Here is a 57,671-nt window from a genome sequence, read left to right as displayed (position 1 = left end):
TCCAGGCTGTTAAGCCTAAGGTGCTGACTAAAGCAAGCAAGACAACGATTCGTTTCATGATTTCGCTAACGATTACAGATTGTATGAATGAGGTTGAATTATCGGTTGATTAGGCTGCCGGTTGCTCTTTTCCAGTCGAGTTCGGCGGTGCGTAGATTGACCAGCGTGGTCAGGTAATTATTTTGAGCGTCCCGGAGGGCGGTTTCAGCCTGAACGACCTCCGTAATGTCAACTGTCCCTTCTTTAAATTGGAGTTGGGTTTGTGTGTACACTTTTTCGGCCAGCGCAACTTGTCCGCGATTGGTTGACAGATTCGTTTGCTCGACCAGAAATTTGTTGCGTGCATTGGCAATGTCCATCGAAATCGACTCCCGAATCTGACGGTTCTGCACGTCCAGCTTTTGGGTGTCGATGCGGTTCTGGCTTAATCGTGCCTTACGTGCCAAGCCGTCGAATACGCTCCAGTTCAGCTGTAAACCAACCCAGTAGCCGGGTAAGTTTTTAATGTATGAGTTGTCGCCACCGATGGCATAGACGGAACTGTTCGCTACGCCGTAAGCAGAAACCGTTGGAGTAAAACCGGCTTTGATGTTTTGCTGCTGTAAGCTGTTGATAATCTTTTGCTGATCGATCAACTGTAAATCCGTCCGGTTGATGGTGTATTCGTTGCTAGGAGCTACCGGAATCGTTTCTTCAATCGCTGTTGCTACGAATAGCGAATCGGTTTGTGGCGTTCCGGTCAGGTACTTCAGGTTGTTCAGTAATTGAATGTAGGTCGATTGTAAGGATTCGATCTGGGTTTGGGAGGATAGCTTGCTGACTTGCAATCGATCGACATCAATGCCCTGTACGAGCTGGTTTTGCCGCCGTAAATCGGTGATGCGAATCAGCCGTTCGGTCGAAGCCAGGTTAGTGCGCAGGAAAGCGATCTGTTGCGCCGTTGTTTGCAGGTTGTAGTACGTGGCCGACACATTGTAAGCGACATCTTCTTTGGTTTTCTGCGTTTGTAACGCCGACAGATCGCGGCTGGCTTTAGCGGCTTTTGTGGCAATCAGCAACGATTGATTAAATAATTGCTGGGTTGCCTGCACCGTCGTCGATAAGTTATACGGTAGCCCGAATGCCACCGCTGTGTATGCGCCTTCGGGGCCACCAAAGGCCGACGCTGGAATTACCTGCCCCGGAATTTTGATGTACCGCCGATAATCACCGGCGAGGCTAACCTGGGGGCGAGCGTTCGCTTTGACTTCGGCGATCTGCGCTTCGGTTTTTACTTCGTCAAGTCGGGCGGTTTGAACGCTGTAATTGTTTGTCAACGCTTTATTGATGAGTTGCTCGAGCGAATAACTCTGAGCGCTGGCTAGCGTACCGCCCAACGCAAAAAGCGCGGAGAGGTACCATCGAATGGTTTGCATGGCTGGTAAGAAACGTTTGTTTTAAATGATTTGACTAATCAATGTTTTTAAATATTTGTTTAAAACATGGATAAAAAAATTTAAACCTTCTCGAATTCAAACAAATAGGTTGTAATCATGTCAATGACTAGCTGTTTGTGGGTGTTCGTAAACTCGTCAAAATCAGCTTCGCTCATCTGCCACATCTTCATCTGCATGGCCTTGCCAATAAAAATGAACTGAATATTACAGAAGATCAAAGGCATCAAATGCATCGAACTGATTGGCCGGGCATTACCACGCGCAATCTCTTGCTTGAGCTGTTCCTCAAAAAGAGAATGCTGAATTTGTTTCATGAGCCCGATGCTGGTTGCCATACGCTCTGGATTGCGATGGACTTCGTTCATGATAAAAATAGACAGGCTAGGGTTCTTCTTGAGCAGTTGAAAGTCGTGTTCGATCAACTCCGAAATCTTTTCGCGAAGGCTGATTTGCTTATTCATGATTTCGACCGTTCCGTTGAAAAACAGCTGAAACATTTCTTCGAAAATGCTCACGAACAGCTTCTCCTTACTACGAAAATAATAATTCGTTAAGGCTATGTTGATGCCTGCCTTGTCGGCAATGTCCCGTGATGTGGCGCCATCGAACCCCTTCTCCAGAAAGACCTGCTTGGCCGCTTCCCGGATCTTTTCTTCGGTTGATTTAAAAGGGGAACAATTCATGTTTTTTTTCATTGGACGTTCAAAAGTATTTGCTTCCTTCTTAACGCCCAAATGAATTGAATAGTTTTTTTAAACAAATGTTTAAATTCTGGAAAATGTCACATTATGAAGTTGAATTGTTCTGTATATCCGATAATTTATAAGCCCCTAGGGAGTAAAGTTCACGTCAGAAATAAGCGATGCAAAGAGGGCCAGTCGCGTGACTGGCCCTCTTTGTTAACTGGTTATCTTAAACACCCAAACCGGCTGGTTGGGTAGCTGCTGCCGTAATTTCTCCGGAACGGTGACGGTCAACCCATCTTTTGTCTTGGCTGTTTTGAGTGATTGCGATGAACCCAAAACAGTAACCTTTGCCTTCGGTGATGCGTTAGGCATCGGCAGAGATACGGTGGCCGGAAGCTGTTTTTCCGATTCGCCCGCGAAGTAGGATGCGTAGCTGCTCGGTCCGTTTGCGGTGAAAGCCCACTGGCCTTGCCGATACGGGGCCAACGGTTTGGTACCGTAGACTGACTCGCCGTTAACGGTGATCCATTTGCCGATTTCCTGCAACCGCTGATAGGCTTCTTCGTGCCACTCGCCATCGGGGCCGGGGGCTACGTTGAGCAACAGGTTGCCATTTTTGGCTACCACATCGACCAGCGTCTGAATGAGCTTACGGGCCGACTTGAAATTTTCTTTGGGAATATACGACCAGCTGGCCCCCATGGTCATGCACGTTTCCCAGGGAATCGGCATGTAGTGATCGGGAATTTGCTGTTCGGGGGTAACATAGTTTTCAAATTCGCCCGACACTGTACGATCAACGACGAGCAAGCCCGGCTGATGCTGCCGAGCCATACCCGCGATGCGGGCCATGTTGATGTCCTGACTGTAGGGAATGGTTCGTTGCCAGCTAACGGTCGAGTCAATCGTACTGGCGGGACGAACCCAGCCGCCGTCGAGCCACAGGATATCTACTTTGCCGTAGCCAGTCATCAGTTCCTCGATCTGGTTATACGTGAAGTCGCTGAATTTCTTCCAGTTCTCCGGATATTTCTTTGGATCGTAGCTGACATTGCGGTCTTTAGGCGGGAAATAAGGCCACCAGTAATGTTCGGTATGCCAGTCGGGTTTGGAAAAATAGGTACCTACCATGAACCCCTGCTGCCGAAAAGCGCCCAGCACTTCCTTGGTTACGTTGCTGCGCGGGTTCGACGAAAAAGGCGATTTCTTATCGGTGATTTTGTAGTCGGTCTGCTTGGTGTCGAACATGCAAAAGCCGTCGTGGTGCTTAGTCGTGAAGATCACGTATTTCATGCCCGCCTGTTTGGCCGCATTCGCCCAACGTTCGGGGTTGAACTTAGTCGGGTTAAACGTCGTCTGGAGGTTTTCGTAGGCTTTTTTATAGTCGTACCAGTTGGCTGAGTACGGGCCTTTACGTTCGCACCAGCCTTCGTCTTCGGGGCAGAGCGACCAGGATTCAACAACGCCCCACTGGCTATACGTACCCCAGTGCATAAGCAGACCAAATTTAATATCCTGCCAGTTGTTTAGTTTCTGCTTGACCTGTTCGTCTTTAGGCCAGACGTACTTGTCGTGATTCTGCTCGGAATGCTGCTGCGCGAGGGTCGGGAGACTCAATAAAAGGCCGAACGCGACGCGTAAAAGTGTACGTTTCATTGGATGGACTGGGTTGTTATTGTACCTGATTCCAACATAAAATAGATTGCCGGAAACGGAAATTCCCGGCAATCTGCTGCTTTTTTGTCGATAATCCGAATGCTGACCACTACGGGCTGACTAACGTATAATTTCGTCCTGCCTGGGTCATAAAATCATAGACTTGGGTTTGTTGCCGACTGGACAATTTGCGTGGTAGGTTCTTGAAAAAGCGGATTGAATTGGCATCGCTGGCCGGTTTGAGCCCAAGCCCATCAGATGTTTAAATCGCGGTCATAATTCGTGGGCTGCCCACCGAACGACTGCCGAATGAGCAGATCCCTCAGGGATTCATACGATTCCAAATAGCGGTCTTGACTCTTATTGGTGAGCGTTGGCGCTAACGCATAGTTTTCCTCTAATAAGGCTTCGCGCGCCTGAAGCAGGTAGTTTTTTGCCACCGGATTCGGGTTAATTGGGCCGTCCGACCAGAGCGTGCTTTCGTTGAGTTGATGGAATTCTTCGTCTACCTTGCTGAATACCGTAGCTCCCAGACGACCATTACCGACTGTCAGTGCCTCGTTCCAGTTACGGGCAGGCTGTTTGTATCAAACCTTAAGCGATTGCGTGCCGAACGTACCGGATAGAAAAGCGAACACGAGCAGACTGAATAAAAAACGCATTGTTTTAGTGAAAAATGGGGAGTAACCAGGCATCTTGTAAGGGGTCATGAAGATGAAGGGTTTACCGCTAATTTCTTACTAATTAGTCACTTTATTAGTCAAAATAGCACGGAAGGCAGTTAGAAGGAAAATTGTTTAAGAATAACCCGAAACAAACGGGCAGACGCGTGTTATGCTTGCGTAAAATAATTACTTCTGTGTTTACAAAGCGTTGACAATCAGTCAACATTGAGGTAATATGGCCAGCTTACTTTTGTAGGAAATCACGTACGTAGTACTAACCTACAAACTGTATGAAGTCTCCTCTACGATTTTTGACGCCACTGCCACGCCTGGTACCGTTGGCGTTTTTGATTAGTCTGCTATCCGCTTTACCAGCGTTGGCACAAACCATTACCGGTCGTGTGACCTCCGCCGAAGATCAGCAGCCGTTGCCGGGCGTTTCCATTCTGGTACAGGGTAGTACCGTCGGCACGACATCCCGCGAAGACGGTACGTACAGCCTGAACGTCAGCAATCCGACCAGTGCAACGCTAACGTTTTCGTTTATCGGTTACGACAATCAGCGTGTGGCTGTCGGCAATCGCTCGGTCATCAACATCGCGCTGAAGGCTGGTACGGCCAACCTCAATGAAATCGTCGTAACGGCTCTTGGCATCAAGAAAGATGTTCGGCAGACGGGCGTCGCCATTCAGACGGTCGATGGTAATCAGCTACTCAAAGCGCGTGAGCCAAACCCAATCAACTCGCTGACGGGTAAAGTAGCTGGTCTGACCATTGGTAGTTCGGCTGAACTGCTGGGGCGTCCCAATATTTCATTGCGCGGCAACACCGACGTCTTGTTCGTTGTTGATGGTATCCCCATCACGTCGGATACCTGGAACATCAGCGCCGACGATATTGACACGTATACGGTCCTGAAAGGAGCTTCGGCGTCGGCGCTGTACGGCTTCCGGGGTAAAAACGGGGCTATTCTGATTACGACCAAGCGCGGTACGAAAGACAAGCGCGGCTTTTCGGTAGAAATCAATACGAGTCAGATGTTCGATCAGGGCTTCCTCGCCATTCCGAAAGTGCAGGATGAATACGGTCCCGGCGACCACGGCGTGTATGCCTTCGGGGATGGCAAAGGAAACGGGCTCAACGATGGTGACTACGATATCTGGGGACCAGCCCTGAACGGCCAACAGATTCCGCAATATGACAGTCCTGTGATTCCGGGGCAGTCGTTCACGACGAAATTCCCCAACGGAGCTACGTTTACCAGCGACCGGCAGCCAACGCCGTTCCTGCCCCGTGGTAAAGACAACCTGCGCCGGTTTATCCAGACCGGTATTCTGTCGAACAACAACATTTCCGTTGGGGCACAGGGCGAAAAATACGACATGCGTTTTTCAACCTCGTATAACTACCAGCGCGGTCTGGTACCGAATACGAAGCTGAACGTCGTCAACTTCAACCTGACGGGTGGGTACAATTTTTCGCCAAAGTTGCGGTTTGATGCCAGCATGAACTACAATCGTCAGTTTACACCCAACTTTCCCGATGTAAACTACGGTCCGAACTCGCTGATTTATAACGTAGTTGCCTGGGGTGGTGCCGACTGGAATATTGACGATATGAAGCAGATCTGGCAGCCGGGTAAAGAAGGTTCGCAACAGATTTACGCCGAGTATCAGCGCTACAATAATCCTTGGTTCCTGGCAAAATACTGGCTGCGCGGACACTACAACAACAACCTGTATGGCTATACCTCGCTGAAATATCAGCTCACAGACAATCTGCAACTGACGGCTAAAACGCAGCTGACGACATACAACCTGCTGCGGACGGAAAAACTACCCTATTCGGCAACGACCTATGGTCGGGAGGAAGGACGGGGCGACTACCGCGAAGACCGCCGGAATCTGTTCGACAACATCAATCAGGTACTGCTGCAATACAACAAGACGGTATCGCGCGATCTGACGATCAATGCATTGGCTGGTGGCGAAGCCCGTATTCTGAACTACAACACCGATATTGCTAGTACGAACTACCTGATTGTGCCGGGCGTGTACAACCTCGCCAACTCGTCGAATCCGGTGATTTCGAACAACTTCACCGCTGACATGCGTGTACTGTCGGCCTATTACTCGGCTGACTTCACGTTCCGCGACTATGTTACGCTGACGACAACGGGCCGGGTCGACAAACTCTCGACGTTGCCAAAAGGAAACAATACCTACTTCTATCCGTCGGTAGCGTTGAGCACCGTGGTTTCTGACTACGTAACGTTGCCCGCTAGTCTGGGTATCTCATTCCTGAAAGTACGGGCGAGTTACGCTAATGTAAAAGATGCACTGACGCAATCGACAATTCAAAACGCATTTAGTCCGCTCCCAAACTATGGTTCAAACCCCATTGGCTACGGAGATAATTATTCGTCATCGTACGGCGGACCGACCTACCAAAACTCAGCGGTGTACACGTTGCCATTGTCGTACAACAACAAGCCGGCTGCCTACTATACAAATACACTAAACAACCCGAATCTAATACCCAACTCGACCTCACAGACGGAGATTGGACTTGACATTCGGTTCCTGAACAACCGAATTGCACTGGACGCTGCCTATTACGTCAGCAACGACGGCCCTCGGATCTTTACGCTCCCTTCGTCGGAAGCAACAGGCTATACAGGCCGGCTGGTCAATGGAATCATGACGCAGAAGAAAGGTGGCGAAATCTCGCTGACGGGTAAGGCCATTCGCTCGACCAACGGCTTCAACTGGGACGTGGTTGCCAACTACTCGACTTTCACCGAACGCCTGAAAGAAGTATATCCCGACGGAGGTATCAACACGCTGGCATCCAGTTACTTTGTTGGTAGTAGTAGTGGTAACCGCTTTATCAACGTTGGCGACCGTACGGATGGTTTCTATGCCGGGGCTTTCGTACGCACCCCTGACGGACAGTATATCAATGATGCGGGTGGTCGCCCCATTGCGAACCCAACGGCGCAGTTCCTGGGCTACGTGAATCCCAAGTTTGTCTGGGGAATCAACAACCGCTTCAGCTACAAAAACCTGACGTTCAGCTTCCAGTTCGACGGACGTGTAGGTGGCGTGATCGGCGACTATGTTCGGCAGAAAACCTTCCAGGGTGGTCGTAACATCGAAACGGTACAGGGCGCATTGGGTACCGCTCGGGTCAACGATGTACAGGGCGTGAAATCGTACGTGGGCAGTGGCGTCGTGCTGACGAGTGGTTCGCTGAATTACGATGTCAACGGTAATGTGCTAAACTATGGTGAACTGAAATACGGTCCTAATACTACCGCGACGTTCGCACAGGACTATGTCGCACGGTTGTACGGTCAGGCGGAATCGTTCCTGATGGACCGAAGCTTCGTCAAGCTCCGCGAGGTCATCATCGGCTACACGCTGCCGACGAAAGCGCTTAGTCGCTTCGGTGTCCGGCAGGCAAGTGTATCACTGGTCGGCCGTAATCTGCTTTACTTCGCGCAATACAAAGACATCGATCTCGATCAGTTCCTGACGGGCGGTATCTCCAGCCTGCAAACGCCGACCACCCGTCGGTACGGTATCAACCTGAATCTGACATTCTAAACGGGGCACCCTCATACCTCCGACCTCTCCCGTTTTGGGCGGTCCGTGCCACGGTGGCCGTCGTCGCGGGAGGAGTTGGGGGAGGGTAAATCCACAAACTACAAACTGAAATGTCCTTGAAGAAATACATTCTCCCCGTGCTGGCGGTACTCACGCTAGCAAGCTGCGAAAAACCGTTCGATCAGCTCGAACAAGACCCTAACCGGCCAACAAGTGCTCCTGCATCGCTGGTATTCAACGGCGTCGTTAACGATATGTACTTTGTTGGTTCTGGCGGCAGTACGGGTAGTACTGCTGGTAGCTCGGATAACAGTGGAGCGTGGAATTCAGCCCAACGCTACAATCAATTCTACGCTAGTAATTACAACTACTACGCGACCAATGACTACGCTTGGACGACGACGGGCCTGAACTACACAACGCTGAAAAACGTGGTGAAGATGGAGGAAGAAGCCAAAAAAGCAGGGCTGCCCGATGTCAATGCGTATTCGGCACTGGGCAAGTTCTTCCGGGCCTACTTTTTCGAAAATATGACCCGGCGCGTCGGCGACATTCCGATGACCGAAGCCTTGCAGGGCCTCAACAATCAGACACCGAACTATAACACGCAGAAAGAAATATACGTCCAGATTCTGAACTGGCTCGACGGTGCCAACGCTGATCTGACGTCGTTGATTGCCAAAAACGATAACAACCTGTCGGGCGATATTTACTTCGGTAATAGCTTGAGCAAGTGGCAGAAAGCGGTGAATACCTACAAGCTGCGCGTACTGGTGAACCTGAGCCGCAAAGAGTCGGATACGGACCTGAACGTGAAATCTCGTTTTGCGGAGGTACTCGGCAACCCGACTAAATATCCGGTCATGACCTCGTCAGACGATAACCTGCAATACGTTTACAACAGTCAGTTCAACAAGTACAACCGCAACCCGGATAACTTTGGCGGAAACGCCACGCGCGAGAACATGGCGGCTACGTACCTCGGTACGCTGACGAGCCTGAAAGATCCCCGTACGTTTGTCGTGGCTGAACCCGCTACGGCCAAAGTTGCCGCCGGTGTGAAACCGACCGACTTCGCGGCATTCGTGGGCGCATCATCGGGAGAAGATCTGGCGACGATGGCCTCGAACGCAACGCAGGGCGTGTACTCGTTCATCAACCGGAAGCACTACTACAGCACCTACACGGCCGAGCCATATAGTATTATTGGCTACCCCGAATTACAGTTCAACATCGCCGAAGCAATCAATCGGGGCTGGGTATCAGGTAATGCCGAGACGTACTACCAGAATGGTATCAAAGCGTCGTGGGCGTTCTACGGGATCACCGACGGTGCCAACACCGTTTATTTCTCGGCCGACGGTGGGTATCGCAACTTCAATACCTACACAGTTAATGTTAGCTTCGCCGATTATTACGCACAGTCGGCAGTGAAGTATGCGGGCAGTACGACGGGCCTGAATCAGATTCTGACGCAGAAGTACCTGGCTTTCGCCCAGAACTCGGGTCTGGAAGCATTCTACAACCAGCGCCGGACGGGCGTGCCTACCTTCCTGGTCGGCCCCGGTACAGGCAACAGTCAGCGGATTCCGCTGCGCTGGCAGTATCCGGCGACCGAGCGTTCGTACAATACCGCCAATAATACGGCCGCAATTGCCAGTCAATACGGTGGTAATGATGATATTAACGCCCAGATGTGGCTATTGAAGTAAGCGTAGTTCTCCAACCAGCAGGTAGTAAAACAACGCTTGCTGGTTGGAGACGTATTGCTAATCGTCCGGTGTCTGAGTAGACTGTTCTGCCAAACCATACGTATCTTGCCGTACTTTTTAGACCTGAATACTCTCATGAACCGTAGAAACGTACTCAAATCAGCCTCGTTACTTCCTTTTCTGCCTGCTTTATCGCCAACCCCTGATTCGAACACCGTTGCCCGCAAGCGTTCGGTTCGGTTTGCCTATGTTGGCGATACGCACATAACGCCCGAAGCCAAACCAATGGAGTCGGTAGCAAAGTGCTTGCAGCACGTGCAAAGTCAGGCCGACAAACCCGCTTTTATTTTGCACGGGGGCGATGTGATTATGGATGCGCTCAAACAGGACCAGTCCGCTGTTCAGAAACAGTGGGATGCCTGGCATACCGTTGTCAAAGCCAATAACACATTGCCTATCGAATATTGCATCGGTAACCACGACGTTTGGGGATTCGAACAAGCGAAAAATGATCCGATGTACGGGAAGAAGTGGGCTGTCGATTTGATGCGGATTGGTGGTCGATACCGTAGCTTTGACCGCAATGGCTGGCATTTTATTATTCTCGATAGCGTGCAACCAACCCCGGACGGGAAATGGTATACGGGCTTTATCGACCCCGAGCAACTGGAATGGCTAAAAGGAGATCTGGCAAAAACGGATGCTAAGACGCCCGTGCTGGTTCTGTCGCATATTCCGATTTTTAGCCCTACTGCATTTTTCAGCGAACAAAACGTTAAGAACGGTGACTGGACCATTCCGGGAGCGCTGGTTTTGTCGAATACGCCGGAATTATTAAAGCTGTTTTACCAGTATCCTAACGTAAAAACGGCACTGAGCGGTCACATGCATTTGCTGGATCGCGTTGATTACAATGGGGTTACGTATCTGTGCAATGGTGCTGTCTGTGGGAATTGGTGGAAAAGCGACGTTTACCAACAGACGAAAGCCGGCTATGCCTTAATTGATCTCTACGACGACGGGAGCGTTGAGCGAACCTATCTGCATTATAGCTAATCAAAAAGCGTTTCATCTATTCCCAACCAGCCCTCAACCCCTAAGTCGCTACAATGGAAATCATCGCCAGCCTTTTCACCCAGAGCGGAAATGACGCTTATTTCGGTGAGCCCGTAACGCAACTTGAACATGCGCTTCAATGCGCTCAACTGGCCGAGCAGGCTGGGGCCGATGAGGAAACCATTGTAGCGGCTTTTTTGCATGATATTGGTCATCTCTTACCCCCTGAGCTGACCGAAGGCGACGCGGCTCAAGGGTATATGGATGGTTACGGGACCATCGATCACGAGCGGCTTGGGGCGGACTATTTGCGGCAGCTTGGGTATTCCGAAAAAGTGGCTCAGTTGATCGAGAACCACGTCAATGCCAAGCGGTACCTCGTTTTCCGAAATCCAAAGTACTTTGCCCGTTTATCGGAGGCCAGTCTGAAAACACTCACGTTTCAGGGTGGACCGATGTCGGAAGCCGAAGCGCTGGCATTTGAAGCGAATCCGTATTTCAAAGGCATACTGCAATTGCGCTCCTGGGACGAGCAGGCCAAAATACCCGGCCTGGCAACGCCCGGTGCTGACTACTATCTGGCTATGGGACAAAAACTAATTGCTGGGTAGATCACGCCTTACAGCCAATCAACAGGAGCGTTTCCCCGTTCACAAAGCATTTTCGAGAACCCACACAATGCAGGCTATCAGATGGTGGAAGCACTGGACATGGGGCGTATCGTCCGTCATCTAAGCGGTGACCGATCAGCGAGTTTATGCGTTTGTCAGCAGAAGTTTGTAGTTTACTGGCAGTAACCTTTCGTAGCTGGTCGCAACCAGTGCCAAATTTGACACGTAATGCGTTTTCTTCGTAATCCCACTGCCTTCGTTGTTTTCGGGGCAACAGCCGCTTTTTGTACCTATGCCTGTATGTATGCGTTCCGCCGGGGCATCACCGCCGTTACGTTCGAAGGGATGGTTTTTGCCGGGGTGAGCTACAAAATTTGGCTGGTGACGGCGCAGGTATTTGGTTATGCTGTATCGAAGGGAATCGGGGTAAAGGTTGTTTCAGAAATGTCGCCGGGCCGCCGGGCAACCAACATTCTGCTGTTCGTTGTCGTAGCGTTATTGGCGCTGCTGGGCTTTGCTCTTGTACCGGCTCCGTGGAATATTGTTTTCCTGTTCCTCAATGGCTTGCCGCTGGGCATGGTCTACGGTACGATGCTGGGCTTTCTGGAAGGGCGTCGGCAAACCGATGCGCTCGTCGCGGGTCTGACCGCTTCGTTCATCTTCGCGTCGGGTTTTGTCAAAACGGTTGCGTTAACCATCAAGGCGGATTGGGGCGTATCGGAATTCTGGTTGCCGTTCGTGACTGGTTCGTTGTTTGTCCTGCCGATGCTCATCTCCATTTATGCGCTAACGCTGCTGCCGCCACCTACGGACGAAGACCGTGCTCTGCGTACGGAACGCAGGCCTATGAATGCCGCCGAACGACAGTTGTTTGTGGGTAATTTCAGGCTGGGGTTGATATTGCTCATTGCTTCGTACGTACTCTTGTCTGCCTTTCGCGATTTTCGCGACAATTTCGGTCCCGAAATCCTTAAAGACGCGGGTGTATCCAATCCATCGATCTTTGCTAAAACCGAAACGCTGGTAGCAGTTGGTATTCTGATCGTGATGGGGTTGCTTCAGCGCGTAACGGACAATTTCAAGGCGTTTACCTTACTCAATGGCTTGATGCTGATGGGTGGTGCGTTGGTGGGTTTAAGCACTTACGCTTACTCAATCGGTGTGTTATCGCCGGGAAACTGGTTTCTGCTGACAGGTTTGGGTTTGTACATGGCCTACGTACCTTGTAACGGACTGTATTTCGAACGGTTGATCGCTTCGTTTCGCTATGTCAGCACCGTCGGTTTCATTGTGACGTTAGCCGACTGGTACGGGTATCTGGGCAGTGTCGGGGTACTGCTGTACAAGAACTTTGGTCATGCTAACATTAGTTATCGGGAGTTTTTTATGGCTGGAGCGTACATCATGGCGGCTTTTTATGTGGTGCTGGTTATTGCGTCGTTTATTTACTTCAAACGGCGGTATGGGCAAACAGAAAAGCTGGTGGCCGTACCAGAATTCTGATAGAACGAAAACTAACGGTTTCTGAACGGGTTCAGCATGCTACCGGGTGCTGAATTTTTGTGTCCAGAGGCAGCGAATGAATGGCTGGGCAACGCGTAAACGGCGAAGCATGAAACACGTTCTTATTTTAATCGGGCTGAGTGGTAGTGGAAAATCGACCTTTGCCCGACAATTCTGTGCGGAACATCCAAACTGGCTACGGGTCAACCGGGACGATCTCCGGCGCGGTTTGCTACCCGTTTCGTTGGCGGAGTACTGGAAAACCTGGCCTGAACAGGAAATAAATCGCATCGAAACGCTCGTCAATGACTTGCAGCAAACGGCTATTCTGGAAGGATTGGCGCGGGGATGGCACGTATTAATCGACAATACGAACCTGAAACTAAGCTACCTCAACGATTACCGCCGAATGCTCACGCGTCGCTTTGCGGAGGTGAAAATCCAGTATAAATTAATCGAAACGCCCCTGGATGAATGCATCCGGCGCGATCAGAATCGAACCGATACCGTAGGGGAGGAAGTCATTCGACAACAGGCCGAACGGCTCAATCGGCTAAAAAGTAAATTTTCGTTTCAACCCGAAGTGCTGACCCGGAGTACGGTGGCCCATCGGGTGCAGGACGAGGCCTTACCGCGTTGCGTCATTGTTGACATCGACGGGACGATAGCCATACGCGGAAACCGGTCGCCCTTTGACTGGCATCGGGTGGGTATCGATACCCCCAAGTGGCCTGTTATTCGTTTTGTTCAGGCATTACAGGCTGCCGGGTATGCCATCGTGTTCTTGTCGGGTCGGGATGCGGTTTGTCGTCCCGAAACCGTAGCCTGGATCAACTGGTATCTGGGCTGGTCGGAGGCCGATTACGAATTATTTATGCGGCCCGTAAAAGACAATCGTAAAGATTCTTACCTAAAACGGGAGCTGTTCGAACGGCATATTGTTGGTCGATATTGCGTCGAACTGGTTGTGGATGACCGCCAACAGGTAGTGGACATGTGGCGACAAACCCTGGGCTTAACCTGCGTTCAAGTCGATTACGGCGATTTTTAGTTTACCCTCGGACAAATCTATTTTTGCGTCTCGTTTGTTATTCTTGTAAACGAGTAGTTACTGGTGAGTAGCGATTACGTTGTGCTGTGGTTCAACCGTCGCTCAAGTCGCCCTGTCATTCGCTTAATCATTCCCTTATCGATGAAACTCTTAAAAGTAGCAGCCGGGGTGCTGAATCAGACACCACTAGCGTGGGAGCACAATAAACAGAATATAATCAACGCGATTGAGGAAGCCAAAAGGCAGAATGTCAGTCTGCTGTGTCTGACGGAGCTTTGTATTTCGGGGTACGGATGCGAAGACGCGTTTTATGCCCAAAATACCATCGACCAATCCATTGCGTCTTTATTGGAGATTGTCGAGCATACCAACGACATTGTGGTAGCCGTGGGCCTACCCCTTCGCCATAACAACCGTACGTTCGATGTCGCTTGTCTGATTGCCAACCGACGTATTCTTGGCTTTACGGCCAAACAGTACATGGCTAACAATGGGTTGCATTACGAAACGCGCTGGTTTCAGCCCTGGCCACCTTTTGTCCGTGACGAGATTAAGATCGGTGATTTTACGTATCCGTTCGGTGATGTTGTCTACGACTTGTCGGGGGTCCGGATTGGTTTTGAAATTTGCGAAGACGCCTGGGTCGCTAGTCGGCCCGGTCGAAACCTCTACGAGCGGGGTATCGATATTATTCTGAACCCAACCGCCAGCCACTTTGCTTTCCTGAAATCGCAGGTTCGCGAACGGTTTGTGGTTGACGCATCGCGTTCGTTCGGGGTGAGTTATATCTACAGCAACATGCTGGGCAACGAAGCAGGCCGGGTTATTTACGACGGTGATGCGATGGTTGCTTCAAATGGCGAACTACTGGTGTCGGGCGCTCGCTTGAGCTACGAAGATTTTCTGATCGTACCGGCAGTAATCGATATTGACGTGACGCGATTAAACCAGGCTCAGAATCGGGCCAACATTGCCCTTGCTTTTCCGAACCTGCGGGTTACGGACCGGTTCGACTGGCCAGAAGTGACGCCGGTTGTTCAGCGGGCCGAACTCGAAGCGTGGGAGCGGGGCGGTTATTTGAAAGAAGAAGAGTTCGCGCGCGCCGTAGCCCTTGGTCTGTTCGATTATCTGCGCAAAAGCCGTTCGCAGGGCTACGTATTGTCCCTCAGTGGCGGTGCGGATTCATCCGCGATTGCCGCAACCGTATTTCTGATGATTCGGATGGCCGTTGAAAACATCGGTATTGACGGTGTGAAGAAAAAACTGGGCTACATCAAAGCCATTCAGGACTGCACCACGTCGGAAGAGATCATCGGGAAACTGCTGACGGTGATGTATCAGGGAACCGAAAATTCGTCAGATGACACGTTCAACTCCGCCAAAGAACTCGCTGATGACATCGGGGCCACGTTCATGAATATCAACATCAACGGTCTGGTCGATACCTACCGGGGCCTGATTGAAGAACAGCTCGGCCGCAAACTGTCGTGGGATACCGACGATATAGCTCTGCAAAATATTCAGGCGCGGGTACGTGCCCCAAGTATCTGGATGCTGGCAAACCTGAATAACGCGTTGCTGCTCAGTACGTCGAACCGTTCCGAGGCCGCCGTTGGGTATGCCACGATGGATGGTGATACCGCCGGTAGCATCAGCCCGATCACGGGTATCGACAAGCATTTTCTGCGGGGCTGGCTACGCTGGCTCGAAACGGTAGGACTAAACGTCAAAAACGACTGGACCCCCGCTGATAGAACAGGCTCTTCAACCAACGATTCTGCCTCTGACCAGCTAATAAAAGTTCAGGGATTACACGCGGTAAACAACCTACAACCAACCGCCGAACTGCGCCCGCTGGACAAGAAACAGACCGACGAGCAGGACCTGATGCCTTATGACGTGCTGAACTCCATCGAAGAAGCCGCCATCCGCGACAAGAAACCACCGGTTGACGTATTGAAGATGATCGAAGTTCGCTACGCCGGACAGCATGATCGTGAACTATTGCTGGTTTGGGTTGAACGATTTTTCCGGCTCTGGAGCCGCAATCAGTGGAAGCGCGAACGCTATGCGCCGTCGTTCCACCTGGACGATCATAACCTCGATCCACGCTCATGGTTACGCTTCCCAATCCTGTCGGGCGGTTTCGAGCGGGAGCTGGCCGAAATGCGCGAATGGGCCGCTGGTCAGGATCGAAACAGCCGGAAGGGTAAGATTGGCTTCTAGATAATCGAGCTTGCTGTGCAACAACTTATTCCCGGTTTGCTTTTTGCGGCTTTGTGGGCTTCGGCGTCGGTGGCTACTAAGTTTGGCGTAAAGTCGGTGCATCCGCTCGTTTTGGCTGAGGTACGCTTTTTCATCGCCGGGGGCGGCATGCTCCTGTTTGCTTATGCAATCAAACGACACAAAAATGCCTGGCCCACGGGCGTAGAGTGGCGACAGCTAACCATTTTTGCCCTGCTCAATACCACCATCTATTTGGGCGCTTTTGTATTGGCACTTAAGCAGGTGTCGGCGGGCATTGGTAGCTTATCGACGGCGACGAATCCGCTGTTTATTGCGCTGCTTTCGGCCGTGTGGTTGCGCCGAATGCCCCGTTGGAACGAACTGGGTGGATTGGTGCTTGGCCTGATTGGTGTAGGCGTGGCTACTTACCCGTTGCTTCAAAACAGCTACGCTACTGTTGAAGGATTGCTTATTCTGTTGGGTGGAATGATTTCCGTGTCGGCGGCAACGGTTTATTACGCCCGGATCGAGTGGCGACTACCCAATCTGGTTATCAATGGATGGCAGGTGTTTATCGGGGGGCTTCTCCTGCTTCCGTTTGTCGGGTTGGCTGCCGTGCTCGATCCCGTTGCTTTTAACCAGTCGCAGTACGATTTACGGTTCTGGGCATCGGTGTTCTGGTTGATTGTACCGGTATCAGTGGCTGCGCTGCAATTATGGTTCTATCTGGTCAGGCAGGACCCGATAAGGGCTTCGCTGTGGCTATTTCTCTGCCCGATCTTTGGTTTTGCTTACTCGTACCTGCTCATGAACGAACCCATTACGCCCTACACCGTCGTTGGTACGACCCTTGTGATCGGCGGTTTGTGGTTAGGACGAAAATAAAATAAGCTATTCACAGCAAAGCCCGGAAGAGCGAATCGTCCGGGCTTTGCTAGTTGCTTTCTACGTGATCTACTGCTTCGTCACGATCATCTCAACCCGACGATTGAGTTTCCGCGTAGCTTCTGAATTGTTGCTGGCAATGGGGCGGGTAGGGCCGTAACCGCGTGTTGTGATGCGGTTGGCAGCAATGCCATTTTTGACTAAGAAGTCTTTTACTACTTCGACACGCTCCTTCGAGAGCTGCAGGTTTTTGTCGAAATCCCCCTGATTGTCCGTATGACCCGATAGCTCAATCTCTACCGTCGGTTTGTCGCGCAGAAAGGTTAACAGTTGTTCCATAAAAGGCTGGGCTTCCGGTAACAGTTCCGACTTGCTTTGGACAAACTGGATGGCATTCAGTTGCGTCACTTTGCCGGTTGGGGCCGCAATGAGTGGTGGCGGTGTATAAATGACCTTCGCGTCGAGTGTTTTGGGCGGAGCCAGCCGTTCGTTTGGTGGCGGCATGTTGACGGCTGATGGGCGGTTTGCAACAGCCACTGCGGTCGGTAGGTCAACTGTAGGCAATGACGATGAGGTCGTTGTGGTTGCTGGTCGTGATGCCTGAGATGACACAGCGGTTGCTACTGAGCTGCCCTTGTCGTTCGATGGCTTTGTGCCCGTGCGATACAGTAGCGTTGGTCTTTTCGTGAGCCGATTTGTTCTAGACGATGTTGGGGTCAGAGTCTCCTCAACTACGTCGTAGCCTTCTTTCCGGTTCGAAATTACGTATGTCTTCTTTGAATCAACGGTGAACTGATAAGCCCCGTTCGGTCCTACGTGCTGCTCAATGTAGAGACTGCCATCCTGACTTTTAATGGAAATTGTAGCACCTGCCAGGGGTTGTCGATTCGCTGCGTCAACTACTGATCCCTCAATGATAGTGGTTTCGCCTAGAGGAGCAGACTGGGTTCTCGACTGGCCCCAACTGACGATAAACGGCGAATTAGCGAAAACCAGAAAACTGGCAAAAAGTATTGAATAGGTTCGTCTCATTGTTTAAAAGCAACGCAAAATATGGCCCAAAAGTACATTCAAAGTGCCAAAATGCAACCGGCCGTATAGCTGGAACGTGTCCTATTTTGAGGGCTGTTTCAAGGGTGAAAAATTGCTAGTTAAATTATTGATTTCTAGACAGTTGTCTATGTAAAATAATTGCCTCTAGATGAACGACAAAAGCACTTTTTTCGTTAGTAAAATATGACACAGATAACCAACGTGACGATGCATTCCCCGAACGCTCAGGCACCTCTTGCGCCGACCTCTGCAAGCAATTTGCCGCTCGACGACAGCTGGCGGAAGTCGATTCCGGCACAGGTGTTTCTGAATCACTTTTTCGCGATGGACTACCACATCCAGCACGCCAATGACCTCTTTGACGTTGCCAAGTTTCCGATCTTTCAGCAGTTCCACGGAATGGTAACGGATGCGAGTTACAAGGCTCTGGAGAAGCTGTTACTCAACAGTTGGAGTGCCGAGTATGCGTTGCGCATTACGCCGGTCGTCAACGACGAGCAATACCTGCAAAGCTCACTGCACTGGACTTTCCCGCAGGCTTATTACAGTGCCCTGTTTAGTGCACGGGCCTTTCTGGCTGTTCAGGGCATCAACGTGAGCAACGAAGAGCTGATTCGGAAGCGGGTTGGCAATATGGTGGTGCGAGGCTATTATCCGGCTTCGATTGGCTATTACGCACTTGGTCCGATCAATGGCTACCGCATTCAACGTCTACCGATGGCGAAGCGCTTTACCGTAGCGTCTAAAACGGACTTGCTGCTACCTTCACGGGAAGGGTCGGTTCAGGCTGAGCTAGCGCAGTTCCTGAAGACTACTCGGGATCAGCGCGTCAAGGCACTTCGCAATGCGATCCAGACAAACCCCAAAACGGCTTTACGAAGCCCCAAAACGGGTGAAATCTTGCAGAAGTTTAGTGTTGAACAATACAAAGTGTTAGCCAAACAGATTGGCTACACGACCTACTTCGACATGCTGAGCCGATTACGGATTTCATCAACGAACCGGGAGATCGAACGCTTTGTCGATTCGGAGATCGACGTTAAGTTGTTTCACCAGAGCCTGGTCAACATTGTCGCGCACGTGAATGGCGTTCACGAAGCATACATCGCCAAAGCGCTGGGCATTGACGCGTACCGGCAGTTAGTCGCCAAGCTGCCTTCTTACTTGCAGGAGAGCTTTGTGCGCGAACGGATGAACACCCTTATTCTGCCCATGCTTAACAGCGAGCAGGACTCGACCGCACGAATGGCCGCTTAATTATAGAGATCTACTTACCTGTTGCCAGATCAGCGTCTCACTGATCTGGCTTTTTTGTTTATTGGGAAAGTGATAGATAGAACATTGCTAACGAATAGTATTATTCTTTAAAGAAAAGAAGTTGTCGTCTGGAAATCGATTTGTGAATAAATGCTTGAAAGCCTTTTCTTTACTGATAGGCAGGTAAATTTTCTCTATGAGTCATCGATAAAATCAATATCGATTCTAGTGGATCACCGCCTTATTTTGCATTGAAGTTAGATTCGATCCGATATACAACCTGAATAAATTCTATGAAAAATCAAATTGTTTCTGTTGGCTCAGAGTTCCCAGAATTCAAAAAACTGGCTGTGGTGTCGCTTGACAAAGACAAAGAGTTCTACGAAATCTCGTCTGAAGATCATAAAAATGCCGGTCAGTGGTTGGTTATGTTCTGGTGGCCTAAAGACTTCACGTTCGTGTGCCCAACTGAAATCGCTGAGTTCAATAGCAAATTCGAAGATTTTCAGGATCGGGATACGATGGTCATTGGCGCATCGACCGACAGCGAATTTGTTCACCTGGCATGGCGTAAAAACCACGACGATCTACGTGGCCTGAAATTCCCAATGCTGGCCGATACGTCGAAGTCACTGGCTGAAGAACTGGGTATTCTTGAAGCAAATGAAAAAGTTGCTTACCGCGTAACGTACATCGTCGATCCACAGGGTATCGTTCGTTGGGTTAACGTAAACGACCTTTCGGTTGGCCGTAACGTAAACGAAGTAATCCGCGTACTGGACGCGTTGCAAACCGACGAACTGTGTCCTTGCAACTGGCAGAAAGGCGAAGCTACGCTGACAGCTTAATTAGGTAGCGATTGACTGAATGAGTGATTAAGCGACAAATTTTGCATTGGTTTTCGCTTAATCACTCATTTGCTTATTCAGAAATAGACTCATGACAACTACACAAAACGAAACGGTGACCTCGTTGCTCGGTTTGGTCGGTCTGGAACCGTCGGGCGAGCATCCGGTGCTGGAAGCCGTAGCCCAGACAGATCACCGTTACCTGCGCGACCTGAAAATTAATGTTGGCAACGTGTTGAACAGCAGCCAGACGTTGACCAAGAAAGAAGCGCGGTTACTGGCGCTGTCGATAGCCGTAAACGAAAAATACCAACCCCTGATCGATTCATTAACAGCGGCTGCTAAGCAGGAGGGTGCTTCTGACAACGAAATCTCCGAGACGATTGCCTGCACATCGTTGCTGAGTACCAATAACGTGTTTTACCGTTTTCGGCACTTTGTGGGCAAAGATTATTACCAGCAGACCCAGCCTGGCATTCGCATGAGCATCATGATGAATCCGGTACTGGGCAAGGAATTCTTTGAACTAATGAGTCTGGCGGTATCGGCCGTTAATGGCTGTGAACTGTGCGTGAAGTCGCACGAAGAAAGTGTGCTAAAGCACGGCGCTACAGAGGCACGTGTTTTTGACGCTGTCCGGCTGGCTGCGGTGATCAAAGGGTTGATCACGACATTGTAATTGCCTAATAAAGTAAAGGGGCACGAATGAGAAAAATTTTTCATTCGTGCCCCTTTACTATTGATTACTGAGAAGTTATTGATCCCCTAGGTCAGTGGCTGAAATCCATTTGACGCCAAACTGCTGCCCGTTGATGGCTGACTCGGCTGGGTTGGTGTAACGAATCGAAAACTCATTGATGATACCATTCCACAACTCATTGTTTTTTACCGGAATTGCGTAAGTATGGTATTGGTTGTCCGGAATAATCGTGAACGTCACCGACTGGGGCTTACCCGCTGCGTCCAGCTGTGACTGCCCTACTTTGCGCCAATCGAAGAGGAGCTGCGTCTCCGGAGTGATCGCCCGCATCCGCACGTAGACAACGCCGAATTCAGACGCTTTGTAACCTTTGTGCGGAGAAACCAGTCGGAAGCGCCGATCCGTTGGGGTAATGATCAACTCGTTCGTAATGGGAAATCCCTGATCGTAGCCTTTACGATAGGTAAAACCGTGTCGAATCGGGTTGTTGTGGAATACGTAGTTCGGCTTGGTTTCCGAACGGGGTAAGGTATTGATCGTACTGCGGATTTCGTCCAGCGTTCCAACAACCATGTTCACGTCAAACTCGTAAACACCATTCGGGTCCAGAATCAAATTCATCCCGTTTGAGATGTAGCCCGCATTGACCGACTCCGGCGCGCCAACGCCCGGACTATCGAAGAGACCCGCTTTGAACTCGTGCGAATACGGCGTGTGGAGCGCAATACCCCGGTTCGTGTTCGACCGAACGGCGACAATCCACGGTTCCGACGCGTTGACATCGTACGGCCCCATGTGGCCGCTGTAGTTGTATTGATTAAAACTCTTGCCGCTACCACCGATATTCGGAATTGCGTTCACGTTGACCAGGGGGGCGTTTGAGTAAGGCTCGCCTTGTACGACGTAGTACTGATAAAAAGCGCTGCTTGTATAGGTGCAAGGTAATTCCTGCTGCCGCGAGTCAGCGTATTTGGTCTGGTCGCGACGGTCTCCGGTAATGCGCACGTGCCGCCGGACAATATTGCCTTCTAACCGAATCCACTGCTCTACGACATAGTCGCCGGGTTCGTTGCGCAAACCCCAATGCAATCCCCGCGTTTTGCTGTAAAGCATTTTGTCGGTACGACCGTAGCCCAGAATCGGCGAGTATTCTCCGGCAATGTTCCCCCCCTGAACCGGGTTATAGCCAATGTCATCCAAAATCTGTTTGCCGTTGATGGTCCATTTCGTATTCGCATCCGGTAAACTGTACAGGGAGATCTGATCGTCGCGCCCGGCGTCCCGCTTTCCGTTCGATTTGACGTAACAATTGATCATGTTTTCGCCTACTTGCAGATCGGTTACCTCGCGAACAACACCGCCAACGCCTAAGTCAATAGCCACCCGCACTCGGTCGTTCTGTAAAACCGGTCGTTTGTCTTCGGGTTGTGGGCTGTCTAAGATCGGGTACTGCTCGTTCGAAGACAAGGTGGGAGGGGGCGTACAGCCGTCGACGGTTATCGTAGCGACAGCAATGCGGCTGCATCCGTTTACACTAGCGGTTACGCTGTACGAGTACGTTCCATTAGTGGAAGGAGCCGTCAGATTGAGCGTCTTACCTTGTCCTGTAATGCCATTTCCGTTCCAGGCGTAACTAGCCTGATCGCAGGCAGCACCAGAACAGGTAGCGCTCAGACTAACAGCGCTGCCGCAATTGGTATTAATGGAACTGGCTGATAGCGTAAGATCGCAGTCGGTTGGGGCAGGAGTCGGGCATCCTTCGACAGTTAATGAGGCAACAGCGGTTTTGCTGTCGCAACCCGTGGCGCTCGCTGTGACCGTATACGCATAAACTCCGTTCGTGGCGGGGGCCGTCAAGCTGATTGTCTGTCCTTGCTGACGGACACCGTTACCGCTCCAAGTGTAGCTGACCTGATCGCAATTGGCACCTGAACAACTGGCACTCAGACTAACCGCGCTGCTACAGGTAGCCTGAGCTGAATTAGTTGAAAGCGTAAACGCGCAGTTGGCTGGTTCTATTGGGGCGACCGGATTCACTGGGGCCGGGTCCGTTGGGGGAGTTGATGGAGTTGGCGCATTGGCAGACGTTGAGCCAGGGCACGTAGTTAGTAATACAGGACTCTGCGATAATTCAAACGTGCTGCCTGCTGCTTTTACTGAAATTTTCAATGGAGCGTTCTGCTTGTATTTGTCGGGAATAATCCAGTGATACCCGTACAGATCGAAGCCGGTAACCGAATAAGCCTGCGCGACATCCGTTCTGTTTTCATCGGCTTTGATTGTTGTAACTTTAGCATCGTTGATATAAACGTCCAGACGTACGGTTTGCCGTGGTGCTGTGGTGTTCATGATCCAGCCGCCAATGGCGTCACAGTTGGCGGATTCCAGAAAGCCCCGATAATTAGCATTGGCAGGTGATTCGGCAGGACCCGAGACGGTTTCCGTAGGTTGGGCTGATCCATAGCAAACGGGGGTGCTCAGGGGACTGTGCGTCAACTCGGTATTGTCGCCAGCATACCTTACCGAAATGTGTAGCGGTTTGTTGCCCTTGTACTGATCGGGAATAGTCCAGCGAAAGCCATACTGATAAGAGTCAGTAATGTCAAATGCCTGGTCAACGTCAGTTCGGCGTTCATCGGCTTTAACTGTAGCGACCTTCGTGTCATTGACGTAAATAGCCAGATCGATGGATTGCTTCACGTCAGCCAGATCGATAGCCCATCCGCCTATGCTCTCGCAAGTGGCAAATTCCAGATAACTCCGGTAATTAGGCGTACCCACCCGTGCTGATTTTGACGCGTTTTCAGTAGGTACGTACAGGGTTGTTTCAGCACTAATCGTTTCCGCTTCTCGAAGCGCTCTTTTTTCCGTAGGCCGTTCTTTAAGCGTGATAACGGCTTTTTCGACGAATAAGCTTTGTGCACCAGCCTGACTATGACCCCTTAACAAGCGAAACGAGGTGCCAGTCGCCACCGTTGAAAAGTGACCAATAACGTGGTAGGTTATTTCGGTCTGGTTTGGATAAGACAGTTCGGCTCCTATGTAATCGATGATGTCCCCTCCGGTCTGCTCGAAGCCATCCGGAAGCAGAAGTTTCAGTTTGTAACCCGTAGCGCCGGGAAGGTGAAACGCTAAGGTTGGTGATACGGTTAACAGTTCCGCTTTGATGGTCAGGTCAATAGCCTCACCTAGTCGTATCGACTGCGTATTGGCCCGCAAGCTAAACCGGATAGGATCATTATCAGCTGGTGATAAGCTGGATTGACCTACTATAGGCAAGTAAGTGGGATGCGTAAACAGATTGACGGGCGTAGGTCTGGGCTTACTTCGAGTAGGCCTAGGCTCCATTGGCTTTTTCGTGATCGGAAGACCGGAGGACGGAAGGGTCAACCAGACGAGCAAACAAAAATTGGTCACGGCGCATCGGACAACGCGCTTGAAAGGGGCGTAAAAAATTGCTATCATACAAGTTAGGTAAAGTTCGTCGGCAAGACGTGGTAGGTCGGCTACTTAAATGAAATCGTCAGATGGACAAGGCGATTCCAGAAGTAGCCCAATCGGGCATTGACATTCATTCAGAGTGGAAAATAGGTGCTATAAATATAAGTAAATTAATTTTTACATTGCGTATATTATCAATTGTCAATAAAGATGCCAAAAGTTAATTATGGCTTGTCGATAATCTCTTATAGCAGAAAAAACAGGTTTTCTTAAGGGCTAAATCTTCGACAAATTGAAATCAATAAGTAGAGAAAGGAATAGTATGGCATTGAGTATGAATGGATTGGGACTGTCAGTCATTAGGCAAGGAGTAAGCCGGATCGAATACCAAAAGAAAAGCCCGATGTAAATGACACCGGGCTTTTCTGGGAGAAACGATTTGTATTAGGCTGTTTTAACTAAATCGACTAGTGTTTCGATCCACAACGGGCTATCATTGAGGCTTTCCACCAACTGCCAGTGCTTGCCCCCCGATTCTTCGAACAGCTCTTTGTACTCAACGCCAATTTCAATGGTAGTTTCCAGACAGTCGGCTACGAAAGAAGGCGAGAAAGCCAGAACGCTCTGAACACCTTTGGCCCCCAGTTCGCGAATAACATCATCGGTATACGGCTTAATCCAGGGCGTACGGCCCAGGCGCGACTGAAACGAGGTCGTGTATTTTCCTTCCGGAATACCAAGCTCCCGCACGAGCAGGCGGGTCGTTTCAAAACATTGCGCGCGGTAACAGTGCTGATTCATGGCGTGAAACGATTCGCAGCAACTACCGAACTGGCAGACGGAGTGCGTTACATCGCCCTTGGTAATCTGACGTTCAGGTAAGCCGTGGTAGCTGAATATAATGTGATCATAATCGTAAGCATCCATGTACTTACGGCCTAATCGTACAAAGCCCTCAATAAATTTTGGATGTTCCAGAAACCGATTGATGAAACGAACCGCCGGTATAACCTGCCAGTTCTTTACGTTGTCCATCACCAGTTCGTAAACAGATCCGGTAGACGCCGACGCATATTGCGGAAAGAAAGGAATGACGATAATCTCCGTTAAGCCCTGCTGCTGAAACTCATCCAGACCCGCTTTGATGCTGGGATTCTGGTAGCGCATGGCCAGTTTTACAACATACTCGCTGCCAAGTTCCTTTTGCAATTCCCGTTCGACAACGTGCCCGTAGTATTTCAGGGGAGAACCCGTTTCAGTCCACAGTTCCTTGTAAACTTTGGCCGACTTGGGAGCGCGAAATGGCGCAATAATGCCATTGATGAGGAAAAATCGCTGGATATAAGGAATATCGATTACGCGACCATCCATCAGAAATTCGCGTAGGTATTTGCGTACATCGGGCACCGACGGAGAATCGGGAGTACCGAGATTAACGAGTAGAACGCCCGTTTTGCCGGGTGCTTTTACCCTAGCAGTGGGTGACTGTACAACAGGTGCTTCCATAGTGAGGAAACCGTAAATTTTTAAAGTTAGTTTGCTGGCAGGTTAGAACTATACAGCGCGAACCGCAGCTCATTTTGTCGCATCGAAACCGCAAAGGTAACCCTTGTTTCGCAGTGTGAGAATACGTTGTTTGTTTGAATTGTTTCTCCACAGCCCTCAATTTGCGGTGAGAAGCCTTACTGATGCGCTTAACCGGGGCACAAACGAAAGTTTACTTTTACCAAGCAGACATGAGTTTATTCGTGAAATATCGGCAACGAGCTTATTGTCTGATCTGATATGATCTATTTTTGCATCAGTTTTAGTGATGATAGGCATATCGCCTAGATAAGCCGTACTCCTTCTCGTTCAATGACGATCTCTCAACTTGAGTATATTGTAGCTGTTGATACGCATCGGCACTTTGCAACAGCCGCCGATAGTTGCCACGTAACCCAGCCGACGCTAAGCATGCAAATTCAAAAACTGGAAGACGAACTAGGCATCCTTGTTTTTGATCGCTCAAAGCAGCCCGTTGTGCCAACCGAAGCCGGGCAAGCGGTTCTGGCCCAGGCGCGTGAAGTACTCCGGGCGGCTCGTCGAATCCCCGAGATCGTCAGTGAGTCGAAAAATGATTTTCAGGGCGAATTGAAAATTGGCATTATTCCAACCCTGGCTCCTTATCTGTTACCTTATTTCATCGGTGAATTTATCGACAAGTACCCCGCTGTCTCGGTGCAGATTCAGGAGCTGGTGACGGAACAGATCATTGAGCGCCTTCGTAACGGGTTGATCGATGTGGGCTTGGTAGTGACGCCACTCGCGGAAAATGGTATCACCGAAGTTACGTTGTTCAAAGAGCCGTTTGTGGTTTACGCAGCCGATTCGCATCCGCTTTCCCGCAAACAAGACGTTGATCTGGACGATCTTCAGACGGCGGGCCTTTGGCTGCTGACGGAAGGACACTGTTTTCGAAACCAGGTGATGAACATTTGTGGAGCCGACCGCAAAGCCAACGGTTCGGCACTGCGTTATGAAACGGGTTCGCTCGAAACACTCATCAAATTAATTGACAAACAGGATGGTTTTACGCTGTTGCCGTATCTGGCAACCTTTGATATGGATGAAACCCGTCGGGCCAGAACCCGGCCTTTTACGGCCCCTCAACCCGTGCGGGAGGTAAGCCTTGTTATGCACCGTAGCTTTCTGAAACGGAAGTTGATAAACGCCCTCAAACAGGAAATTCTGGATCACTTACCAAAACAATTACTTGAAGAAAGCGCTGGAGAGCAGGTCGTCAGCGTTTCTCAGAAAGATGCACGCTAGCCCTATCGGGAGCGGGATCGCCGTTTTTCCCGTTCTAACCGTTGATAGGCGTTTCTAAAGTCATCGCCATTGGCGACCGCATTAGCCAGAGCCGGAACACCGGCCTGACCTACAATGGCTAACCAGCGTCCTACTTCGTCAGCTGCGGTCTGGTAAGCCAGCATGACCCGCTCGTAGCTTCCTCCGAAAAAGTCGCGGGTGGTTTCCAGATCCGTCAGTTTGAGCATGGGTGGCTGACCGAAGGTCATAGTGGTTGCATCGTCAGAAAATAGAGAGTCCGGCTGGGCCGTGCCTGGCTTTTCCCAAAGAGATGGGCTGCTAAACCGGTAATCGACCATCAACGCCAAGCCTTCATTAAACCACTGCGGAATCTGGCGTTTGACTCGCCACCAGCCCAGGCGGGCAAACAATTCGTCGTGGCAAAGTTCGTGGGCAATGACATCAGCATTGTTGCCCTCCGGTCCCAGAACGAGATACGATTCACCCCAGGGAAGGCCAAGGCTGCATCCGGCACCTTCGCCACCGATGCAGTATTGGCGGTATTCATCCTGCGTAGGGCAGTAGATAAGGATAGCCCGTCCGCGCTGCCCATCCCAGAATCGTCGAATGCGGTCGGTAGCCGTCACGACGTTTTGCCGAAGCTGCCGCCTTTGTTTCTGAGTAGCCAATCGATTGACGTATACCTGCTTCTGACTGTCGAGTTGCTCAAAATCAGTTGATTGATCCACTCGCATACACCGGATCAACTGCGGATAGAGAATCAGGAAACTAATCGGCAGGGCAATTAGAAACGGCAGTACATAACGAAACAATACGTTTCCACGCATGAAGAAAAAAAGACAGTTCGGGCAGATTGCCTGTCAGTCCACGAAGTAAGAGCGAAGCGCTGATTTTTCCTACAGTTGATCGGTATTGCTTCGTAAGTAAGTCTCCCTGTGCGTGATGTCGGTTTTAAGAAACTGATATCGCACACAGGGCAGATTGCGCCAACAACGCTCTACGATTGGTACCAGCGTTAGGCCACGACAGGTTGTTTACTATGGACTACCTCGTAATCGTCCGGGTTAACGCGCCGGGTCGCTTTGCGATACGTCACGGTCAGCGCTGGCCAGATTGTCGTATTTCTGCCCTGCGAATCCATATACCAACTTTTACAGCCTGACGCCCAAACCGTATCGGCCATTTTTTGCTGAATCAGGTTGTTGTAGCGTTGCTGCGCTTCTGGCTTAACGTCCAGAAAAGCACCTTCGCCCGCTTTGTCGAGCAGATTCAAGTAGTCGAGCACATAATTGACCTGCGACTCGATCATGTGAATGATCGATGTATGACCTAATCCGGTGTTCGGCCCGACCAGGAATAGTAAATTGGGATAGCCGGAAATCGTAAGACCATAGTGTGCCTGCGCGCCCTGCGATAACCATTGTTCGAAGAGATTTTGCCCGTAGCGCCCGAGAATATTCGTGCGGCTGATCATACCGGCAACCACGAATCCCGTCCCAAAAATAATCGTATCGACCGGTCGTTCTTTGCCGTTGGTATCAACGATGGTGTTGGGTTTGACTTCGGCAATACCATCCGTTACAACCTCTACATTCGGGCGGGTAAGGGCTGGGTAATAATCGTCAGAGATCAGAACGCGTTTGCAGCCCAGTTTGTAATCAGGAGTTACTTTACGCCGAAGCTCCGGGTCTCGAATTGATTTCTTAAGGTGTTTGAGTGCCTGTTTCGTACCAATCCAGTTGAACGTCTCATTGCCCAGAAAAGACATACCCCGGAGTTCATTAAGCCAATAGATAAGCGAACGATACGCTTTCTGCGCAATCGGCAACCGCCGAAAAAGACGATGCTCAAACGACGATATGGCCCGGTCGAGCCGGGGTGTCACGTAAGGAGCCGTCCGCTGAAAGACCGTGAGTTGCTGTACCTGAGGGGCTATTTTAGGAATGAATTGAATGGCGCTTGCTCCCGTACCGACGACGGCGACCCGTTTGTTGGTGAGGTCATAGTCCGCATCCCAGTTTGCCGAGTGAAAGACGTTGCCGGCAAATGATTTTAAGCCGTTCAGTTTCGGAATGGATGGATAGTTAAGTGGGCCGACAGCAGCTACAACAACGCGGGCGGTAAGCGAATGACCCAGGCTGTCAGTAAGCGTCCAGAGGCCCGTAGCCGGTGAAAATTCGGTGCGGTTGATTTCTGTTCTATACCGGATGTGGGCGTCAAGTGCGTAACGCTCAACCACATCGGTTAGGTAAGCCAGTATCTCGGGTTGGGTAGAATAAGTGCGTGACCAAGCCGGATTTGGCGCAAACGATAACGAATAAAGGTGGGAGGGAACATCACAGGCGCAGCCCGGATACGTATTATCCCGCCAGGTGCCTCCCACCTGACCGGCCCGCTCAAAAACGACGAAAGACGTGTTGCCACGTTCTTTCAGACGGATAGCCGCAGCGAGTCCGGCAAATCCGGCACCGATGATGGCTACGTCAAAATCTGCTTTCATAGGTTTTGTTGACTACTGTTTTCGAATCATTTCGGCAACGAGTCGGCCCGTCTGCATAGCTCCGTTCAGGGAAGGATAGGCCGTATGGTCGCCACATTGGTATACATTATCGGCTAACCGCAGCAGTTCGTGAATCGACTCGGTACCCGCCCGATCGGGTGGGTAAGCCGGTAGCGCCTGGGGAATGTGGTAGGTGCGTAGATGACGCCAATTCGTTACCGTGTTATCGAACCAGCCAGTTAGCTCCTGTCGAATCCGTTCGGTCAATGCTGTTGCATTAATCGTTGCCAGCCCCTGCGTGCTAACCGAGACAAGTGTTTGACCGGCTGGCGCGTAATCAGGTGCAACGTCGCTTATAATAGCCACATTATGTACCGTTGAACTACGCTGCGGGTTCAACAACAGCAATTTTTGTTTCGCTACAGCGGGCAATTCCGAATCGGTGGCGAAGTATGTACAAGTCGTATGATTGAAGGCTTGCTCGGTTGGTGCGGGGCGGCCCAGTAAAGAAGCCGCCTGAGCCGCATCGACCGCCAAAACGACCGTTTCTGCGTTGAGGGTGTCACCATTGGTCAACTGCACCGAGTTACCATCAATTCGTAACACGGGACTGTTGAGCCTGATCTGATCCGGAGCTAATCGGTTTGCTAGCTGGCGGGCAATCGCACCAATCCCTTTTGCGGGTACGGCGGCATCGCCCGTAAAAAACATACGGAAACAAAATTCAAAGAAATTGCTCGAAGTGGTAAGCGCGTCTTCCAGAAAAACGCCCCCAAAAAATGGCCGGAAAAAACGCTCGATGATTTGGTTTGAAAAACCCATGCTGCGCAAAAAGGCCAGCGTGGTCGTGGGCGTTTGCTGAAACAACTCACCAACGGACAGGCTTTGCGTGCGTCGAATCAACTCGACAATAAGCAGCTTATCGCTAACCGTACCCACCGACGAGGCCAGTGTTTGAAACGTCGATAAAGGTTCTTTAAACGGGTTAAGAAGTTTGATCCATTCGTCCTGGTCGTGGATGAGCGCCCCTGACCGAAACGTTTGTAAATTCAGGTCCGAATAATTCAGGAGACGCTGGGCTTCGGGATACGCCGTCAGAAAAATCTGAAAACCCCGATCAAGCTGAAATCCGTCCACACGATCCGTTCTCACACGCCCGCCTATGCCGTCGGTTGCTTCAACAAGTAACGCCTGAATACCCGCCTGCTTCAGATAAACGGCGCAGGTTAAACCCGCTACGCCCGCACCGACAATAAGTACTGGATAGTCCGTTGACGCAGAAGACGGGTTGGACGAAGAAACTGGGTTGACCGACTGATTGGGCGAATTCGTAGGCATGTGTAGTACGTTTAATCAACCGAATAAACGCCAAAATTAGCCTTTCTGATCACCGATACCGTGTAAGTACGCTTAATTATCTGGTATTTTTTTTAGAAATATTGAATAATTAGAAGATTATTAAAAATTAATAACTTGATAATCAATTGGTAATAGAAAGTGGTTGATACTTTTTTTTAGAAACTATTAATTTTGTCGCAGCCGATTGTGTTATACAGGTATGAATCTGTTAATAGTCGATAACTTCGATTCGTTCACGTACATGCTGGTAGACTACCTGCAACAGGCTGGGGCCGTTTGTCATGTGGTGCGAAACGACGAGTCGATGAACAGACTAACCAGACGGTCGGTTGACGGCGTGGTGTTGTCACCCGGTCCAGGTACACCCCGGCAGGCGGGTCGGTTGATGGAAGTGATTGCTTATTATCACCAGCAGCTACCGATGCTCGGCGTTTGTCTTGGGCATCAGGCCATCGGCGAATTTTTCGGGGCTACTGTCGTTCCAGCGGATCGACCGATGCACGGGAAAGTGTCAGCCATTCGGGTGCAGGCGCAGGATTATTTGTTTCAAAATGTTCCCCGGCGCTTCAACGTTACGCGGTATCATTCGTTGCTGCTCCGCGACTTGCCCGACAGCCTTGTCTGCACGGCGGTTACGGAACAGGAGGAGGTAATGGCGTTACGGCATCAGACATTGCCCGTGTGGGGTGTTCAATTTCATCCGGAAGCGGCTTTAACAGAATTCGGTGTATCTATTTTGTCGAATTGGGTTAATTTTTTAAGATTTAGTACAACAAAGCGGGAAATCTCGGCTGCGGTCGGGGCACTGCACTAATTAAGGCTGTCGTATGAGCTATCAGATTCGGGAAGAAGCAGGTTTTCGATACGTAGACGAAGGTCAGGGAGAAGTATTACTGTTGTTACACGGTCTCTTTGGGGCCTTGAGTAACTGGGATGGCGTCATTAGTGGTTTTTCGAACCGATATCGGGTGGTGATACCGTTGATGCCTATTTACGAAATGCCCTTGCGTCAGGCCAGTTTAGAGGGCCTCGTAGCATTCATCGAAAAATTTGTTGACCATAAGCAACTCACTGATCTTACCTTGCTGGGCAATTCGCTCGGTGGTCACCTGGCTTTGTTGTATAGCTTCAAGCATCCCGACCATGTACAGCGGCTGGTACTTACGGGCAGCTCGGGCCTGTTCGAAAACGGGATGGGCGGTTCGTTTCCCAAGCGGGGTAGCTACGACTACATTGCCGAACGGGTAGCGTACACCTTCTACGACCCGAAGGTAGCGTCGAAAGAACTGATCGATGAGGTATTCGAGATTACCAGCAGTATTCCAAAGTGCATGAGTATTGTTGGTATTGCGAAATCGGCTCAGCGCAACAACGTGGCTAAAGATTTGTATAAAATAAAAGTGCCGACTTTACTGGTTTGGGGGTTGAACGACACCATTACACCGGCTGAAGTAGGGTATGAATTCAACCGCCTGATCGCTGACTCGGAATTGCATTTTATCGACCGATGCTGCCACGCGCCGATGATGGAACATCCATACCGATTCAACGAACTGCTGGACGATTGGCTTGAAAGACACCCGATCTTTAGCGAGCATCTGTCGGTTGGTAATTTATCGTAGCGACATTTGGGTAGTGCTGCTGCTATTGATTTGGTCCCGTTGACGCAGAAACTGCCGACTCTCGGCCAAATATAGACGCTGTTTTTCGCTAAGTTTTGGAAACTATGGTTTAATTTCCGTAGTTTTCTGCCATACAGTTTCCTTTAATTTCATTTCGTATGCTGGCTGCCGAACTCATAGACCCGATGCTTCCAGCGCTTAAGCCGACTGACTCGGTTGGGCAGGCGCTGGATTGGATGCAGGAGCACCGCATCGGGCAACTCGTACTGACTGATCAGGGTGATTACCGAGGTGTGGTTAGTGAAGAATTACTGATGGATGTGCCCGACAGCGATCAACCGCTGAGCAGCGTGATGCGCTTGTTTGAGCAGATCTACGTCAATGAAGATCAGCACCTGTATGAAATTATGGGACTGATTATTCAAAATCGTATGGAGGTCGTGGCGGTTGTGAACGAAGGGCGGGAGTTTGCAGGGACGATCTCTGCCAACGAACTGCTGAAACAGTTTGCCCAGGAACTCGGTGTTCAGGAGCCGGGGGCAATCCTGATTCTAACGCTTCATGAGCGCGACTACTCAATGGCCGAAGTGAGTCGGTTAGTCGAGTCGAATAACGTTAAAATTATCAGTAGCTATTTTTCCAGTGCTGCCTACGGTATGCCGGATCGCTCTCGTCTGACGCTCAAGCTCAATCGGCGCGATATTACCCCGGTTATATCGACGCTGGAGCGCTTTGGTTACCATATTGAAGCAGCCTTTGCCAACGCTCCGGTCGAAAGCATCGATCAGGAGCGACTCGATTCGTTACTCCGTTTTCTTAATACATAGTTCCAACGTTTTCGGTTTTCAGTTAGTTGATAGAGTCAAACACTGAAAACCGAAAACCGCACCGGCGACCCGGTGACACTCTTTCATGAAAATTGCCATTCACGGACGCAACTTTCCCGAGAAAGCTCGGCCCTATATTCAGTCCATGTTCGATGAGCTGGCCAAACGTCAGGTCGAAGTTGTTCTCTCCGAAGTATACCGCGAATTTTTAGACGGTGCCGCTGTAGCACATAACAGTGAAGCCGTCTACCAGACTGAGCAGGGTATTGCTGATGCTGACTTTATTTTTAGCCTGGGAGGGGATGGAACGTTGCTGGACGCAGTCACGCACGTAGGGCCTCAGCAAATCCCAATCGTTGGTATCAATATTGGTCGACTTGGCTTTCTCGCAACGGTAGCTCCGCCTTCCATCCGCTTAATGATCGATGCGCTTTTCAACGAGCAATACAGCATTGACGAGCGTTCTTTAGTCGGTGTTCGGTCGAATCCGGATATTTTCGGGAATCTTCCGTTTGGGCTCAACGATTTTACGATCACACGCACACAAACTTCGTCCATGATAACGGTTCATACCTATCTGGACGGTGAGTTTCTGAACTCCTACTGGGCCGATGGTATCATTGTGTCCACGCCTTCTGGCTCCACGGGTTACTCGCTCAGTTGTGGAGGGCCGGTTCTACTGCCCCAAACCAACAATTTCATCATTACGCCGATCAGTCCGCACAATCTCAATGTCCGACCGATGATTGTGATGGATAGCTGTCAGCTTGCCTTTGAGGTCGAAAGCCGGAGCGGTAATTTCCTGGCAGCTCTGGATTCCCGTTCGTTTACCGTTGATGTATCGGCCCGAATCAGCGTGCAGAAAGAAGCGTTCAAAGCGCGTTTGGTCAAGCTCAGTGATGATAATTTCCTCAATACGCTCCGCAGCAAATTAAATTGGGGCTGGGATATCAGAAATTAGAGAAAGTAGCCTGTCTGCAGGGGAGCTACCCTCATTCTTGGCACTCTCTTTGCAGACCATAATATATTTTTCGGTCTTATTTTCCAATAAAATTAGTGTGACAGCCGTTTCGGAAATGGCTGACCTTCGGGCCAACAGCCCGGTTGATTCACGAAACTTACCCACATGAAGCGATACCATTATCTGGCAGCGAGTGCTCTGGCAGGTCTGCTTTTTATCAGCAGCTTGTCAGACAGTCAGGCTCAACGGCGACCAAACACTCGATTTTTACCTTATTCGTCGGTTAGTTTTGGTGTCGGCTCTTCCCATTACTACGGCGATTTGGCGGGTTACCGGCAATTTCTGAGAGCTACCTACATCATGCCGCGTTGGAACGTAGGGCTAGGCTATACGCGTCAGTTTACCCCTCATTTTGCTGCGCGGGCTTCATTTACCTGGGCTCGAATTGCAGGTGACGATTACACGTTCAATAAAGGACGAATAGAAAGAAGCAACGAGAATCTGGTACAATACGCGCGTAACTTGCATTTTCGGAATGATCTGAAAGAATTTGCGATCTCGGGTATTTACAATTTTGTGGCCGACGGCCGTAACTCCAGCGTTCGGGCTAAGTTATCTCCTTATCTTTTCGGGGGAATAGCCTTGGTGGCCCACAGCCCCGAAGCCCGGACACCGGTTGCTCCTGATAATGGATCTTATGAGGCTCAAAAATGGGTGAAGCTGCAACCCCTTCATACCGAGGGCCAGGGTCAACCCGGTTACGAAAAACCGTATAGCCTCGTTACGGTCGCCATTCCGGTCGGGGTAGGTTTACGCTATAAGCTTAATCAGGATTTCGATCTTGGCTTCGAAATTGGCTATCGCTACACCTTCAGCGATTATCTGGACGATGTGGGAGGTCCTTATGCCAGCCCTGACGCATTAACCGGCGTGGCCTCGATAATGGCCGATCGGCGGCAACAGCGATTTGCTGCCCGTAAAAAAGATGCTCCTGATCGTTATGCTATACTCGAAAGTTTGTACCAAGCTGGAGGACAGAGCCAGCAAGACGTGGTGAATGCTTTGAATAACCCCGTTCGTGGGTCGTCCAGCAATATTTTGGGATTCTTGAAGGATGGTTATTTATTGACTAGCTTTCAGATCCATTACATCATTCCGGGAAAAATCAAGTGTCCACCCATCAAATAGACTGTGAGCAAACGACACATCATTATAGCCCGGCTGTTTATAGTCGGGCTTTTTATCAGTTTTAGTGCGCAGGCCCAAAAAATTGAAATCGGCGGAGGGCTGGGTGGTATGCTTTACAAAGGCGACGTATCAACGCGGCTGAATCCACGCTTTTACCGGCCAGCGGCTAACATGTTTTTCCGTTATAATGCGACGCGCTCGTTTTCAATACGGGCCGGACTGGCAGTCGGTGGCTATCAGGCCGAAGATCATTACAGTAATGATCCGTTTCAGCAGGCACGTAATTATTCATTCAGAAGCAGAACCAGCGAAGCAACGGTTGATTTGCAATACAATTTTCTGAACTATAAGCTGCTACCTAAAGTGAAAAACTGGACACCTTACGTGTTTGGTGGGGTAGGTCTTTACAGCTACACGAACGCCGTTGTCAAAGCGCGGGCACTGTTAAACTTTCCGCTTGGGATAGGCGTCAAGTACGAAATAAAGCGCCCCTGGAGCATTGGGCTGGAATTTGGTACGCGGTTTACCAACAACGATTACCTGGACGGCTTAGGCGAACGAACTTTTGGCGTAACAACAAATAAGATTGCCCAGGGTAATCCGGCTTTGAAAGACAGCTACACCTATACCGCAATAACAGTCAGTTATACGTTCTACAAAATTGTCTGCCCGTAAGCGGATAAACACCGATTTGGCGAGCCGAAACTTCGTCGCTCTGCGCAAACGAGTAGCCGCTTCTAGATTTTTTTGTTATAGTCTCTCCCGTTCGTGAAAGGATACGATACGCATAAGCCCGACTTTGCGTATTTTTGGGGACGTAACGGAAAAATGAGTTAGTGAAGATCGATATTACTTTGTTCATGCGGATAGTGGGTGTGATGGCTGCTTTGCTGGTAGGCGGGATTAACGTGGCATCGTCGCAAGTTGTTACCAGCAATTCAGATGAACCTACTCTCTACAAGTACTGCCAGCAATACCAGACGCTTTATACGAAGATCCGGGAGCAGAGTATAACACCCGATTCAGCCCGGCAACAGTTTAGCGCCATCATGAAGGGCTTGCAGGAACGTTTCCGTAGCTCGGAAACCATCCCTTCCGATAGCTTACAGCGCGATAGTCTGCGCCGGACAGGAACGTACTTTTCGTTTCCTATTCGGGGCTACACAACCAGCGCTATTGGCGGTACACACGGGGAGGGCTACCGGGCAACAGGTTTTGACTTGTTCGACCACAATGTGCGCGGCAGTCATCCGGCTCAGGATATTTTCATCGTCGACCGAAATCAGGATACTGTCGATGACCGAACCGGAAAGCCAGTCGATATTCTGGCAATGACCAGTGGGCTTGTGTTGGCTGTCGAAACCGATTGGCATCCCGGCTCTGAATATCGGGGTGGAAACTGGATCTGGGTCTATGATCCGATCTTACACGGCTTGTTTTACTACGCCCACAACAACAAGGTAGAGATAGCACCCGGGCAATGGGTGCAGGCTGGTCAAAAACTGGGTGAGATGGGCCGCTCCGGCTTTAACGCCTACAAAACCCGTTCGCCGACTCACCTGCATCTCATGTACCTTCAGATTCAACCGAGCGGCCTGCCACTCCCGTTGAACACGTACCCGTGGCTCCTGACGGCTAAGCTGTCGAAGTGATGTAACTCCAGATACAGGCTGTTCCCACGATGCGCTATTCTACGAGCGCCGTTACGATTCGCGAACGAGGTTCACACCGGTGACAAGGAAAATCATACCGACGATGAATGGAGCCGCAGCTTCTCCTTTCGAGACGGAAAGGCCCAGAACGGGTCTGTTGTCAGACAGGAACGCAATCAAGGCAAAAAGAATAACGACTACACCCAGAATGGTAAGCGATGCGCCGAAGAAACGGCGAAAGTTTGTTTTGTTCTCCATTTTTTCAATTATACAGGTTTTTCATCTTCAGTTATTGCCGGACTGAGAGTTAGCTCGGACAGTTTTTTTACGACGTTCATCCCGCGCTTATTTCCTTCCTCAACCAGTAGCCGAAACGCTGCTTCCAGTTCGTTTTTTACCATTCCATCCAGGATGGCTTCTCGAATGATCGTTTTAATTTCACCCACTTCTTTCGATGGGGGGATATTGAACGCTTCCATGATCAGCTCCCCCGTAATAACCGGCTGAAAATTGCGGAGTTTATCCCGCTCTTCAAGATCATGAAGTTTGCGCTCAACCCGGTCAAAGTTGCGTAGGTGCTTCTGGACTTTCTCGTAATTTTTCGATGTAATATCGGCCCGGCACAGCGCCATCAAACCGTCGAGGTCGTTACCCGCATCAACCAAAAGTCGTCGTAGGGCCGAGTCGGTGATTTGTTCTTTGGTGAGAGCAATGGGGCGTAGATGAAGGCGAACGAGCTTTTGCACAAAACGCATGTGCTCATTAAGCGGTAATTTCATCGTACGAAATATACCCGGTACCCACCGCGCACCCATATCTTCGTGCCCATGAAAGGTCCAACCGACTTTGGCGTCAAACCGCTTGGTTGCGGGTTTGGCGATATCGTGCAGGAGTGCCGCCCAACGAAGCCAAAGTTCGTTATTCCGTAACGTAGCTGATTGGTCGGTTCGGTTAGCGATGTTGTCGAGAACCTGGAGCGTGTGGTAAAAATTATCCTTGTGACCCTTTCCTTCGATTGTTTCAACGCCTTTCAGCGCGACCAGTTCAGGGAAAATACGGTCCAGCAAACCCGCGTGGTACAATAATTTGAAGCCGTACGAAGGGGTCGATGCCAGAACAATTTTGTTTAACTCGTCGGTAATTCGCTCACGCGACACAATGCTGATTCGCTCGTTCATGCGTACAATGGCATCGAACGTGTCTGGCTCAATGTCAAAATTGAGCTGGGCGGCAAAGCGAATGGCCCGCATCATCCGAAGGGGATCGTCAGAAAACGTAATGTCCGGATCGAGTGGTGTGCGAATTATCTTGCGTTTGAGGTCTTTCAGGCCATCGAAGGGATCAATTAATTCGCCAAAGTTGCCGGCGTTCAGACTAATACCCATCGCGTTGATTGTAAAATCTCGCCGATTCTGATCGTCTTCAAGGGTCCCATCTTCGACAATTGGCTTCCGCGAATCGCTTCGGTACGATTCTTTGCGGGCCCCCACAAATTCAACTTCCCAATCGGCGCCACCATCACGATCTTCGTCGGAAGCGGCCCGTAACATGGCGGTACCAAAGTTGGGGAACACCGATACTTTCGTTTTCAGGGTTCTTCCAACGGCTTCAGCCAAGGCAATACCGCTACCAATGCAAACGACGTCAATATCTTTTGACGGTCGTTGCAGGATCAGATCGCGGACAAACCCACCGATGACATACGCCTGAACGCCGAGTAATTCGGCCTCGCGGGCGACGATGGCAAAGACCGGATTTTTATGTAACGTGTCACTGAAATTCATAATACTGGTATTCAGTCTTCGGTATACGGTCTGCAAACAGCCAGGTATAGTAGCAAACTGCGAGAACCTATACGTTGAAAACTAACCCTACTTTCTAATAAAACTTACTTCGCCATTGATACCAAGCCGCATGATCCGTGGTTTGCGGGGCATCGCCGGTAGTGTACCAAAGTGCTCCTTCCCAATGGCCTCCGCTTCGGCTGGCAGTCTTAGCGACTCGAACGGAACCGTTAACAAGCCACGGCCAAAACTTCCAATAAGTCGCTGCACATCGGCGCTCAATGATCGCCGGACGGCAATTTCGCCCGCTGGTGATGCCGGTTCTCCCGTTGACCAAAGCTGGGCTGACACGTTCTTTCCCTGATCGTACACGATCGTCAGCGGATTTTCCGCAAACTCAACCAGGTCATAGGCGATGTCCGGTACTTTAGCAACATATAACCCCAGCTGATCCGTGTTCTGGATAACAACGGTTGGCCGCAAACCAGTGGGCATAAGTGGCCGAAGGGTCAGCAGTTGCGCAACGGCTGTGTCGCTGGTCGGATCGGCTGCTACAGACCAGCCCGTTTCGTCGGCCAGAGCTATGAGCTGGCTCTGCCGAAGTTGGTAAGCTATATCGCGGATGCTTGTAGTCATGGTAAATTAACCCGCAAAAATACAGCAAGTTTAGAAAAGTAGCATTATGAACTTGCTGTAAAGCCTGGATCGAACGATTATCATAGTAATTACGCAGAGCAGAATGCTTCTTAAGTATGTTGGTTGCCGTAACTACTGCGTTACTTACGATGGGCGCGCAGAGCCATATATGCCCGATCTCGGTAAGATCGTTTGAGCTGCCATTGCCATACCGCGCCATCGTTGGGATCGTCGAAGGCATCATTAAATGTCATGCCGCATTTTTCCAGCACCCGCACCGATGGACTCATCTCGGCAAGGGTGTGCGCCTGAACAATGGTCACGGCGGGCTGGTCAAAAGCCCAGTCGATCAGGCCCTGAGCGGTTTCGGTCGCCAGACCTTGCCCCCGGTAATGAGGGTAGATTTCGTAGCCAATCTCGACCATACCCGCTTCGTCGGGCTTGCCTTTATAACCGCCAACACCAATTAACGCCTGATCGGCACGGTGAATAAACAAATAAAGCCACCAGGGACCTTCGCTCTGATCCGCTGCCAGTTTGGTATAAGTATACTCAAAACCGTCCATGCCGAATTCGCTGAGAATCTCCGGAACACGAATGCCCAGATGCTGACTCAGCTTGTCTGAGCCCGCAAAAAGTGCATCGTAAGTCGGAAGATCAATGGGTAATAAGGCCAACCGGGTGGTGATAAGGGGAGACATAAGCAAGCAACTCAAATGACGATTTTCCGCAAAGTTGATAAGGATAGCCCTGAATGCCTACGATGAACTTATTTATTGGTGTGTCGTAAACAAAGAACAGCCGGGTTCGCCCGGCTGTCTAAGGATATTTGCTATTTATCAATGGTTTCCGTCAAGGCATTTTCCGGTTGATACTTGTACCAGTATTCGATCAGGTCAGCTACCAACCCTGTCCAGCCGGTCTGGTGGTTGGCCCCCAGGCCCGCCCCCAAGTCGCCGTGGAAATACTCGTAGAATAAGTAAAGCCCCTGGAAATTCTTATCGTGCTGCATTTTTTCGTCATACCCATAAGCCGGAACCCGACCATCTGCACCTCGACGGAAAATGTTGATCAGCCGTTCCGTGAGCAGTACGGTCGCTTCCTTAATGCTCATGACCTGTCCCGAATTGGTTGGGTACTCGATCTCAAAGTCATCGCCGTAGTACTGATAAAACTTCAGCAACGCATCGACCAGCAGAAAATTCACCGGAAACCAGATTGGTCCCCGCCAGTTGGAATTACCGCCGAACATACTCATTTCAGACTCAGCCGGAACGTAGCGTACCTGGAATATCTCGCTGTTCAACTCAAACTGATAAGGAGTTTGTTCGTGATACTTCGAGAGGGCACGGATACCGTAGTCGGATAAAAACTCAGTTTCATCGAACATCCGTTTGAGAATCATTTTCATCCGGTGTCCGCGCAGCAAACTCAGCAGGTGCGTTTCGCCTTTGCCCGGCTCGTGCCAACGTGAAATAAGCGACGCCAGATCAGGTCGGTTCGTCAAGACCCATTCGACACGCCGTTTGAAATCAGGCAGTTTAGACAGTAATTCTTCATCCAGAATCTCAACGGCAAACAAAGGAATCAAGCCGACCATCGAGCGGATTTTAAGCAGTCGGGCATTCTGGTCAGGCGTGTGCAGCACGTCGTAATAGAACTGATCGACTTCATCCCACAGGCTTATATTTTGCTTGCCCAGGTTGTTCATCGCTGAGGCAATGTGCAGGAAGTGCTCGAAAAACTTACTGGCCATGTCCTGATAGGAAGGACGGGTCAAGGAAATTTCGCAGGCAATCCGCAGCATGTTAAGCGTATACATTGCCATCCAGCCAGTACCGTCGGCTTGTTCGATGCGACCGCCCATCGGTAGCGGTTGTGAGCGGTCGAATACCCCAATGTTATCCAGCCCAAGGAAGCCACCACCGAAGATGTTATTTCCTGCTACGTCTTTCCGGTTGACCCACCACGTAAAATTGAGCAGCAGTTTATGGAAAACCCGTTCCAGAAAACCCACATCGCCCACACCATTGAGGTCGCGGTCGATTTCGTATACTTTCCAGGTTGCCCAGGCGTGGACAGGTGGGTTTACGTCCCCAAAATTCCACTCGTAAGCCGGAATCTGACCGTTCGGGTGCATGTAATACTCCCGCAGAATAACAGCCAGTTGTCGCTTGGCAAAATGCGGATCAAGTCGGGCCAGCGTCAGGGTATGGAACGCCAGATCCCAGGCGGCAAACCACGGGTATTCCCATTTGTCGGGCATCGACAGGATGTTGGCCGTGTACATATGCCGCCAGCCTTCGTTGCGCGCGTAGACGCGTCCCTGAAAAGGAACAGGCATTTTTGGGTCCCCTTTGAGCCACTCGTTGACGTTGTAATAATAGAACTGCTTGTTCCAGAGCATACCCGCGTAGGCTTGCCGCTGAATAGACAGCAGTTCGGGATCGGTTACGTTTTTTTGTAACTCACCGTAAAAAGCATCAGCTTCTTGCAGCCGTTTATTCCATATTTCGTCGAAATCGCCGAAAGGCTGGCTGAGAAGCGTTTGGTCACTGAATCGTAAGCGTATGGTAACGCTACCACCTGCCGGAATCTGCCGGGTGTATTGCGCCGACGCTTTAGTACCAATCTGATTCGGATTGATGAAGCTCTTTTTACCGCCGGAGACAATGAAGTTGTTGATGGCATCTTTTGGGTACTTCGCCACGTTCGGTCGTCCATAGAGCCGGTCGGTATTCGTGTCATTGTCGCAAAACAGCAGGGCGTCGGCATCCTCGCAGTAGAGTTTATACTTCCCTAACTGCTTATGATTGACCTCAATCTGCTTATTGCCAATGCCGTTGAGCATTGGCCGAGCATTGTACTGCTCATAGCCCCAGGCCCAGGTATTGCGAAACCATATCGTGGGTAGCAGCGTAAGCGGGGCCGTCTGCGCCGAACGGTTATGTGCGGTTACGGTCACAAGCCAGTCGTTCTGATCGGCTTTGGCGTATTCAATAAAGATATCGAAGTACTCATCCCGGTCGAAAATCCCGGTGTCCAGCAATTCGAACTCCGGGTCGTGCCTTCCCCGGCGCGATGTTTCGATAACGAGACGGTTATATGGAAATTCCTGCTGCGGATACTTGTACAGCATTTTCATGTATGAGTGCGTGGGCGTACTATCCAGATAATAATACAGCTCCTTTACGTCCTCACCATGGTTCCCCTCCGGTCCCGACAGGCCAAAGAGTCTTTCTTTGATGATGTTATCTTTGTGATTCCAGAAGGCAAGTGAGAAGCAGATATGACCTTTGTTATCTGAAAAGCCACCGATCCCTTCTTCTCCCCATCGGTAAGCGCGGGAGCGTGCCATGTCGTGCGTGACGTAGTTCCATGCGTCACCGTAAGGGCTATAATCTTCGCGGACGCTTCCCCAGGCCCGTTCGGAAAGATAAGGTCCCCACTTTTTCCAGCCTTTGTTATCGGCTCGTTCGTAAATTCGTTCGCGTTCTGCTGTTGGCATTGTGCTGTACGGTAGGTGAGATCTGGTAGTTTGATAGAGTCAAAAATAGTGCTAAACTGTGTCACTACATTAAAGACAACTAAGAACTATACCCGTTGGTTAACTAGTTGACTAGACGGTATGTTTTTACTGTATACTTGCAACGGATTCAGCCGAAAAAGCAAGCCTATTGGCACGGATTTATTCTTTAACGGCGGCTAGTACACGTTTAATCAATTCATTCGGACTGCCGTTGTGCCATCGCCAGACGATGACAATATCGTGCTCAGGATCTACCCAGATGGTGTTTGACCCTGCACCCAGAGCCGCGAAACTAGTGGTCGGGGCGTCGGGCCAGACTTTCTTGCCCGTCGAGCTGGTGCCTGTGTTGAGCCACCATAAGTAGCCGTAATCCGGGCCAACAGGGCTCGGCGAAGTCGCCCGCTTTACCCAATCAGACGAAACGATCTGACGGTTGCCCCAACGACCCTGCCGTAAAAAGAGATAACCAAACCGGGCTTCGTCGCGGGTGTTGATCCACAAGCCACCACCCCAGCGGGTACCGCCACTAACCGAAGGCATTGATTTACCATCGACATCGGCGACAGCAGTCGGGTAGGTGATATAACGCCAGGTGTCCGACGCGCCAATCGGGTTCATAATCTCGTCGCGTACAACGTCGGGAATGGGTTTCTTCCACAAACGCAGCAGCGACAACGCCAGTCGATTGATCCGTACGTCATTGTACTCATAATAGGAGCCGGGTTTCTGAAGCGTACGAGGCTTACGTTCTCCTTTTCCAAACGCTTCTTTTCCGACAAAATCACTGTTTTTACCCCACAGGCTGCCTTCCCACTCGCTGGTTTGTTGTAGGTGATGCTCCCAGGTAATCGCTTTGTTTTGATCCGAATCGTAGCCGCCATCGCGAATAAGCGTAGCGACTGGGTCATGCACATTCGGAATCATACCGCGATCGACGGTGATACCCGTTACGGTCGACAAAACGCTTTTGGCTACGCTATAGGTCGGATCGGGCCGTTGCGTGTCGCCCCATTCGGCCACGATGTAGCCGTGCCGCAGTACAATCCCATTCGTAGCCGCCCGGCTGCTGGGCATTGGGCCGAGTAGCTTACCGAAAATTTCTTCCTGCGTTGAGAAGTTGGGCGTCATCTGCGTGGTTTCCTGCGTCTTGGCGAATGCGACAGCCTCATTCAACAACGTTGGGTCCATACCCGCTTTCTCAGGGGAAACGTGGGTCCAGTTGTTGCCTTTGGCCGGGAAATAGATCGTTGATGAGGAAGGTTGTCGATGGCAGGCCGTCAGAGTGGCCAGCGTCAACGTATATAGGATAAGTTTCCGGTAAAAAAGCAGCATCGCGCGTCAACTAAAGTGAGTGATTGTCTGTAACACCGTTCCGGTAAAAAACGAAGTCCCAAATTAGGTTATTTAAAGAAGATCTGATCATCTTATCGTTATTTAAGCGACGGCTTCTTTGCCAACTCCAACACTTTCTTGAGTAGCTTATTTTTTAACTGACGAGTAGCCGGTCATTGATCCGTCAATGTTGATGGCGTTCATGGTAGACATGCGGCATAATTGATCATGCTGATTCGCTGGTGAGCAGGAAAAGCATAAAAGCAGAACGGCGTAACTTTCTGGGTTACGCCGTTCTGCTTTTATAGTACCACACGTCTTGCTTTAGCGCTCTAACTTAAACCCTTCGTCTACCCGCACACTTTGCGGGCGGTTGGCAACATCCCAGCCAGTAAGGTAAATCCAGCGGGCAATCCGGGTTACTTTGGCCGTGTTGATGCGGTCTGGCTCATCTTTGGGTGTATGGTAGTCCTTGTGAAGCAGCGTTGTGAACGCAATGGCCGGTACGTTGGCACGGGCGTAGGGCAGGTGATCGCTTCGGAAATACCAGCCTTCGGGATGTTCGGGCTTATCCCACAGCGTATCCAGTTTGAAATGCGCATCGGCCTGATTGACCGCCAGAGCCGCGTTGACCAGATCCGTTGAGTTGCGATGCGGAGGTTGCTGGCCCAGAATACAGGCACTATCGGGTGCGTTGCGGCCAATCATCTCGGCGTTTAATACGGCCACGATAGAACCTTTAGGAACGGTTGGTTTTCCAACGTAGTAGCGAGAGCCGAGCAGTCCTCGTTCTTCGGCACCGTGAAAAACAAACAACGCCGACCGCTTGCCGGGCTGTTGCGCAAACGCCCGACCAATCGCCATCGTCGCCACACAACCGCTCGCATTATCGTCGGCTCCGTTCCAGATCGAGTCACCAGCAATCGCCCGGCGAACGCCGTCGTGATCCTGGTGGGTGCTGAACAACACGTATTCATCTTTAAGCTTCGGGTCCGTTCCGGGTACTTTAGCGACGATGTTGACCGACGGATAGTTGAAGCTTTCGACGTTTACGATGTTGGTAAACTGCTGGCCGGGTTGTTTAATCCATTCCAAAGCGCTGGAAGGAAGCCACAGGGTTGGCGCTTGCGAAAAGACGCGCGTATTCGGACCACCGGGTAGATCGTACCGTCCCCGTTCGAGACCAGTCGTCCAGTTGTCGAAGTAGAATTGAGCAGCTTTATCCGAAACCCAGATAACGGCCAGCGCTCCCGCTTTCACGAGTTCGGCGGCCCGGCGGCTCATGGTACCGAACAGAAACCGGCGGTAGCTCAACTCCGATGGGGGCGTTCCCGAAAATTCCAGCGCTACGGCTTTGCCTTTTACATCGACTTTTGCCAGTTCTTCGGGTGTACCTTTACCGACAAACACCAGTGGGGCATCGACGGAGGCAATGGCCGGAGCCAGAATAAAGGCATCCTGTCCGTGTACGAGCTGATGAGCGCCTATATTCAGCCGGCTGGTTTCGGTGATGCGGGTACGCTGAATATGAAAGAACTGGAAAAAAGTACCGTCGTCACCAGCGGGTTGGAGACCCATTGCCCGAAGCTGGTCCGCAATCCAGACGGACGCTTTCAACTCGTCCAGCGAACCTCCTTCGCGGCCCCTGAAGTGATCACCGGCCAAGGCAAACAAGTCGCGTTTGATGTCGCTTTCCTTGATGGCCGAAGCAGCATTGGCAGACTTGACAGCACCGGCTTTTGACTGAGCGAAGCTACTCGTCGGGACGGAGAGCGCTATAAGCGTAGCTACACCGGCGAATAAGTACTGCATTCGTCTGTAGTTTAAATAAATCATTGTTTCGGTATACGTTGATGATTGGGTGAAAGCAAATTTACGCGGTGACAAAATACCCTGTGCGTCGGTACAAGCTTGATACCGTATAGAATTAGTTGGTTAGATGACACAAAATCTTGTAACTCTGCTCATTACGCGAGGCAACAAAATGGTATATTGGCCAAATAAATAATAAGCCATGCGGACTTTGTACCTTTTTTTATTGGTTATTCTCGGAAACGTACCTCAACATGCTCTTGTTGCTCAGTCCAGAAAGACTTCGGTTGATCCCACAGTGCGCTTCGATCGCTACGTACAACAGGCCGTTCGCGACTGGCAGGTGCCTGGGCTCACTGTGACGGTTGTCAAAGACGGTCGGGTTTTGTTTAAGAAAGGGTATGGTGTTCGCGAAGCAGGTAAAACCGAGCCGGTAAATACAGAAACGCTTTTCGCGATGGCTTCGACCACTAAAGCTATGACGGCTGCCTGTCTGGGTATGTTGGTTGACGAAGGTAAACTTCGCTGGGACGATCCGGTCATCAATTACCTGCCGGATTTTCAACTGTATGATCCGGCAGTAACCCGTGAACTGCGGGTGCGCGATCTGCTCATTCACAACACGGGCGTCGGTAATGCGGATTATCTGTGGACAGCCATGCAGATTCCGTCCGACGAAATTCTACACCGAATGCGCTTTGTTAAACCCGTGTATTCATTCCGGTCGGGTTTTATTTACCAGAACATCATGTATCTGGCTGCCGGAAAAGTGGTGGAAAAAGTAAGTGGCATGCCATGGGAAACCTTTATCCACAAGCGAATTTTCGAACCACTCAACATGCGCCGTACACAGGCCCTGGTCCGGCAGGTAACCGATGCGAACCGGGCCAGGCCGCACATTCAGATCAATGATACCATTCGATTGGTCGATAGCCGGACGGAAGAGGAATTAGTCGATGCCATTGGGCCAGCGGGTTCGGCGTGGACGTGTCCGGATGATATAGCCGCCTGGATGCAATGTATGCTGGACAGTGGTCGATATGAGGGAAAAACGCTGTTGAAACCGACAACCTGGGCCGAGTTATTGAAACCACAAACGTTGGTGACCGACAGCCAGTTTTATCCGACTCAGCAGCTGACCAAACCAGTTTGGAAGACTTACGGCCTGGGCTGGTTTCAACACGATTACCGAGGGCATCGAATTAATCTTCATACGGGTAGCCTGACTGGTATGATCGCTATTCACGCGCAATTGCCCGATCATAAGCTAGCTGTATACGTGCAGGGAAACCTTGATCATACCGAACTGCGTCATGCAATTATGTACAGGGCTTTCGACGAGTTTGCGCTAGGGGTATCCCACGACTGGAGCACTGAGTTTCGACAACTCTACGGCGGTATCCGGCAACGGGCAAAAGCTGCCGAGCGGAAAGCCGATAGCACGCGGGTTCGCAACACAAATCCGTCACTTCCGCTGACGGCTTATATGGGGAGCTACAATAGTCCACTGTACGGAAACGCAACCGTAACGATAAAGGATAGTAAGCTTCATGTTTCAATAAATAACGTCATGACGGGAACGCTCGCTCACTGGCATTTTGATACTTTCCGGTTAGCTTATGACCAATTCTGGAATGGGCATGATCCCGTCAGCTTTGTACTGAACAGCCAGGGACGAGTGGCTCGCTTAAATTGGAATGGTGCCGAACTGGAAAAACAGCCCGATGTATCTGGCAAGGGACTGGCTGGCGGCAAGTGACCAGAATCATATTGGTGACTGAAGGCGTTGTTGATCGGTCGATAGCTGAAACGCGTTATTCATCGCTTCGGTAAATAGTGCGTTTTGGTCGTTTTAAGGCCTATTTTGTTCAATCTTGGTCGCGTTTATGAGGCTACGGGGCTTATCTCAAAATACTCTATAGATTTTAGAGTTTTTTATAAACAGTAGATTTATTCAATCCGTTAGGGGTGGGTAATTAATATTTTTTTCAACTCAATAACGCTATGAAAACTAAATCACTCGCTCTTGGATTCCTGACGGTTTTGTCAGTGACAAGTCTCTCGCTGGCTCAGCAAAACAGTGGTATGACGAACACCGGATCGACCAACATGGTCGGTAAAGAAAGTAAGTCGGAGTTCGATCGTCAGAACAAAAAAGGAGCCGCGGCTGTAAGCGCCATCAGTGCGGGTAACGCCAAATTATCTAGTGCCGATCAGGATCTGATGATGCAGGTTGCCAAAGGGGGTATGATGCAACTGGAAGTAAGCAAAGCCGCCCTGCAAAAAACAAGCAACAACGAAGTGCGCGAACTGGCGCAGGCTGAGGTTGACGAACAAACCGGACTGTCGGCCAAGCTAAAGGAAATTGCCAGTGCGAAAGGCGTAACGTTACCGTCGGAACCCGATGCTGAAACGCAGGCGATGGTGGCTAAAATGCAAGGCATGTCGGGCATGGAGCTAGACCGGATGTATGTACAGGAGAGCGGTGTGAACGGTCACGAAAAGCTGGATAAAGTGATGTCGATGGTTAAATCGAATGCGTCGGACCCAGCGTTGAAGGATGTTGCCAAAGCGGCTCACCCACTGGTTAAAACGCACCTGAAAGTGTCGAAAGAAGTGCTTAATAAGATGGCTGGTAGCAGCGGTATGGGATCGAAGTAAACAAGCGACTCTATTCCGTATAAATACACGGTAAAGAGACCGGGCGACAAAATTTGTTGCCCGGTTTTTTGTGTTTTACGAGGTAGTTGTACCGCTTTAGTCTACTAGATTTTGTATCTTTGGAAGAGTAAATTGAACCGATAACAACCTGCTGTGGAAAGACGTAGTGCGCTTAAATCAATGGCAATGGCCGCCGGGGCTCTCATCAGCCTGCCAGCCTGGGCCAATAGCTGGAACTCCGAAACTGTTCAGTTAACCAGCAAATTTCTTTCGTCCAGTCAGGACGACTTACTCGCCCAGATTGTCGAAACCATCATCCCGGTTACCGATACCCCAAGCGCCAAAGCCCTGAATGTGCATCAGTTTATCCAAAAGATTGTAGCTGATTGCTACGATAAGCCCGCGCAGGAAACGTTCCTGAATGGGTTGACGGCGGTAGACGAACAAGCGCAGAAGACATTCGGTAAACCGTTTCGGGAGGGCGATGCAACGCAGCGTACGGCGCTGCTGACCCAGTTTTCGCAATCCACGCTACCCGCGCAGAAAGACTTCTATTCGATGGTGAAAGGCATGACCATTCGGGGATACTTGAACTCGGAGTATGTCATGACCAACCTGACTCACTACCAGTTTATCCCCGGCCACTACTACGGTTGTGTTCCTGTACCAACCAAGGCGATTTCACAAACTCCGACTAAATAATCCGTCGTTTGTGGTACTGACTGTACGGACGTAGCTAGCTGAACCGTAAGTCTGTTCCATCAGCATACTTTCAACATGGCAAATCTGAATATTGACGCTAAAGCACAGAACACCTACGACGCGATCGTAATTGGGTCGGGTATCAGTGGGGGCTGGGCCGCTAAAGAACTTACCGGTAAAGGGCTTCGTACGCTTGTCCTGGAACGGGGTCGGGATGTTCGGCACGTGACCGATTACCCAACGACCATGACGCAGCCTTGGGAGTTTGAACACCGGGGGCAGCTAACCAAAGAGGTAAAGGATGCCAATCCGATCATTAGCAAGTGCTATGCTTTTTACGAAGGGACGCAGCAGTTTTTCGTGAAAGACGCCGAACACCCGTACATTCAGGAGAAGCCGTTCGACTGGATTCGGGGCTATCAAGTAGGCGGGAAGTCACTGATGTGGGCGCGGCAAACACAACGGTGGAGCGACTTCGATTTTGAAGGTCCGGCTCGTGACGGTTTTGCGGTTGACTGGCCCATTCGTTACGCCGATCTGGCGCCCTGGTACAGCTACGTCGAACGCTTTGCGGGGATTACCGGTAATAAAGACGGGCTCGCTACGCTACCCGATGGCGAGTTTCTGCCGCCCCACGAATGGAACTGTGTGGAAAAGCATTTCCAGCAGAAAGTAGCGGGTCGTTACAAAGATCGTCACGTAATTATGGGTCGGGCGGCCCATATTACCAAGCCTCAGCCGATTCATTTGCAACAAGGTCGGGCACAGTGTCAGCACCGGACCATTTGTGAGCGTGGCTGTCCGTTTGGTGGTTATTTCAGCAGCAATTCATCAACGATCCCCTGGGCTGCCAGAACCGGTAAAATGACCCTGCGCCCAGACTCGGTTGTTCATTCGATTATTTACGATGAGCAGAAGGGGCGGGCAACTGGCGTTCGGATCATTGATGCCAACACGAAGCAGATGCAGGAGTTTTATGCCCGCATTATTTTCCTGAATGCGGCAGCGTTGAACTCAAACCTGGTTCTGCTGAACTCAACCTCGCATCGTTTTCCGAACGGATTAGGTAACGACAGCGGTGTACTGGGTAAATACGTTGCTTTCCACAACTACCGGGCCGGTATTTCAGCGCAATACGACGGCAACCTCGATTCGACCACCGATGGTCGTCGCCCAAACGGTCCGTATATTCCACGTTTCCGTAACGTCTACAAGCAGGAGACCGACTTTCTGCGGGGTTACGCGGCTGGGTTCTCTGCCAATCGTGTTTCGCGCTCAAACCAGGATGGTATTGGAGCCGACTTAAAGCAAAGCCTGCTCAATCCTGAATTGGGCGGTTGGTCCGTGGGTTCGCACATGATGGGCGAAACGATTCCGAAAGAAACGAACTACGTTGCGCTCGACGCCAATCAAAAAGATCCGTTTGGTATTCCGCAGCTAAAAATCTCGATTGCTTACGACGATAACGATGACAAAATGGTCAAAGATTATCAGGAGCAGATGACCGAAATGTTTACGGCGGCTGGTTTCACCAATATCCGGGTGCGCGACGACCGCCGGAATCCAGGACTGGATATCCACGAAATGGGTGGCGTTCGGATGGGTAAAGATCCTAAAACGTCGATGCTCAACAAGTGGAATCAGCTCCACGCCGTCAAGAACGTGTTCGTAACCGACGGTTCGAGCATGACCTCAACCTCGACGCAAAACCCATCGCTGACCTACATGGCGATGAGCGCCCGTTCGGTCGATTACGCAGTGAAAGCCATGAAAAAAGGCTTAGTGTAGAAGGAGTCGTTAACGTGTAAAAATTGTGGGGTTTCGGTGGTGTCGGGTTTGAGAACCCGACACCACCGAAACCCCACAATTTTTTTAGAACTGGAAGTAAATAAACTGATTGGACGAAAAGACACCAAAGAAGTACGTCACAAACGTAATCAGGACAAACAATACAGCAAACCGGACGGTGTTGCGCGTCGGAATGTAAAGGTAGAAATACTCTTTGATGAGGAGGAACGCAATCAGGAACAGGCTAAACCACATTTCGGTGGCATTCATAGGGCTGTCGATGTGATCGCTGGGCGATAGGGTTGTAATCCGTTGTAGAACCAGAAACGCGTCACCCACGCTTCGGGCGCGGAAAAACACCCACGTCAGCATAATCAGTACGAAGGTGATCAGCACGTTGACGACGACCCGTACAGGTGATCGATCCGATTGGCGCTCACTGGCGGGGGAGGTGACCATTCGGGGGGGCGTTGACGAGAAGCCGAGCCGAGCCAGCAATTTATCCCGTAGAACGGCCAGAATCTGATAAAAGCCGTTCAGCCCACCCCAGATCACGTAAGTCCAGTTAGGGCCGTGCCACAGACCGCTCGCCAGAAAAACAATCATCATGTTCAGGTACTGCCGGAACTCGCCTTTGCGGTTGCCGCCGAGCGGAATGTACAGGTAATCGCGAAACCAGGTCGATAGCGAAATGTGCCACCGTCGCCAGAATTCCGAAACGGACTGGGCGATGTACGGCGTCCGAAAGTTTTCCATGAGCGTAAAGCCCATCACGCGCGCGGCCCCGATGGCAATATCGGAATAGCCCGAAAAGTCGCAGTAGATCTGGATGGTATAAAAAAACGTTGCGGCTAGTAATGTCAGTCCGTTATGCGCCGACGGATCGCCGTAAGCATGATCAACAAGCATCGCTAAGCGGTCGGCAATCACTACTTTCTTAAAAAAGCCGAACGCCATTTGCATCAAACCGGCTTTTACGTTTTCCGGGTTGTAAGAGAATTGCTTGTGAAACTGCCAGAGCACGTTTTGCGGTCGTTCAATCGGTCCGGCTACCAACTGCGGATAAAACATGACATAGAGAGCGTATATTCCGAAGTGCCGTTCTGCTTTCTGATTACCCCGATACACCTCGATGGTGTAGCTCATCGCCTGAAACGTATGGAACGAGAGCCCAACCGGAAGAATGCTCATGTTGTTTTTGAACGATGTAACGCCGGTTTCGCCAAAGAAACGAAGCACTCTCACGAAAAGTCGATTGCCCAAGTTGAAAGCCCGGTCAGCTGCTTCGGGCATATGTAGGTGCTCGAACAGCCAGGAAATATTCTCGGTAAAAAAGCCGAGGTATTTAAAAAAAGCAAGAATGCCAATATTCGTAACCAGCGACACAACGAGCAGCCACTTGCGGGCTTTGCCGTGCGTTTTTTCGAGCCAGATCCCCGCAATGTAGTCAATAACAATAGTCGCGAATAAGATCAGCACGTACGCTGGCTTAAACACCATGTAGAAGTAAAAACTCGCCAGCAGCAGCAGTATCCAGCGCCCCTGCCACTTCAGACTAAAGTAAGCGAGTGTTACAACAATAAAAAACAGTAAAAACTGAAGCGAATTAAACAGCATATGGTTCTGCCTGCGCAACCGACTTGGGTCGGCGCAGCGCGTTCATTGCCCGAATGGCGTAGTAGATAAATCCAGTAAATATGAGCAGTTCAATCGAATATTCCAGCGCGGCAACTGGGGTTACCAGGGCCGTCAACCGGTTGTAGTAGGGCATACCAAGCCGCCACCACAGCGACGGATGGATAGCCGCCAGAATGTTGAACCCGATTAGCCCAACGCAAAACCAGGTCCGTCGGAAATTGGTCATGGTGAAAACGAGCGGCAACATAAACAGATACGCGTAGTTGCTGATCGCATTTTGCTGGACAATGCTCATGACACTGTAGGTCAGGATGTACAGAAACGGTAGATAATCCTGATACCGCCAGTTTTTGCGGGATGAGTAAATCCGCCATACCCCAACCAGCATGATCAGAAGCGTAATCAATAAACCGCCCCATTTCCACAGGTCATTTGCCGAGCGGAGCCCTTCGGTCAGGAAGGGATTTGAAATCGAACGCCAGTTGGGTGCTTTTAGGAAATCGCCTTCGTGCGATTGCTGCTCAATGAATAGGGGTAGGCCCGCTTTGAAATACAGGAAAAGTATAGCAGGAATGCCGACAGTCAATAAGCCTGCTGTGAACCACGATACAAACCGCAAATTACGCAGACTGAGCAGCCAGACTGGAATAAGCAGCAGGATAAAAACGGCTTTGGTTGCCAGCATCCCCAGACCAAGTACCAGCCCGGCGGCATAAGGTCTTGATTGCATCAGCGGAATAGCCAGTAGGGCAAAGAGCCAGAGAATAACGTCTTCCTGTCCGCTGAACACGCACATGACGAGCGGCAGAGGCAGGATATAATAAAACACACCTCGGAACAGTCGTTCGCCCAGCGACTCCTGCGTCTGATAGTAGTGAAACGTCAACCGAACGGCCAGTCCTTCAACGATCATCATGGCAAGCACGACCATGCGCATATCGCTCCACAGGCTCAGGAACGGAGCAAGCCAGTACCCGAACAACGGCGAGTAGCAACTGTATACATCGCGGTAGGGAACCCCACCCTGTAAGGCCGACATGCCAATGGGATAATAAAACGTGGCCACATCCGATTGGGGCTGGTAGCCGAGGACGATGTAGGTAACGATGAATGGAATCAATCGGAAAGCTACCCAGCAACCGTCGAGGACCCATACGCCAGAACGTTGTAGTTTATTGACGACTGCGGTTCGTTGCCACAGCAGTCCAATCAGGAAAAGTCCTAAAGCAACCGAAACCGCTGCTTTGATATAAACAATAGTCATAAACTGACATCTAGTTTATGAGTTTCAGCCCGAAGTTTTGGGTGCAAACAGAGTCCACACTCGTAAAAACTTCGGATTGAAAACACGTTGATTTAATACACGCGCTCAACGCGCTCGACAAAATCGCCAAACTGTTTGGCGGGAATAAACTGGATCTGTGTTCGGTACGACAGCACCATGAACACGAGCAGCAATGAAATTAGGAATGCCTGGAGAATAACAATCAAAAACGAAAAGATCAGATTACTCGTCCAGCCGGGCGTTGATGTATTGGTGAAAAACTTTAAAAACAAGACAATACTTATTCCAAAGATCGACACAACAAGCATCATCATGCAAAAAAGTACGAGTCGCATGGCGGTTGTGTCGATCAGTACCGAGACGGCACTCAGGCCATGCAGTACCAGCGACACGAAATTCATCTTCGATTCACCGGCCAGGCGACGACCCCGTTCGAGCGGAATAGCGGTATACGGAAGCCGTGAGCGAATGACACCCCCCGGATAATTATTCCAGATTTCGGAGACATGGGCTAGTTTTCGCAACTGACCGGCTGGAACCAGACTAAAATTGCCAAAGGTAATTACCTTACCCGTCAATAACTGGAAAACAGACTTATAAACAATGTAGAACGTCCGGAACATAAGGCTTTCGTGACGTTTGGCCCGATGCGCGAATACAACATGGCCCGGCTTTTCGATGCCTCGCTCCACCAGTTGCACAATGTCTTCCGGGCGGTCTTCGCCGTCGGAATCCATCACAATAGTGGGGTATTGATCCGGCTGATCGGCCAAATAAGCAATGCCTAAGGCGATGGCTTTCTGGTGGCCAACGTTCCGAAACAGCCGCAGTATGGATAAGGATTTTCCGACTCCGGTGGGTAACGTATCGTAATTGATGGCCGAGCAGTCATCTACGATCAAAAAAGCAAGCCGGTTCTGTATCGACGCATCGACCACTGACCGAATACGCTCAATTAGCAGCCCTACTGCCAGCCAATCGTTGAAAAGTGGTATGACAACATTAATCTGATCAGGCAGTGAATTGGTTCTAGTGTCCAACGTGATGGTGGTTTGAGCGGCAAAAATAGCCTTTTATCCTAAAACATGCCTGTACATTTAGCGTATAGCACAATCCCGTAGGCGATTGCGACTATCCGTGTTAGTCAGGTATATCAACAAACTGGTCGCCAAACCGAATGGTACTCCGTTCAGGTTGAGTCTGAAAAAGCCCCAGTCGGTAGCGGCCCGGCTGCATTAAATGAATCGGTAAAGCCGCCGAAAAGCCAGGAGCTACCCGCCACGGTTTATACGTTACCGGTCGGTTTTTCGGTGCGAATACCAGGTAGGTGTGCTGGGCCGATTTCATGATTACATATATTCCCGAGTTGATTCCTACGCTATAATTTGGAGTAGTACCGTCCACAACAAAATAATCCGCTTGACGAGCGACTTGTAAGGGCGGCATCGCGGTCGTCGCAACAACGGATTTGGCAAGTTGCTGTTCGTCGGGTGTGATGGCCGGGTTGGGGAGATTGTACCAGTTTCGATCACGCATTAGCACAATTAGGTTGCTGATATACCGCGCGAGTTCAGAGTTACGGGTTCCGCCAAGGCCAATATCGCTATGCAGTTGATTGAACGTTAAGCCCTGCATTTGTTTGCGACGTTCTATGGCTTCGGGTATGTACGTACCATACGTCAGCAGATTAAGACCCAGAAAAAGCAGCCAGACCGCTGGCCAGATGCGGGTGCGTATCGTTTCGGAAAGTTGGCTAAAGAGTAATACGCTGGCAACCGACCACAGGGCCAAAGCGTAGATCCGGTAGGGGATGTGGAGCGCCATGCCAAAATAAAACCGCAGTCTGAAAAAGGCGATCAGGGCAATGTTGGCCAGTAAAAAGAGCAGACAGCCCGCAACAAAGATCTCGAAGAACGAATAATTTTTGTCGCTTTTGACAAAACGAACCAGCACGCGAACCAGCCAATAACCCAGGCCGATCATCAGAACCAAACCGGCCAGAAACGGCAGAAAAAACCGGTATTTTTCGGGTAGTGTTGGAAATAAGTCAAATACACTTCCGGAGAAAATTAGAAAACCGGCAATCGTTTGTAGCGGATGCTGCAATACGTACGCAAACCCCGCGTCGTTACCCTGCTGAACCGGATAACCCAAAAAGTACAGGTATACGCTCAACCCGCCGGCTATAATCCAGATAGCTAACGCTTGCCAACGTCGTTGCAGGACCAGCATACCAACGCCGGCAGGCCATAGCAGGAGTCCATTGCCCATACTGAACGTGCTGAGTAAACCGAGTGCCAGCGCAATGCCTACGTAAAGCGGTCGGTTGATGGCGAGCACAAAAAGCGTGAGTGTGACTAGTGAAATGATGGCCAGATATTGCAGGGAAAAAATGGCCGTGAACGTCATAATGTAGCTCTGCGCCGTGAAAAGCAGCAGTGGTACAGGAAGCAGGCCAATGAGAGCGGATTGCGATAGGCGTTCCTGACTCCTGAGCGCCCGGTAGAGCAGATAAAAAATCAGGACCAGACCGACATTGGCCCAAAGCATCAGATTAGCAAAATTGATGCCCCCGGTCAGGTAATAGTGAGCAAGAACCACGAGCCGGGCGTAAACCACCCGGTGTTCGTTGTTCGGGCGTAACAAAGCGGCTACGGATTCACCGGCAGACGGAGCGTTGAGAAACCGGTCCAGAAAATAAGGAATATTCTCAAAATCATCGAACCAAGGAATGTTGTAGCGAAGAGCAAAAAAGTAAACAAAGAAACCGGCAATCGGCAGCAGTAACAAGGGAATCGTTAGTCGAGATGATGCCAGTAGTCGGTAGAGCCGAGTCATACGGTTCAGAGAATGCGCTTAGTGAGTAGGGGAAGTCGGATTGTCCTGGAGAACAATCGTCTGTTTGTGGTAATAATCGGCCCAGCAGCGGTTCCACAGGTGCTTTGGGTCTTCTTTGACATCTTCCATGAACATAGAAGCCGGATAAACCGGTAACGGAGTAACCAGCGCCGTGTCGGTGCCTGATTGGGTCATCTGGTTATACCGATCCTGCATCGCCTGGTCGTAACGAGCCGCCCGACCGCTAAGCCAGTCACCGTAGGCAAGCGGAAGCACCGGCCCAAAGCCAGCCGAAAGTCCCGTCCACACGAGTGCGCCCATGGCGACCGGACGGACAAATCGTTGACCTAGT

45 protein-coding genes and 1 pseudogene (2 of these 46 cut by a window edge) are annotated in these 57,671 nt (G+C 50.5%); 23 read left to right on the top strand and 23 right to left on the bottom strand.

Going from position 1 to position 57,671, the window contains the following annotated elements:
* From M0L20_RS21505 to M0L20_RS21485, 5 genes and pseudogenes are all read right to left on the bottom strand, one after another.
* A protein-coding gene (locus tag M0L20_RS21505; RefSeq protein WP_248478971.1) for an efflux RND transporter periplasmic adaptor subunit crosses the window boundary here: on the bottom strand, positions 1 to 58 show its 5' end (the start). The gene continues 992 nt to the left of window position 1, outside the view; 58 of the gene's 1,050 nt are visible here — the first part of the coding sequence; the start codon lies at positions 56 to 58; its stop codon lies beyond the left edge, outside the window.
* Positions 59 to 98: 40 nt separating this feature from the next.
* Positions 99 to 1,415: a TolC family protein gene (locus M0L20_RS21500; RefSeq protein ID WP_248478970.1), complete on the bottom strand. Its 1,317-nt coding sequence runs from the start codon at positions 1,413 to 1,415 to the stop codon at positions 99 to 101.
* Between the two features lie 80 nt (positions 1,416 to 1,495).
* Complete coding sequence (locus M0L20_RS21495; RefSeq protein WP_232558656.1) at positions 1,496 to 2,119, bottom strand: TetR/AcrR family transcriptional regulator; 624 nt, start codon at positions 2,117 to 2,119, stop codon at positions 1,496 to 1,498.
* Between the two features lie 216 nt (positions 2,120 to 2,335).
* Positions 2,336 to 3,778 (bottom strand): alpha-L-fucosidase, encoded by a 1,443-nt coding sequence (locus tag M0L20_RS21490; protein ID WP_248478969.1) that lies wholly within the window; start codon positions 3,776 to 3,778, stop codon positions 2,336 to 2,338.
* Between the two features lie 254 nt (positions 3,779 to 4,032).
* Positions 4,033 to 4,353, bottom strand: a pseudogene (locus tag M0L20_RS21485) (glycoside hydrolase N-terminal domain-containing protein); the annotation flags it as partial.
* A 380-nt stretch (positions 4,354 to 4,733) separates the two neighbouring features.
* On the opposite strand from M0L20_RS21485, the gene M0L20_RS21480 reads away from it, so the two are divergent.
* From M0L20_RS21480 to M0L20_RS21445, 8 genes are all read left to right on the top strand, one after another.
* Positions 4,734 to 8,051 carry a SusC/RagA family TonB-linked outer membrane protein gene (locus M0L20_RS21480; protein WP_248478968.1) on the top strand — a complete coding sequence of 1,106 codons (3,318 nt, stop codon included), beginning with the start codon at positions 4,734 to 4,736 and terminating at the stop codon, positions 8,049 to 8,051.
* A gap of 110 nt (positions 8,052 to 8,161) precedes the next feature.
* Positions 8,162 to 9,763, top strand: coding sequence for a SusD/RagB family nutrient-binding outer membrane lipoprotein (locus M0L20_RS21475; RefSeq protein ID WP_248478967.1), 1,602 nt, complete (start codon positions 8,162 to 8,164; stop codon positions 9,761 to 9,763).
* Positions 9,764 to 9,898: 135 nt separating this feature from the next.
* On the top strand, positions 9,899 to 10,819 hold the full coding sequence (locus M0L20_RS21470) for a metallophosphoesterase family protein (RefSeq protein WP_248478966.1): 921 nt from the start codon (positions 9,899 to 9,901) through the stop codon (positions 10,817 to 10,819).
* A gap of 53 nt (positions 10,820 to 10,872) precedes the next feature.
* Positions 10,873 to 11,430, top strand: a complete 558-nt coding sequence (locus tag M0L20_RS21465; RefSeq protein WP_248478965.1) for an HD domain-containing protein — start codon at positions 10,873 to 10,875, stop codon at positions 11,428 to 11,430.
* Between the two features lie 228 nt (positions 11,431 to 11,658).
* Entirely contained in the window at positions 11,659 to 12,933 is a 1,275-nt protein-coding gene (locus M0L20_RS21460) for a DUF5690 family protein (protein WP_248478964.1), read from the top strand.
* A 109-nt stretch (positions 12,934 to 13,042) separates the two neighbouring features.
* Entirely contained in the window at positions 13,043 to 13,984 is a 942-nt protein-coding gene (locus M0L20_RS21455) for a phosphatase domain-containing protein (protein ID WP_248478963.1), read from the top strand.
* Between the two features lie 141 nt (positions 13,985 to 14,125).
* Positions 14,126 to 16,210: an NAD(+) synthase gene (gene nadE, locus M0L20_RS21450; RefSeq protein WP_232558647.1), complete on the top strand. Its 2,085-nt coding sequence runs from the start codon at positions 14,126 to 14,128 to the stop codon at positions 16,208 to 16,210.
* A gap of 15 nt (positions 16,211 to 16,225) precedes the next feature.
* Positions 16,226 to 17,095, top strand: a complete 870-nt coding sequence (locus M0L20_RS21445; RefSeq protein WP_248478962.1) for a DMT family transporter — start codon at positions 16,226 to 16,228, stop codon at positions 17,093 to 17,095.
* A gap of 69 nt (positions 17,096 to 17,164) precedes the next feature.
* On the opposite strand, the gene M0L20_RS21440 is transcribed toward M0L20_RS21445, so the two are convergent.
* Positions 17,165 to 18,127, bottom strand: a complete 963-nt coding sequence (locus tag M0L20_RS21440) for an OmpA family protein (protein ID WP_248478960.1) — start codon at positions 18,125 to 18,127, stop codon at positions 17,165 to 17,167.
* A gap of 228 nt (positions 18,128 to 18,355) precedes the next feature.
* Between M0L20_RS21440 and M0L20_RS21435 the strand changes: the two genes are divergently transcribed.
* The 3 genes from M0L20_RS21435 to M0L20_RS21425 all read left to right on the top strand — a co-directional run bounded on the left by M0L20_RS21435 (position 18,356) and on the right by M0L20_RS21425 (position 20,932).
* Entirely contained in the window at positions 18,356 to 19,405 is a 1,050-nt protein-coding gene (locus M0L20_RS21435; protein ID WP_248478959.1) for a hypothetical protein, read from the top strand.
* 293 nt (positions 19,406 to 19,698) lie between these two features.
* Entirely contained in the window at positions 19,699 to 20,253 is a 555-nt protein-coding gene (locus M0L20_RS21430; RefSeq protein WP_232558641.1) for a peroxiredoxin, read from the top strand.
* Positions 20,254 to 20,344: 91 nt separating this feature from the next.
* Positions 20,345 to 20,932 carry a carboxymuconolactone decarboxylase family protein gene (locus tag M0L20_RS21425; protein ID WP_248478958.1) on the top strand — a complete coding sequence of 196 codons (588 nt, stop codon included), beginning with the start codon at positions 20,345 to 20,347 and terminating at the stop codon, positions 20,930 to 20,932.
* A 75-nt stretch (positions 20,933 to 21,007) separates the two neighbouring features.
* Here M0L20_RS21425 and M0L20_RS21420 read toward each other — a convergent pair whose 3' ends face one another.
* Entirely contained in the window at positions 21,008 to 24,418 is a 3,411-nt protein-coding gene (locus M0L20_RS21420; protein ID WP_248478957.1) for a hypothetical protein, read from the bottom strand.
* Between the two features lie 420 nt (positions 24,419 to 24,838).
* A complete protein-coding gene (gene hemH, locus M0L20_RS21415; protein ID WP_232558638.1) occupies positions 24,839 to 25,900 on the bottom strand; it encodes a ferrochelatase in 1,062 nt (353 codons plus the stop codon).
* Between the two features lie 351 nt (positions 25,901 to 26,251).
* On the opposite strand from hemH, the gene M0L20_RS21410 reads away from it, so the two are divergent.
* Complete coding sequence (locus tag M0L20_RS21410) at positions 26,252 to 27,205, top strand: hydrogen peroxide-inducible genes activator (protein WP_248478956.1); 954 nt, start codon at positions 26,252 to 26,254, stop codon at positions 27,203 to 27,205.
* Positions 27,206 to 27,207: 2 nt separating this feature from the next.
* Here the strand turns inward: M0L20_RS21410 and M0L20_RS21405 are convergent, their stop codons facing one another.
* The 3 genes from M0L20_RS21405 to M0L20_RS21395 all read right to left on the bottom strand — a co-directional run bounded on the left by M0L20_RS21405 (position 27,208) and on the right by M0L20_RS21395 (position 31,043).
* Positions 27,208 to 28,032, bottom strand: coding sequence for a hypothetical protein (locus M0L20_RS21405; RefSeq protein ID WP_248478955.1), 825 nt, complete (start codon positions 28,030 to 28,032; stop codon positions 27,208 to 27,210).
* 188 nt (positions 28,033 to 28,220) lie between these two features.
* Positions 28,221 to 29,705 carry a flavin-containing monooxygenase gene (locus M0L20_RS21400; RefSeq protein WP_248478954.1) on the bottom strand — a complete coding sequence of 495 codons (1,485 nt, stop codon included), beginning with the start codon at positions 29,703 to 29,705 and terminating at the stop codon, positions 28,221 to 28,223.
* A 12-nt stretch (positions 29,706 to 29,717) separates the two neighbouring features.
* Positions 29,718 to 31,043 carry an NAD(P)/FAD-dependent oxidoreductase gene (locus tag M0L20_RS21395; RefSeq protein ID WP_248478953.1) on the bottom strand — a complete coding sequence of 442 codons (1,326 nt, stop codon included), beginning with the start codon at positions 31,041 to 31,043 and terminating at the stop codon, positions 29,718 to 29,720.
* Between the two features lie 220 nt (positions 31,044 to 31,263).
* Here M0L20_RS21395 and M0L20_RS21390 point away from each other — a divergent pair, with 220 nt between their 5' ends.
* The 7 genes from M0L20_RS21390 (at position 31,264) to M0L20_RS21360 (ending at position 37,314) form a co-directional block, all read left to right on the top strand.
* Complete coding sequence (locus M0L20_RS21390; RefSeq protein ID WP_248478951.1) at positions 31,264 to 31,878, top strand: anthranilate synthase component II; 615 nt, start codon at positions 31,264 to 31,266, stop codon at positions 31,876 to 31,878.
* A 13-nt stretch (positions 31,879 to 31,891) separates the two neighbouring features.
* Positions 31,892 to 32,686 (top strand): alpha/beta fold hydrolase, encoded by a 795-nt coding sequence (locus M0L20_RS21385; protein ID WP_248478949.1) that lies wholly within the window; start codon positions 31,892 to 31,894, stop codon positions 32,684 to 32,686.
* 158 nt (positions 32,687 to 32,844) lie between these two features.
* The gene (locus tag M0L20_RS21380; RefSeq protein WP_232558631.1) at positions 32,845 to 33,513 is read left to right on the top strand and encodes a CBS domain-containing protein; all 669 of its coding nucleotides are present in this window, start codon (positions 32,845 to 32,847) and stop codon (positions 33,511 to 33,513) included.
* Positions 33,514 to 33,598: 85 nt separating this feature from the next.
* Positions 33,599 to 34,474, top strand: coding sequence for an NAD kinase (locus M0L20_RS21375; RefSeq protein WP_232558630.1), 876 nt, complete (start codon positions 33,599 to 33,601; stop codon positions 34,472 to 34,474).
* A gap of 165 nt (positions 34,475 to 34,639) precedes the next feature.
* A complete protein-coding gene (locus M0L20_RS21370; RefSeq protein ID WP_248478947.1) occupies positions 34,640 to 35,662 on the top strand; it encodes a DUF6089 family protein in 1,023 nt (340 codons plus the stop codon).
* Between the two features lie 3 nt (positions 35,663 to 35,665).
* Positions 35,666 to 36,337: a type IX secretion system protein PorG gene (gene porG / locus M0L20_RS21365; RefSeq protein WP_248478945.1), complete on the top strand. Its 672-nt coding sequence runs from the start codon at positions 35,666 to 35,668 to the stop codon at positions 36,335 to 36,337.
* 161 nt (positions 36,338 to 36,498) lie between these two features.
* Positions 36,499 to 37,314, top strand: a complete 816-nt coding sequence (locus tag M0L20_RS21360; protein ID WP_425276907.1) for a M23 family metallopeptidase — start codon at positions 36,499 to 36,501, stop codon at positions 37,312 to 37,314.
* A 51-nt stretch (positions 37,315 to 37,365) separates the two neighbouring features.
* Here M0L20_RS21360 and M0L20_RS21355 read toward each other — a convergent pair whose 3' ends face one another.
* The 7 genes from M0L20_RS21355 to M0L20_RS21325 form a co-directional block, all read right to left on the bottom strand.
* On the bottom strand, positions 37,366 to 37,572 hold the full coding sequence (locus tag M0L20_RS21355) for a hypothetical protein (protein ID WP_232558627.1): 207 nt from the start codon (positions 37,570 to 37,572) through the stop codon (positions 37,366 to 37,368).
* Between the two features lie 8 nt (positions 37,573 to 37,580).
* A complete protein-coding gene (locus M0L20_RS21350; protein WP_248478943.1) occupies positions 37,581 to 39,098 on the bottom strand; it encodes a CCA tRNA nucleotidyltransferase in 1,518 nt (505 codons plus the stop codon).
* Positions 39,099 to 39,185: 87 nt separating this feature from the next.
* The gene (locus M0L20_RS21345) at positions 39,186 to 39,734 is read right to left on the bottom strand and encodes an L-threonylcarbamoyladenylate synthase (RefSeq protein ID WP_248478941.1); all 549 of its coding nucleotides are present in this window, start codon (positions 39,732 to 39,734) and stop codon (positions 39,186 to 39,188) included.
* Positions 39,735 to 39,874: 140 nt separating this feature from the next.
* Positions 39,875 to 40,435 (bottom strand): GNAT family N-acetyltransferase, encoded by a 561-nt coding sequence (locus M0L20_RS21340; RefSeq protein WP_248478939.1) that lies wholly within the window; start codon positions 40,433 to 40,435, stop codon positions 39,875 to 39,877.
* Positions 40,436 to 40,566: 131 nt separating this feature from the next.
* Positions 40,567 to 43,242 (bottom strand): MGH1-like glycoside hydrolase domain-containing protein, encoded by a 2,676-nt coding sequence (locus M0L20_RS21335; protein ID WP_232558623.1) that lies wholly within the window; start codon positions 43,240 to 43,242, stop codon positions 40,567 to 40,569.
* Between the two features lie 180 nt (positions 43,243 to 43,422).
* Positions 43,423 to 44,595 carry a serine hydrolase domain-containing protein gene (locus M0L20_RS21330; protein WP_248478937.1) on the bottom strand — a complete coding sequence of 391 codons (1,173 nt, stop codon included), beginning with the start codon at positions 44,593 to 44,595 and terminating at the stop codon, positions 43,423 to 43,425.
* Between the two features lie 324 nt (positions 44,596 to 44,919).
* Positions 44,920 to 46,407 (bottom strand): M28 family peptidase, encoded by a 1,488-nt coding sequence (locus tag M0L20_RS21325; protein ID WP_248478935.1) that lies wholly within the window; start codon positions 46,405 to 46,407, stop codon positions 44,920 to 44,922.
* Between the two features lie 202 nt (positions 46,408 to 46,609).
* On the opposite strand from M0L20_RS21325, the gene M0L20_RS21320 reads away from it, so the two are divergent.
* From M0L20_RS21320 to M0L20_RS21305, 4 genes are all read left to right on the top strand, one after another.
* Positions 46,610 to 48,166, top strand: a complete 1,557-nt coding sequence (locus tag M0L20_RS21320) for a serine hydrolase (protein WP_248478933.1) — start codon at positions 46,610 to 46,612, stop codon at positions 48,164 to 48,166.
* A 245-nt stretch (positions 48,167 to 48,411) separates the two neighbouring features.
* Complete coding sequence (locus M0L20_RS21315; protein WP_248478932.1) at positions 48,412 to 49,068, top strand: DUF4142 domain-containing protein; 657 nt, start codon at positions 48,412 to 48,414, stop codon at positions 49,066 to 49,068.
* A 180-nt stretch (positions 49,069 to 49,248) separates the two neighbouring features.
* Positions 49,249 to 49,770 carry a gluconate 2-dehydrogenase subunit 3 family protein gene (locus M0L20_RS21310; RefSeq protein ID WP_248479166.1) on the top strand — a complete coding sequence of 174 codons (522 nt, stop codon included), beginning with the start codon at positions 49,249 to 49,251 and terminating at the stop codon, positions 49,768 to 49,770.
* A 75-nt stretch (positions 49,771 to 49,845) separates the two neighbouring features.
* Positions 49,846 to 51,558: a GMC oxidoreductase gene (locus M0L20_RS21305; protein ID WP_248478931.1), complete on the top strand. Its 1,713-nt coding sequence runs from the start codon at positions 49,846 to 49,848 to the stop codon at positions 51,556 to 51,558.
* 84 nt (positions 51,559 to 51,642) lie between these two features.
* Here the strand turns inward: M0L20_RS21305 and M0L20_RS21300 are convergent, their stop codons facing one another.
* The 5 genes from M0L20_RS21300 to M0L20_RS21280 all read right to left on the bottom strand — a co-directional run.
* On the bottom strand, positions 51,643 to 53,175 hold the full coding sequence (locus M0L20_RS21300) for an MBOAT family O-acyltransferase (RefSeq protein ID WP_248478930.1): 1,533 nt from the start codon (positions 53,173 to 53,175) through the stop codon (positions 51,643 to 51,645).
* Positions 53,165 to 54,460: a hypothetical protein gene (locus M0L20_RS21295; RefSeq protein WP_232558616.1), complete on the bottom strand. Its 1,296-nt coding sequence runs from the start codon at positions 54,458 to 54,460 to the stop codon at positions 53,165 to 53,167. The genes M0L20_RS21300 and M0L20_RS21295 overlap by 11 nt, the downstream gene beginning before the upstream one ends.
* Positions 54,461 to 54,552: 92 nt before the next feature.
* On the bottom strand, positions 54,553 to 55,521 hold the full coding sequence (locus tag M0L20_RS21290; protein ID WP_232558615.1) for a glycosyltransferase: 969 nt from the start codon (positions 55,519 to 55,521) through the stop codon (positions 54,553 to 54,555).
* A gap of 100 nt (positions 55,522 to 55,621) precedes the next feature.
* Positions 55,622 to 57,319 carry a hypothetical protein gene (locus M0L20_RS21285; RefSeq protein WP_248478929.1) on the bottom strand — a complete coding sequence of 566 codons (1,698 nt, stop codon included), beginning with the start codon at positions 57,317 to 57,319 and terminating at the stop codon, positions 55,622 to 55,624.
* Positions 57,320 to 57,337: 18 nt separating this feature from the next.
* Positions 57,338 to 57,671, bottom strand: the 3' end of a protein-coding gene (locus M0L20_RS21280; RefSeq protein ID WP_232558613.1) for a DUF6056 family protein. The gene runs 1,097 nt beyond the window's last position; the window shows 334 of its 1,431 coding nt (coding positions 1,098–1,431); its start codon lies beyond the right edge, outside the window — the gene reads right to left on this strand; it ends in the stop codon at positions 57,338 to 57,340.

This window comes from Spirosoma liriopis (genome assembly GCF_023196085.1).
Lineage (GTDB): Bacteria > Bacteroidota > Bacteroidia > Cytophagales > Spirosomataceae > Spirosoma > Spirosoma oryzicola.
The sequence above is the reverse complement of the archived record's forward strand: the minus strand, read 5'-3'. Positions and strand labels throughout refer to the sequence as shown.

Coding starts and splice junctions, on each gene's coding strand:
- M0L20_RS21305 (WP_248478931.1), top strand. CDS start 49,846: ATGGCAAATCTGAATATTGACGCTAAAGCACAGAACACCTACGACGCG.
- M0L20_RS21315 (WP_248478932.1), top strand. CDS start 48,412: ATGAAAACTAAATCACTCGCTCTTGGATTCCTGACGGTTTTGTCAGTG.
- M0L20_RS21500 (WP_248478970.1), bottom strand. CDS start 1,415: ATGCAAACCATTCGATGGTACCTCTCCGCGCTTTTTGCGTTGGGCGGT.
- M0L20_RS21375 (WP_232558630.1), top strand. CDS start 33,599: ATGAAAATTGCCATTCACGGACGCAACTTTCCCGAGAAAGCTCGGCCC.
- M0L20_RS21470 (WP_248478966.1), top strand. CDS start 9,899: ATGAACCGTAGAAACGTACTCAAATCAGCCTCGTTACTTCCTTTTCTG.
- M0L20_RS21310 (WP_248479166.1), top strand. CDS start 49,249: ATGGCAATGGCCGCCGGGGCTCTCATCAGCCTGCCAGCCTGGGCCAAT.
- M0L20_RS21390 (WP_248478951.1), top strand. CDS start 31,264: ATGAATCTGTTAATAGTCGATAACTTCGATTCGTTCACGTACATGCTG.
- M0L20_RS21490 (WP_248478969.1), bottom strand. CDS start 3,778: ATGAAACGTACACTTTTACGCGTCGCGTTCGGCCTTTTATTGAGTCTC.
- M0L20_RS21465 (WP_248478965.1), top strand. CDS start 10,873: ATGGAAATCATCGCCAGCCTTTTCACCCAGAGCGGAAATGACGCTTAT.
- M0L20_RS21295 (WP_232558616.1), bottom strand. CDS start 54,460: ATGACTATTGTTTATATCAAAGCAGCGGTTTCGGTTGCTTTAGGACTT.
- M0L20_RS21395 (WP_248478953.1), bottom strand. CDS start 31,043: ATGCCTACGAATTCGCCCAATCAGTCGGTCAACCCAGTTTCTTCGTCC.
- M0L20_RS21425 (WP_248478958.1), top strand. CDS start 20,345: ATGACAACTACACAAAACGAAACGGTGACCTCGTTGCTCGGTTTGGTC.
- M0L20_RS21460 (WP_248478964.1), top strand. CDS start 11,659: ATGCGTTTTCTTCGTAATCCCACTGCCTTCGTTGTTTTCGGGGCAACA.
- M0L20_RS21355 (WP_232558627.1), bottom strand. CDS start 37,572: ATGGAGAACAAAACAAACTTTCGCCGTTTCTTCGGCGCATCGCTTACC.
- M0L20_RS21350 (WP_248478943.1), bottom strand. CDS start 39,098: ATGAATTTCAGTGACACGTTACATAAAAATCCGGTCTTTGCCATCGTC.
- M0L20_RS21400 (WP_248478954.1), bottom strand. CDS start 29,705: ATGAAAGCAGATTTTGACGTAGCCATCATCGGTGCCGGATTTGCCGGA.
- M0L20_RS21455 (WP_248478963.1), top strand. CDS start 13,043: ATGAAACACGTTCTTATTTTAATCGGGCTGAGTGGTAGTGGAAAATCG.
- M0L20_RS21325 (WP_248478935.1), bottom strand. CDS start 46,407: ATGCAGTACTTATTCGCCGGTGTAGCTACGCTTATAGCGCTCTCCGTC.
- M0L20_RS21420 (WP_248478957.1), bottom strand. CDS start 24,418: ATGATAGCAATTTTTTACGCCCCTTTCAAGCGCGTTGTCCGATGCGCC.
- M0L20_RS21330 (WP_248478937.1), bottom strand. CDS start 44,595: ATGCTGCTTTTTTACCGGAAACTTATCCTATATACGTTGACGCTGGCC.
- M0L20_RS21385 (WP_248478949.1), top strand. CDS start 31,892: ATGAGCTATCAGATTCGGGAAGAAGCAGGTTTTCGATACGTAGACGAA.
- M0L20_RS21430 (WP_232558641.1), top strand. CDS start 19,699: ATGAAAAATCAAATTGTTTCTGTTGGCTCAGAGTTCCCAGAATTCAAA.
- M0L20_RS21320 (WP_248478933.1), top strand. CDS start 46,610: ATGCGGACTTTGTACCTTTTTTTATTGGTTATTCTCGGAAACGTACCT.
- M0L20_RS21495 (WP_232558656.1), bottom strand. CDS start 2,119: ATGAATTGTTCCCCTTTTAAATCAACCGAAGAAAAGATCCGGGAAGCG.
- M0L20_RS21410 (WP_248478956.1), top strand. CDS start 26,252: ATGACGATCTCTCAACTTGAGTATATTGTAGCTGTTGATACGCATCGG.
- M0L20_RS21380 (WP_232558631.1), top strand. CDS start 32,845: ATGCTGGCTGCCGAACTCATAGACCCGATGCTTCCAGCGCTTAAGCCG.
- nadE (WP_232558647.1), top strand. CDS start 14,126: ATGAAACTCTTAAAAGTAGCAGCCGGGGTGCTGAATCAGACACCACTA.
- M0L20_RS21440 (WP_248478960.1), bottom strand. CDS start 18,127: ATGAGACGAACCTATTCAATACTTTTTGCCAGTTTTCTGGTTTTCGCT.
- M0L20_RS21370 (WP_248478947.1), top strand. CDS start 34,640: ATGAAGCGATACCATTATCTGGCAGCGAGTGCTCTGGCAGGTCTGCTT.
- M0L20_RS21340 (WP_248478939.1), bottom strand. CDS start 40,435: ATGTCTCCCCTTATCACCACCCGGTTGGCCTTATTACCCATTGATCTT.
- M0L20_RS21405 (WP_248478955.1), bottom strand. CDS start 28,032: ATGCGTGGAAACGTATTGTTTCGTTATGTACTGCCGTTTCTAATTGCC.
- M0L20_RS21480 (WP_248478968.1), top strand. CDS start 4,734: ATGAAGTCTCCTCTACGATTTTTGACGCCACTGCCACGCCTGGTACCG.
- M0L20_RS21475 (WP_248478967.1), top strand. CDS start 8,162: ATGTCCTTGAAGAAATACATTCTCCCCGTGCTGGCGGTACTCACGCTA.
- M0L20_RS21335 (WP_232558623.1), bottom strand. CDS start 43,242: ATGCCAACAGCAGAACGCGAACGAATTTACGAACGAGCCGATAACAAA.
- M0L20_RS21435 (WP_248478959.1), top strand. CDS start 18,356: ATGCATTCCCCGAACGCTCAGGCACCTCTTGCGCCGACCTCTGCAAGC.
- M0L20_RS21300 (WP_248478930.1), bottom strand. CDS start 53,175: ATGCTGTTTAATTCGCTTCAGTTTTTACTGTTTTTTATTGTTGTAACA.
- hemH (WP_232558638.1), bottom strand. CDS start 25,900: ATGGAAGCACCTGTTGTACAGTCACCCACTGCTAGGGTAAAAGCACCC.
- M0L20_RS21285 (WP_248478929.1), bottom strand. CDS start 57,319: ATGACTCGGCTCTACCGACTACTGGCATCATCTCGACTAACGATTCCC.
- M0L20_RS21345 (WP_248478941.1), bottom strand. CDS start 39,734: ATGACTACAAGCATCCGCGATATAGCTTACCAACTTCGGCAGAGCCAG.